Annotated in this window: 43 protein-coding genes (2 of these 43 cut by a window edge); 27 read left to right on the top strand and 16 right to left on the bottom strand. The window is 42.5% G+C overall.

What is annotated here, in order from left to right:
• On the bottom strand, positions 1 to 19 hold the start of the coding sequence (locus CZ434_RS13015) for an HsdM family class I SAM-dependent methyltransferase (protein ID WP_179107267.1). Its footprint begins 1676 nt before the window's first position; 19 of the gene's 1695 nt are visible here — the first part of the coding sequence; it begins with the start codon at positions 17 to 19; its stop codon lies off the left edge, out of view.
• A 63-nt stretch (positions 20 to 82) separates the two neighbouring features.
• Positions 83 to 409 (bottom strand): winged helix-turn-helix transcriptional regulator, encoded by a 327-nt coding sequence (locus CZ434_RS13010; protein WP_077623540.1) that lies wholly within the window; start codon positions 407 to 409, stop codon positions 83 to 85.
• 141 nt (positions 410 to 550) lie between these two features.
• Here CZ434_RS13010 and CZ434_RS13005 point away from each other — a divergent pair, with 141 nt between their 5' ends.
• The 6 genes from CZ434_RS13005 to CZ434_RS22200 all read left to right on the top strand — a co-directional run bounded on the left by CZ434_RS13005 (position 551) and on the right by CZ434_RS22200 (position 8086).
• Positions 551 to 1372 (top strand): VOC family protein, encoded by an 822-nt coding sequence (locus CZ434_RS13005; RefSeq protein ID WP_179107266.1) that lies wholly within the window; start codon positions 551 to 553, stop codon positions 1370 to 1372.
• A 135-nt stretch (positions 1373 to 1507) separates the two neighbouring features.
• The gene (locus CZ434_RS13000) at positions 1508 to 2164 is read left to right on the top strand and encodes a type 1 glutamine amidotransferase domain-containing protein (RefSeq protein ID WP_077623538.1); all 657 of its coding nucleotides are present in this window, start codon (positions 1508 to 1510) and stop codon (positions 2162 to 2164) included.
• 158 nt (positions 2165 to 2322) lie between these two features.
• Positions 2323 to 3747: an alanine/glycine:cation symporter family protein gene (locus CZ434_RS12995; RefSeq protein ID WP_077623537.1), complete on the top strand. Its 1425-nt coding sequence runs from the start codon at positions 2323 to 2325 to the stop codon at positions 3745 to 3747.
• Positions 3748 to 4596: 849 nt separating this feature from the next.
• The gene (locus CZ434_RS12990; RefSeq protein ID WP_077623536.1) at positions 4597 to 6486 is read left to right on the top strand and encodes an ABC-F family ATP-binding cassette domain-containing protein; all 1890 of its coding nucleotides are present in this window, start codon (positions 4597 to 4599) and stop codon (positions 6484 to 6486) included.
• 98 nt (positions 6487 to 6584) lie between these two features.
• On the top strand, positions 6585 to 7826 hold the full coding sequence (locus tag CZ434_RS12985; protein WP_077623535.1) for an aminopeptidase: 1242 nt from the start codon (positions 6585 to 6587) through the stop codon (positions 7824 to 7826).
• A gap of 89 nt (positions 7827 to 7915) precedes the next feature.
• Positions 7916 to 8086: a hypothetical protein gene (locus CZ434_RS22200; protein ID WP_179107134.1), complete on the top strand. Its 171-nt coding sequence runs from the start codon at positions 7916 to 7918 to the stop codon at positions 8084 to 8086.
• An 82-nt stretch (positions 8087 to 8168) separates the two neighbouring features.
• On the opposite strand, the gene recQ is transcribed toward CZ434_RS22200, so the two are convergent.
• Positions 8169 to 10325, bottom strand: coding sequence for a DNA helicase RecQ (gene recQ, locus CZ434_RS12980; RefSeq protein ID WP_342745690.1), 2157 nt, complete (start codon positions 10323 to 10325; stop codon positions 8169 to 8171).
• A 196-nt stretch (positions 10326 to 10521) separates the two neighbouring features.
• Between recQ and CZ434_RS12975 the strand changes: the two genes are divergently transcribed.
• On the top strand, positions 10522 to 11382 hold the full coding sequence (locus tag CZ434_RS12975) for an SDR family oxidoreductase (RefSeq protein ID WP_077623534.1): 861 nt from the start codon (positions 10522 to 10524) through the stop codon (positions 11380 to 11382).
• Positions 11383 to 11444: 62 nt separating this feature from the next.
• Here CZ434_RS12975 and CZ434_RS22655 read toward each other — a convergent pair whose 3' ends face one another.
• The gene (locus tag CZ434_RS22655) at positions 11445 to 16508 is read right to left on the bottom strand and encodes a rhamnogalacturonan lyase family protein (protein ID WP_077623533.1); all 5064 of its coding nucleotides are present in this window, start codon (positions 16506 to 16508) and stop codon (positions 11445 to 11447) included.
• 636 nt (positions 16509 to 17144) lie between these two features.
• Positions 17145 to 18431 carry a branched-chain amino acid transport system II carrier protein gene (gene brnQ / locus CZ434_RS12965; RefSeq protein WP_077623532.1) on the bottom strand — a complete coding sequence of 429 codons (1287 nt, stop codon included), beginning with the start codon at positions 18429 to 18431 and terminating at the stop codon, positions 17145 to 17147.
• A 323-nt stretch (positions 18432 to 18754) separates the two neighbouring features.
• Between brnQ and CZ434_RS12960 the strand changes: the two genes are divergently transcribed.
• A complete protein-coding gene (locus CZ434_RS12960) occupies positions 18755 to 20623 on the top strand; it encodes a cation:proton antiporter (protein ID WP_077623531.1) in 1869 nt (622 codons plus the stop codon).
• A 41-nt stretch (positions 20624 to 20664) separates the two neighbouring features.
• Here CZ434_RS12960 and CZ434_RS22195 read toward each other — a convergent pair whose 3' ends face one another.
• Positions 20665 to 20832, bottom strand: a complete 168-nt coding sequence (locus tag CZ434_RS22195) for an SE1832 family protein (protein WP_179107265.1) — start codon at positions 20830 to 20832, stop codon at positions 20665 to 20667.
• A 128-nt stretch (positions 20833 to 20960) separates the two neighbouring features.
• Here CZ434_RS22195 and CZ434_RS12955 point away from each other — a divergent pair, with 128 nt between their 5' ends.
• Positions 20961 to 21824: a GNAT family N-acetyltransferase gene (locus CZ434_RS12955; protein ID WP_179107264.1), complete on the top strand. Its 864-nt coding sequence runs from the start codon at positions 20961 to 20963 to the stop codon at positions 21822 to 21824.
• Between the two features lie 304 nt (positions 21825 to 22128).
• On the opposite strand, the gene CZ434_RS22190 is transcribed toward CZ434_RS12955, so the two are convergent.
• On the bottom strand, positions 22129 to 22296 hold the full coding sequence (locus CZ434_RS22190; RefSeq protein WP_179107265.1) for an SE1832 family protein: 168 nt from the start codon (positions 22294 to 22296) through the stop codon (positions 22129 to 22131).
• Positions 22297 to 22424: 128 nt separating this feature from the next.
• On the opposite strand from CZ434_RS22190, the gene CZ434_RS12950 reads away from it, so the two are divergent.
• The 4 genes from CZ434_RS12950 (at position 22425) to CZ434_RS12935 (ending at position 27224) form a co-directional block, all read left to right on the top strand.
• Positions 22425 to 23288 (top strand): GNAT family N-acetyltransferase, encoded by an 864-nt coding sequence (locus CZ434_RS12950; protein WP_179107264.1) that lies wholly within the window; start codon positions 22425 to 22427, stop codon positions 23286 to 23288.
• A gap of 923 nt (positions 23289 to 24211) precedes the next feature.
• Positions 24212 to 24760: a TRAP transporter small permease gene (locus tag CZ434_RS12945; RefSeq protein ID WP_095742923.1), complete on the top strand. Its 549-nt coding sequence runs from the start codon at positions 24212 to 24214 to the stop codon at positions 24758 to 24760.
• A gap of 35 nt (positions 24761 to 24795) precedes the next feature.
• Complete coding sequence (locus CZ434_RS12940; protein WP_077623529.1) at positions 24796 to 26070, top strand: TRAP transporter large permease; 1275 nt, start codon at positions 24796 to 24798, stop codon at positions 26068 to 26070.
• A 44-nt stretch (positions 26071 to 26114) separates the two neighbouring features.
• Entirely contained in the window at positions 26115 to 27224 is a 1110-nt protein-coding gene (locus tag CZ434_RS12935) for a DctP family TRAP transporter solute-binding subunit (protein WP_077623528.1), read from the top strand.
• A 46-nt stretch (positions 27225 to 27270) separates the two neighbouring features.
• Here the strand turns inward: CZ434_RS12935 and CZ434_RS12930 are convergent, their stop codons facing one another.
• Positions 27271 to 28467, bottom strand: a complete 1197-nt coding sequence (locus CZ434_RS12930) for an MFS transporter (protein WP_342745689.1) — start codon at positions 28465 to 28467, stop codon at positions 27271 to 27273.
• A gap of 132 nt (positions 28468 to 28599) precedes the next feature.
• Entirely contained in the window at positions 28600 to 29688 is a 1089-nt protein-coding gene (locus CZ434_RS12925) for an AI-2E family transporter (protein ID WP_245830984.1), read from the bottom strand.
• Between the two features lie 228 nt (positions 29689 to 29916).
• On the opposite strand from CZ434_RS12925, the gene CZ434_RS12920 reads away from it, so the two are divergent.
• The 5 genes from CZ434_RS12920 to CZ434_RS12900 all read left to right on the top strand — a co-directional run bounded on the left by CZ434_RS12920 (position 29917) and on the right by CZ434_RS12900 (position 36473).
• Positions 29917 to 31650, top strand: a complete 1734-nt coding sequence (locus CZ434_RS12920) for a phospho-sugar mutase (RefSeq protein WP_077623526.1) — start codon at positions 29917 to 29919, stop codon at positions 31648 to 31650.
• Positions 31651 to 31950: 300 nt separating this feature from the next.
• Positions 31951 to 32718: a TerC family protein gene (locus CZ434_RS12915; RefSeq protein WP_077623525.1), complete on the top strand. Its 768-nt coding sequence runs from the start codon at positions 31951 to 31953 to the stop codon at positions 32716 to 32718.
• A 105-nt stretch (positions 32719 to 32823) separates the two neighbouring features.
• Entirely contained in the window at positions 32824 to 33273 is a 450-nt protein-coding gene (locus tag CZ434_RS12910; RefSeq protein WP_077623524.1) for an OsmC family protein, read from the top strand.
• Between the two features lie 223 nt (positions 33274 to 33496).
• Positions 33497 to 34513: a metal ABC transporter solute-binding protein, Zn/Mn family gene (locus tag CZ434_RS12905; RefSeq protein ID WP_077623523.1), complete on the top strand. Its 1017-nt coding sequence runs from the start codon at positions 33497 to 33499 to the stop codon at positions 34511 to 34513.
• Between the two features lie 718 nt (positions 34514 to 35231).
• On the top strand, positions 35232 to 36473 hold the full coding sequence (locus CZ434_RS12900) for an aminopeptidase (protein ID WP_077623522.1): 1242 nt from the start codon (positions 35232 to 35234) through the stop codon (positions 36471 to 36473).
• A 2-nt stretch (positions 36474 to 36475) separates the two neighbouring features.
• Here CZ434_RS12900 and CZ434_RS12895 read toward each other — a convergent pair whose 3' ends face one another.
• Positions 36476 to 38311, bottom strand: coding sequence for a DNA ligase D (locus tag CZ434_RS12895; RefSeq protein WP_245830983.1), 1836 nt, complete (start codon positions 38309 to 38311; stop codon positions 36476 to 36478).
• 100 nt (positions 38312 to 38411) lie between these two features.
• On the opposite strand from CZ434_RS12895, the gene ku reads away from it, so the two are divergent.
• The 3 genes from ku (at position 38412) to CZ434_RS12880 (ending at position 41328) form a co-directional block, all read left to right on the top strand.
• Complete coding sequence (ku, locus tag CZ434_RS12890) at positions 38412 to 39275, top strand: non-homologous end joining protein Ku (protein WP_077623520.1); 864 nt, start codon at positions 38412 to 38414, stop codon at positions 39273 to 39275.
• Between the two features lie 182 nt (positions 39276 to 39457).
• Positions 39458 to 40465, top strand: a complete 1008-nt coding sequence (locus CZ434_RS12885) for an acyltransferase family protein (protein WP_077623519.1) — start codon at positions 39458 to 39460, stop codon at positions 40463 to 40465.
• A gap of 29 nt (positions 40466 to 40494) precedes the next feature.
• Positions 40495 to 41328: a sugar nucleotide-binding protein gene (locus CZ434_RS12880; protein ID WP_077623518.1), complete on the top strand. Its 834-nt coding sequence runs from the start codon at positions 40495 to 40497 to the stop codon at positions 41326 to 41328.
• A gap of 35 nt (positions 41329 to 41363) precedes the next feature.
• On the opposite strand, the gene CZ434_RS12875 is transcribed toward CZ434_RS12880, so the two are convergent.
• The 3 genes from CZ434_RS12875 to CZ434_RS12865 form a co-directional block, all read right to left on the bottom strand.
• Positions 41364 to 42716 (bottom strand): YjiH family protein, encoded by a 1353-nt coding sequence (locus CZ434_RS12875; RefSeq protein WP_077623517.1) that lies wholly within the window; start codon positions 42714 to 42716, stop codon positions 41364 to 41366.
• A 127-nt stretch (positions 42717 to 42843) separates the two neighbouring features.
• Complete coding sequence (locus tag CZ434_RS12870) at positions 42844 to 43713, bottom strand: fructosamine kinase family protein (RefSeq protein WP_077623516.1); 870 nt, start codon at positions 43711 to 43713, stop codon at positions 42844 to 42846.
• A 400-nt stretch (positions 43714 to 44113) separates the two neighbouring features.
• Positions 44114 to 44995, bottom strand: coding sequence for a fructosamine kinase family protein (locus CZ434_RS12865; RefSeq protein ID WP_077623515.1), 882 nt, complete (start codon positions 44993 to 44995; stop codon positions 44114 to 44116).
• A 926-nt stretch (positions 44996 to 45921) separates the two neighbouring features.
• Here CZ434_RS12865 and CZ434_RS12860 point away from each other — a divergent pair.
• Positions 45922 to 48300, top strand: a complete 2379-nt coding sequence (locus CZ434_RS12860; protein ID WP_077623514.1) for a glycoside hydrolase family 65 protein — start codon at positions 45922 to 45924, stop codon at positions 48298 to 48300.
• 81 nt (positions 48301 to 48381) lie between these two features.
• Here CZ434_RS12860 and CZ434_RS12855 read toward each other — a convergent pair whose 3' ends face one another.
• Both CZ434_RS12855 and CZ434_RS12850 read right to left on the bottom strand, forming a co-directional pair.
• Positions 48382 to 50520, bottom strand: a complete 2139-nt coding sequence (locus CZ434_RS12855; RefSeq protein WP_077623513.1) for an immune inhibitor A domain-containing protein — start codon at positions 50518 to 50520, stop codon at positions 48382 to 48384.
• 432 nt (positions 50521 to 50952) lie between these two features.
• Positions 50953 to 51372, bottom strand: a complete 420-nt coding sequence (locus tag CZ434_RS12850) for a hypothetical protein (RefSeq protein WP_077623512.1) — start codon at positions 51370 to 51372, stop codon at positions 50953 to 50955.
• A 389-nt stretch (positions 51373 to 51761) separates the two neighbouring features.
• Here CZ434_RS12850 and CZ434_RS12845 point away from each other — a divergent pair, with 389 nt between their 5' ends.
• Positions 51762 to 53417 (top strand): ABC1 kinase family protein, encoded by a 1656-nt coding sequence (locus tag CZ434_RS12845; protein WP_245831071.1) that lies wholly within the window; start codon positions 51762 to 51764, stop codon positions 53415 to 53417.
• Entirely contained in the window at positions 53417 to 53743 is a 327-nt protein-coding gene (locus CZ434_RS12840; RefSeq protein WP_077623511.1) for a phasin family protein, read from the top strand. Before CZ434_RS12845 ends, CZ434_RS12840 begins: the two co-directional genes overlap by 1 nt.
• A gap of 49 nt (positions 53744 to 53792) precedes the next feature.
• Here the strand turns inward: CZ434_RS12840 and CZ434_RS12835 are convergent, their stop codons facing one another.
• Positions 53793 to 54647 carry an STAS domain-containing protein gene (locus CZ434_RS12835; RefSeq protein ID WP_077623510.1) on the bottom strand — a complete coding sequence of 285 codons (855 nt, stop codon included), beginning with the start codon at positions 54645 to 54647 and terminating at the stop codon, positions 53793 to 53795.
• Positions 54648 to 54833: 186 nt separating this feature from the next.
• On the opposite strand from CZ434_RS12835, the gene coxB reads away from it, so the two are divergent.
• The 3 genes in view from coxB to CZ434_RS12820 are tightly spaced (at most 33 nt apart) and all read left to right on the top strand, a layout consistent with a single transcriptional unit that may run on beyond the window.
• Complete coding sequence (gene coxB / locus CZ434_RS12830) at positions 54834 to 55514, top strand: cytochrome c oxidase subunit II (protein WP_077623509.1); 681 nt, start codon at positions 54834 to 54836, stop codon at positions 55512 to 55514.
• 33 nt (positions 55515 to 55547) lie between these two features.
• On the top strand, positions 55548 to 57470 hold the full coding sequence (locus CZ434_RS12825; RefSeq protein WP_077623508.1) for a cytochrome c oxidase subunit I: 1923 nt from the start codon (positions 55548 to 55550) through the stop codon (positions 57468 to 57470).
• On the top strand, positions 57463 to 57671 hold the beginning of the coding sequence (locus CZ434_RS12820; protein WP_077623507.1) for a cytochrome c oxidase subunit 3. The gene runs 364 nt beyond the window's last position; 209 of the gene's 573 nt are visible here — the first part of the coding sequence; it begins with the start codon at positions 57463 to 57465; the stop codon falls past the right edge of the window. Before CZ434_RS12825 ends, CZ434_RS12820 begins: the two co-directional genes overlap by 8 nt.

Below are 57671 nucleotides of genomic sequence, written 5' to 3'. Positions count from 1 at the left end.
CTATCGAATCATCCTGCACGGCGGCCAGCTGTCACAGACGTGAATTCCCATCAGCTTTGGAGAGTCGGCAGTATCAAGAATATTATACGTTGTTCTCTAATTCTTCCGCTGTCACCCAGTTTTCGGACCAGCTTTGAATTTCTTTGATGACAGGTTTTAAAGCTTTCCCTTTGTCAGTTAGTTGGTATTCAATCCTGACAGGAAACTCTGAATATATTTTTCTTTCAACGATTTGTTCTTGTTCCAGCATTTTCAGACGGTCTGAAAGCAATCTGCCGCTGATAGGGAGGTCTGTTTCCATTTCGGAAAAACGTTTCGATCCTTCCAGCAGTTCAAATAGGATGAGGCCGACCCATCTTTTTCCGAATAGCTGCATCGCCTTTTCGAATTTAGGACATAATTCCTGCATTGTAATCACCCCTGCTTCTTCTAATATATCTTATTATGGACGAGTATGAAAGGAGATATTGACAGAAATTTATTACTAATATACACTTACTTACTAAAAGTAACTGATAATAGAATAACATATAAGGATGGTATAGTAAATATGAACCAGGACAAATTGGAATGTTTCCGCATCGATCATATCGAATTAATAGTCCGAGATTTAGAACGATCATTGGATTTTTACCTGCAGATATTGGGTTTTGCTTTAATGGAGAAATCTGATGGTAAGGCAATTCTGGGGGCTGGAGGGAGGAAACTGGTAGAGTTGACAGAATATCGATCCGCTCCTCAACCGACAAGGGGGATGACGGGTATTTATCATTTTGCGATTCTGGTTCCGGGCCGTGAACACCTTTCTGCATTCCTGGAACATATGCTTCAAGTGAAATATCCTCTTACAGGAGCATCCGACCATCTTTTCAGTGAGGCTGTTTATTTGCAAGATCCGGACGGAATCGGTATCGAGGTGTATGCGGACAGATCCAGCAAGAGCTGGTATGATTCGCAGGGAAATATCAAGGTTGCCACAAACCCGTTGGATGTAGAGGACTTGTTAACACATGGCGATCATGCGTGGAGCGGTTTTCCTGAAGGCACCATAATCGGTCATTTGCATTTTCATGTATCGGACATCCCGGCGGCAAGGCATTTTTATGTCGAAAAGCTCGGCCTTGACAGTACGATCGAATTTGGCGAACAAGTGCTGTTTGTGTCGGGAGAAGGATATCATCATCACATTGGTTTAAACACTTGGCAGGGGACAGGGGCAAAAGTACCCGATCATGTTGTTGTAGGCTTAAAAAAAGCTTCCGTACAAGTCAGCAATACCGATTTACGGAACCTCATAGATAAAAAAATCTTGGATGCAGGGACATTAGAAGTAATCGATCCATTCGGCATCCACTATCAATTTTCCTCATAAATAGAGATGGGCACTTTTTCCGATTACGGAAAACGGTGTCCTTTTTTAATCGGCCCCGGGCAAATTTGAAGTTTAAAAATACAAAAAAGATGGAAAAACATAAACTGAAACAGCCTTATAAAGGAGGCAGAAGTGATGGCAAAAAAAGTACTAATGATTGTGACTGGCGCTCAACAGATGGGCGATCATCAAACAGGTCTATGGTTATCTGAATATGGCGAACCATTCAGCGTATTTGAAAAAGCAGGCTTCGATATAACGGTGGCAAGCCCTGAGGGGGGTAATGTACCGTTGGATCCAAACAGTTACGAAGACGAAGCGCCAGATGAGTTGGAAAAACCGGTAAATTTACTGGAAAATACCGAAAACCTCGGTGCGCAGGATCCTAGTCAATTTGACGGTGTTTTCTTACCTGGTGGTCATGGAACAATGGTAGACTTTCCAAACAATAGTGCCATGCAGACGATTTTAAAAGAATTTGCTGAAAATAATAAGCCGATAGGTGCTGTCTGCCATGGGCCAGCCGGATTTGTGAATGTTACACTTTCCAACGGCCGCAAACTTGTTGACGGAAGAAGGGTCACGGCCTTCACGAATGATGAAGAACAGCAGATGAACCTGATGGACCAACTTCCTTTCAAGTTGGAAAGCAGTTTAAGAGGGGAAGGCGCAGAGTTCACTAAGGGTGAATCTTTCTCCGATTATGTCGTGACAGACGGCAACCTCATAACAGGTCAAAACCCGCAATCAAGCATTACAGCAGCTAATGAGTTCGCGGATCTGTTAAAATAACCTATTTGCAAATAGGATTATTATACAGGGGGCTGTCCCGGATGATTGGGACAGCCCTTTTAGTTTTTGAAGGAAAACGTGTAGAATAGACAAGGTGATTGTTTTTTAAGCAGACATGCTTAAGAGAATTAGACAATCGACAGGGTAGGAGGAAAAGTATGTTTGAAGACTTATTAGGCGGGATTAATGACTTGTTATGGGGCTATGTATTGATTGCCGTATTGATCGGGCTTGGTCTGATTTTTACCATCTTAACGCGATTTGCACAGTTTACATACATCCCGGAAATGTTCCGCGTTTTATTTGATAAACGGACAATCAGTGCTAAAGGAAAAAAAGGAACTTCTGCTTTCCAGGCATTTACCATAAGTACGGCATCCAGGGTCGGAACGGGAAACTTGGCAGGTGTTGCATCTGCCATTGCAGCAGGTGGACCTGGAGCCGTGTTCTGGATGTGGGTTATCGCCCTTTTAGGTGGAGCGACCAGTTTTATCGAGAGTACGCTTGCTCAGGTATATAAGGTTCCTGACAAAAACCAGTATCGCGGAGGCCCTGCATATTATATTGAAAAGGGCTTGAAGAAACGCTGGCTTGGCATTGTGTTTGCAGTAATTATCACATTTACCTACGGGCTGGTATTTAATTCTGTACAATCAAACACGATCAGGCTGGCATTCGAAGAATCCTTTGGGATCAATCCTGGTTGGGCGGCAGTAATTTTGACTATTTTAACTGCGCTTGTCATTTTCGGTGGACTTAGAAGTATCGCCAGAGTCACTCAATTCATCATACCGATAATGGCCATATTATATGTTTTGCTTGCACTCTATATTTTGGCGGCTAACTATGCGGCAATTCCGGAAATGTTCCAGTTGATCTTTCTAAATGCCTTCGGTCTAAGGGAAATTGCCGGTGGTGGATTTGGTGCCGCGATCATGATGGGGATAAAGCGAGGACTGTTCTCGAATGAAGCCGGAATGGGTAGTGCACCGAATGCAGCGGCGACTGCGGAGGTGACACATCCAGTTAAGCAAGGTCTTATTCAGACTTTGGGAGTGTTTATCGATACATTGGTGATATGCAGTGCAACAGCACTTATCATTTTAACGACAGAAGGGTATGCAGGCAGTTCCCTGCAAGGAATCCAGATTACCCAGAGTGCTTTCGAAACGCAAATCGGGCCATGGGCATCCGTTTTTGTGGCAGTTGCAATCTTTCTTTTTGCCTACTCTTCCATCTTAGGAAATTACTATTATGGGGAAACCAATATCCAATTTATTAAAAGCAGTAAAACAGCTTTGACAATTTATCGTGTTGCCGTGCTTCTGATGGTGATATTCGGAGCGATGCAGACATTTGATCTTGTTTGGAGCATGGCCGACTTATCCATGGCGATCATGGCGCTTATCAATCTATATGCGATTGCCATGCTATCCAAAGTGGCATATATGGCATTACAGGATTACCGCCGTCAAAAAAAGCAAGGGAAAGACCCAGTCTTTTACAGGGACCATCTCGAAGGTGTTTCCGGTATGGAATACTGGGGCCGGGACCAGACGTCCTATAAAGAAGGCGGTAAATAAAGAAAATGAAAAGAGGAAGAAGCAAACCGCTTCTTCCTCTTTTCGCGTTCCTCGTCCATCATTCGTTAAAGCAGCAATTACCAACCCACCGAGAATATCCCTTTTGAAATGTGCGACATAATGAAAATTCATTCAAGGGAGACTTCCTCTCGTTCTGATTATAAAGACTGGTATGGCCTCGCTGCGGCAGAACACTTCGCTTTCCATGGGCACGGCCTCAGCCTCCTCAGGAACGCTTCTTGCGGGGTCTTCGGACACGCGCTTTTCCTATAGGAGTCTCCGTGTTCTGCCTTCGCTGGTAAGAGTTCTCTGAATCTTGGCTGGAATATGCCATGTTAGACATATTTTCGGACCACTTCTCACTTAATCAGATGAACTATACCAAGCTGCGGAAAAATGCGAGACTCCAGTGGGAAAGGAACAGTCTGAAGACCCCACAGTGATGCGTCTGCGTCTTCTAGTATCGCTTCGTAGTAAGCTTCCTCGACGCATGGTTTTCGGTGGGACGAGTAACCGCAGTCCCAAAAGGTCTTCGGTGGGACGAGTAATCGCAGTCCCAAGGGAGCAAAGGAGCCTACTCAAGTAGTACCCTGGCTGAAGCGTTCCCCACGGAAAGCGAGTATTTTTCCGCAGCGATGTCTCACCACTCAATCCGAAAAGGATGATAGGAATCCACAAAAAGTTATGTCGCAGTTTTTATGAAAGAAAGCAAAAATAATAATATTAAAAACCAGACCAGAATTATAGTGCCTGAGCGCCCGGTTGTTTCAACTTATTGGCGATTCCTTTATAATTGAATGGATGAGAAGTTGCTATGGAAATATATCAAGGCGCTAAAGGGTGAAAATAGTGAGTTTAATAACTGTAGAAGATTTATATAAATCATATGGCGACAAAGTACTCTTTGACCATATATCTTTCACAATCGAGGCAAAAGAACGTATCGGACTGATCGGTGTCAATGGTACAGGCAAGTCTACTTTGCTGAAGGTGATTGCCGGCATTGAATCAAAAGAAAACGGCACAATTAAACATGCCAACGATTTCCGGGTTGAATACTTGCAGCAAGAGCCTGAATTAGACCCTGAGCTTACCGTACTCGAGCAAATTTACTATGGGGAATCTGTCACAATGAAAACGATGAGAGAATATGAATGGACCCTGAAAGAGCTCGAGAAAAACCCCGAAGATGCCGACTTGCAGGAAAAACTGCTTCAAGCCCAACAACGGATGGAAGAGAATGAAGCATGGGACGCCAACACTGCTGCCAAGACCATTTTGACTAAGTTGGGTGTCGGGGAATTCGACAAGCAGACAGCCAATCTCTCCGGTGGTCAGAAAAAACGGGTTGCAATCGCCAGGGCTTTAATCCAACCAGCTGACCTGTTGATCTTTGATGAGCCCACAAACCATTTGGATAATGCAACAATTGAGTGGCTGGAAAGCTATCTGCCTCAATACAACGGCGCAATTATACTGGTCACGCATGACCGGTATTTCCTAAACCGAATCACTAATCGCATTTATGAGTTGGAAAAAGGCCAGCTATATACTTATGAGGGCAATTATGAATTGTTTTTGGAAAAAAAAGCAGAACGGGAAGCATTGGAAATTCAACAGGAACAAAAGCACCGGAACACTTTGCGACGTGAATTGGAATGGCTGAGAAGAGGGGCGAAGGCTAGATCTACAAAACAAAAAGCGCGAAAGCAACGGGCCGAGGAAATGAAACAAATGAAGTTCGATACGAGCCAGCAGCAGTTGGATTTTCAAATTGGTTCCTCACGGCTCGGGAAGAAGGTTCTAGAACTTGAATCTGTTGGAAAGTCTTATGGAAGCCAGGTACTTATAGATGATTTCAGCTATCTTGTAACACCAGAAGACAGGATAGGCATCATTGGTCCGAATGGTAGCGGCAAGACGACCTTGTTGAACATGATGGCAGGCAGAACCGCTGCTGATAAAGGTACTATCGATATGGGGCCGACAGTGAAAATAGGTTATTATACCCAGGATCACGCTGAGATGGATGAAAATCTGCGTGTGGTGGAGTATATAAAGGAACAGGCAGAAGTTGTCCACACAGCCGGTGGCGACATCGTTACTGCGGAACAAATGCTGGAACGTTTCTTGTTTCCCCGATCACAACAGTGGACTTATATCCGCAAGCTTTCAGGCGGGGAGCGCAGACGTTTGTATTTATTGAGAGTTCTAATGGAGGAACCGAATGTTTTATTCCTCGATGAGCCGACAAATGACCTCGATACCCAGACACTAGGTGTACTGGAGGACTATTTGGATCAGTTTCCGGGCGTTGTCATTACTGTCTCGCATGACCGGTACTTCCTTGACCGGGTAGTAGACCGTTTAATCGCATTTGAAGGCAAACCAACCCCGCGGTTGTATTACGGCAATTATACCGATTACCTGGATGACGGAAAGGTCAATCAGCAAGCTGCTGTCGCAAAGCCTGAGAAAGAGCAGAAGAAACTGCCGAAAAAGAAGAAAAAACTATCCTATAATGAGCAAAAAGAATGGAACGAAATCGAAGATAAAATCACTTCTCTGGAGGAAGAACTGGAAGAAACAAAACAGGGAATAAATGAGGCTGGAAGCGATTTGGACCAAGTCCAGAAGCTCTTTCAAAGACAAGAAGAGCTTGAGCAGAAATTGGAGGAAGCAATGGAACGCTGGACCGAGCTTTCATTGCTGGTAGAAGAGCTTGAACACAACAATTGAACATGAATCGTAAGAAAATTGTTACTTTGCTGATTTTATGAAATAATAGAACTGGTAAAATTTAGAGACCTTTGGTCGAACATTTGGAGGGGATCAAAATGGCAGAACGCAAGAATCTTGAGAAGTATGCAGAATTGGCATTAAAGACCGGCGTTAATATACAGGATAATCAGTCAATTATGATTAATGCTCCGATCGAGGGAGCTGACTTCACCAGAATCGTAGTCAAGAAGGCTTATGAACTGGGTGCCAAAAATGTGCATATTAATTGGACAGACGATGAGATCAATTTATTAAAGTATGAGAATGCACCTGAAGAAGTTTTAACGAATGTACCGCAATGGCAGGTGGATAAATACGTTTCATTTGCAGAAGAAGGGGCTGCGGTCCTTTCCATTCGCTCAACAAACCCAGATCTATTGAAAGACATCGATGCGGGCAGAGTGGCTAAAGCTGCAAAAGCAAATGCCGAAGCGATGAAGGAATTTAGAAAATACACAATGAACGACCGAATTCCCTGGTCGATTATTTCCATTCCGACCGGCGATTGGGCTCAAAAAATTTTCCCGGACAAGTCAAAAGAGGATGCGGTTGAATCCCTATGGGAGCAAATCTTCAAAATTGTCCGCGTTGATCGGGAAGACCCGATAGCTGCTTGGAATGATCATAATGCCACTTTGAGAAAGGCCCGTGAATTCCTGAACAAAAAACAATACAAGAAATTGATATATAAGGCACCGGGCACCGACCTTGAACTGGAACTTCCGGAAGGACATATATGGAAAGGCGGCTCGGCAAAAACTGAAACAGGCAGGGATTTCAATCCGAATATGCCGACGGAGGAAGTTTTCACCCTTCCACACAAGTACGGTGTCAATGGCACTGTTTCAAGTACTAAACCATTGAATTACGGCGGCAATTTGATTGATAACTTCAGTCTTACTTTCAAAGATGGAAAAGTGGCCGACTTCAAGGCTGAACAAGGTTATGATACTTTGAAACACTTACTCGATACAGATGAGGGAGCACGCCGGCTCGGGGAAATTGCACTCGTACCTCATGAATCACCGATTTCCCAGTCAGGTTTAATTTTCTACAATACCCTTTACGACGAAAATGCTTCCTGTCATGTAGCCCTCGGAAAGGCTTATCCGACAAGCCTTGAGGGTGGAGCGAAGATGGATGATGAACAGCTTGACAAGCACGGTGTCAATGATAGTCTGACACATGTTGATTTCATGATTGGCTCTGCAGATCTTGATATCGATGGAGTGACAGCAGACGAGAATTCTGAGCCTGTTTTCCGAAAGGGCAGCTGGGCGTTGGATTTCGATGCTTAAATAATACTGTGGTTTGAAGTAGACAAACCGGGGGTAAATTCTTCTTATAAGTTCGGTTATTTCGATAAAATACCGAAAGGAGAATTTACATGGTAAGGCGTAATGAAGGAGAATTCATGGGTTTTCAAACAAACCCCAACGAATTTGAAAAGTGCAGTAATTGCGGAAAGCTTCTTACAAGCAAACAGGAAGAAAAAGTGAAACTTTGCAAAGAATGTCAGGAGCGCCATAAACAAAGTGATATCAGTAACAGTATATAAATAAAAAAGAGGCAGTCCACCCGGGACTGCCTCTTAATTTTATTAAAGAGAGCTCAAGTTAAATAAAACTCCCGTTTCAAAATTACAGTAACATGCCATGCTTTATGAGAACTGATTTGATAATTGTATAATTGAATTCCGTTGGCAGTGCCTCTTTCAATGGCTTTAATTTCGGCTCATCAATCTGGGCACGGACTTCAAGTACTGCTTGCTCCTGTTCTTCATTAAACAACCGATCCCATGGGATGGGACTACCTTCTTTATAAGCTTTAAAGAGGTGGTTGGTGACTGTCTGGGTTGTTATATTGCGTTTGGTTGCGACAGTTTCAATGGTTTCTCCATCGATGAAAAGGTTATAACTGATAAGATGGCTTGGTGCGTCATCTTTTGGTTGTTTTTTCGTAAAAGAAGGTACTTGTTCCATTAAGCCGTCTGCTTTGGCCTCAGTCGTCCTGGCTTCCTGTTCACACCAAGGCTCTACAGCCTGTAAGAACACTTCCCCATATTGCTCGTACTTCCTGTTGCCGACCCCTTTAATCTGAAGCATTTCATGTTTGTTCCTAGGAAAATATCGGCACATTTCTTTTAGGGTGGCATCAGAAAATAACACATAAGGGGGGACTTTTTCTTCCTCGGCTATCCGTTTTCTAAGCTGCCTTAACACTTCAAACAGTTCCTCATTGTAATCTTCTGAAATTGGGCTTTTAACAAATCCGGTTTGTATCATTACCTGTTTTTGGCCTTTAAGCACTTCGGATGCCAGGCCGGTTAATTTTAAAATGGGATAACGGTCTTCCCCGGCGGAGAGGATATTTTCTGCTACCAGAAAATGAATAAAGCTGGTTATTTCTTTTTCCGTGTATGCAGACATCAATCCATAGGTTGACAGCTGATCAAATTGGAATTCGCGAACCTTTTTATCTTTGGAACCTTTTAACACTTTGGCAGTCATTCCGGCGCCAAAGCGTTCACCCATTCTTTTAACACAAGAAAGCACCATTTGGGCTTCTTTCGTCATATCTTCTTGTTCCCCATCATTTAAGCAATTGCTGCACTTTCCACAATCCGCTTTGACAGAGTTGTCATTAAAATAATGAAGGATGTACGTTTGCAGGCAAGTATTGGTATGACAATAGTTAATCATTGCCTGCAGTTTTTGGTATTCCTTTGTTTTCTTGTCTTCAGCCATAAGCGATTGTTCAATCAGATACTTTTGTAATTGAATATCCTGTCCGCCAAACAGCAGAATACATTCACTGGGCTCACCATCCCGCCCGGCGCGTCCTGCCTCCTGATAGTAGGATTCAATGTTCATTGGCAGCGAATAGTGAATCACATACCGGACATTCGATTTATCTATTCCCATTCCAAATGCATTTGTTGCCACGATAATTGTTTTTTTGTCGTTAATAAAATCATTCTGCTCCTGCTTACGGATGTTTTCGCTTAGCCCTGCGTGATACTTGGCAGCATTGTATCCTTTTGCTTTGAGCAGTTGATGTACGGTATCTGTCTGTTTTCTTGTTGCAGTATAAACGATACCGGCTTCCTGTTTTCTTTGTGTAACATAGTCGAGCAGAAAATCCTGTTTGTTTCGCCCTTTAACCAGGTGGAAGGAAAGGTTATCCCTGGCGAAGCCTGTGTTAATGACATGGTCGTCTTTTACATGCAGCAGGCGGCGGATATCTTGTTTCACTTCATCTGTGGCAGTAGCCGTCAAAGCAACAATTACTGGCAAATCTTGGATTTGCTCAAGTATGGGTACGATTGATCTGTAACTTGGCCTGAAATCATGCCCCCATTGGGAAATACAGTGAGCTTCATCAAAAGCAATCAAAGAAAGGGGAATGGATTCAATCGATTCCAGGAATATAGAAGATTCAAAACGTTCAGGAGCTACATAGACAAACTTGTATTTTCCTTGTCTGAGCTGATGCATTCGTTGATGAAAAGATTCGGTATCTAGTGAGCTGTTAATATAGGTGGCTTCTATTCCCTGGGAAGTTAAGGAATCTACCTGATCTTTCATTAACGAAATAAGCGGAGAGATAACGATTGCGGTTCCTTCCATTGCGAGTCCGGGAACTTGATAACATAGTGATTTTCCACCACCGGTTGGCATGATAGCCAATGTATTTTCTCTATTGACAACAAAGTCAATTACCGTTTTCTGACCTGGTCTGAAAGTTTGGAAACCAAAGTAATCTTCTAAAATTTGCTGGGTGCTTTCAAGCATCATTCTAGTCATCCTTTATCTATCAATATGATCAAAAAAATTTGTTAATTTGCTGATTGGGATAAGCTTCTTTTCTATCCTAACATGTTTTGCACACTGGCAGGGAGGACGTAAAAATGCAAGTTCTATATTGAAAGCGTTTAACTTTTAATAATACAGGGGAAATTTAGGGAAAGATATAACGGAAAGGAGATTGATTATGACAAATCAAAAACCAAAGAATATTCCTGCACAGCACCAAAATCAACAGCCTGGCATAGAGTCGGAAATGAATCCTTTACCACAGTTCAAGGGCAATCTGGCCGGTTCTAAACGAATGGAAGGAAAAGCTACCTTGATTACAGGCGGGGACAGCGGAATAGGAAGAGCAACAGCTGTGGCCTTTGCCAAAGAAGGTGCGGATGTCGCTATATCTTATCTGAATGAGCATGGAGATGCCGAAGAAACGAAGCGGCATGTAGAAAAAGAGGGAGCTAAATGCTTGTTGATCCCTGGAGACATCGGTGATGAACAATTTTGTAAACAATTGATCAATCAGGTGATCGATCAATTTGGCAAATTAGATGTCCTTGTGAACAATGCTGCTGAACAACATCCCCAGTCCTCCTTAAAGGATATAAGCACAGAACAACTTGAGAAAACTTTCCGGACCAATATTTTTAGCATGTTCCATTTAACAAAAGCAGCATTGGAATATATGAAAGAAGGGAGCTCCATTATTAATACGACTTCTATTACGGCATATAAAGGGGCTCCGACCTTAATTGATTACTCGGCTACAAAAGGTGCCATTACCTCCTTTACACGTTCCTTATCCCAATCCTTGGCTGAACAGGGAATCCGTGTAAACGGTGTTGCACCCGGTCCGATTTGGACGCCATTAATTCCTTCTACATTTGACGAAAACGGGGTCGAAGGATTTGGAAGTAGTGTACCGATGAAAAGGCCAGGTCAACCTGACGAATTGGCTCCTACCTATGTATATCTCGCTTCTGATGATTCTTCCTATGTATCAGGTCAAATATTGCATGTGAATGGTGGAACTGTAGTAAATGGGTAATTTAAATAAGAAGGCTGCCGTTAAGGCAGCCTTCTTAAATGTAAATAGTAGATTAAAATTGACTATTTTTCAAGTGATTGTGCAAGCTGGTGAAGCACCTCAGCCTCATTTTCTGTGAAAAGTTTCCCTGTTTTGGCCTTTACCTGATTCATGTAAGCACCAAGTTGGTTGTTGTGGGCCTTTGTATTTTCTTTTTCAGCCGATTTTTCAGCGACCCTTAGTTTTGAGATTAAACCGTTCACGTTACCATCGGCAAATTGTTCTGTCAAGGAGCCAAGGCTGCTGTAATCCACTTCTATATTGATTTCTAACTCTTCGCTGGAAGTGTTTCCGGCTTTATCAGTTGCCTCTGCTTTTAAAAGTTGGGCACCAAGTCCAAACGAATAGGCTGGACCATCCCACTCTTTACAAGTTGAACTATCGACCCCTGATAAATCGTCCTCCGCTTCACATGTGATTGTTACATGGTCAGAAACGGAGAATATAGTACCGTCTTCTGCCGAGAAAGTGATAGTTGGTGCTGTCTTATCAATCGATATGGTAAGTGTCTTTTTATTTTCCACATTCCCATTGCTGTCTTCACTCCAATATTCTACCTCGTGTTTCCCATCATCCTTAATTACCAGTGTGTTACCGGTCTGTTGTTTGCCATCAACAGTATAGTAAGTAGCGGCAACATCTGTTTCATCGTCTGCAGCAGACAGGTTAATGGTAACTTCCTTGTTATACCATCCGTTTGTCTCTTTCTGTTCAATGGAATGTGTGGTGATTGGCGGTAATTCATCTTTATGTTTCACTTTGACAACATCGATAGAAGGAAGAGCCGGTTCTGTCATTCCTTCTCCAATGAAGAAGCTAGGATGCGGCGGCTGGTTATAGCCGACGTTTTGCCATGCAACAGCGGTTCTGTATTGTGGATCATGCATCAGAGTAAAAATCTTGTGGTCTGAACTTTCTGTAGTCATATATACTCGTAATGCGCTACTGTCTTCGGTTCTCCATATAGCTTCTTCCCGCCAATCGCCAAATAAATCGGCTTGCAGTGCAGGTGTCCCTTTCGTTGAATTGTTTGAAAGAGTACCCTCCGCTTTTAAAAGTGTTTTTGTTTCCTTGTTCTCGTAGTCCCATTTTTCGATGGTACCGATTCCTGTACCCGCAGCCTCATCCCACTCATGATTCAGTAGCTCACGGAGCGGGTCGCCATCCCACCAGATTGCAAAATTGGCACTAGGAATCGAATCGGAGATTTTCTCACCTTCTGCAGTATGCAACCCTCCGGTTGTACTGTTCCATGCACCATCGACAGCCCATGCTTCGGCGCCTTCATTCGTCGGGTCTACATCAGCTGCTAAACCTCTTCCAGTGTCTTGGCCGGTTTCTACTCCCCAAATAATTTCACCGGTTCTGGCATCCCGCATGTCATAACCATAAGGGGAATCAGTATGTTCTTGTGCTGAGAAGATTTCCAATCCTTCACGGCTTGGTAGGAAGTCGCTGACGTGTAATGCATCACCATGTCCCAAACCCGAGTTATACAATCCAGTGCCGTCATCGTCAATAGTGATTTGACCATAGACAATTTCATCTTTTTGATCATTATCGACATCTGCAACACTCAGGGAATGATATCCTTGACCTGCCCAATCGCTGTACCCTTCGTTATTTGTATCAAATTTCCACTGCTTAGCAAGTTTGCCTTCTTCAAATGTGTAAGCAACGACAACTGATCTCGTATAGTAGCCGCGTGCCATAATAAGACTTGGTGTTTCTCCGTTCAAATAGGCAACTCCAGCAAGGAAGCGGTCCACTCTGTTACCATAGCTGTCACCCCAGGAGGATACATCACCACGTGGAGGGTCGTAGTCCACTGTATCAATGGCAGCTCCTGTCGCACCATCAAAAATGGTGAGGTATTCATCACCTTGTAAGACATATCCACTTGTATATCGATGATCTGCGTTTTCTCTGCCGATGACATTACCTTGACCGTCAATTGTGCCGTCGGCAGTTTTCAATGCAATCTCTGCCTTGCCGTTGCCGTCGAAATCATAAACGATAAACTGGGTATAGTGGGCTCCTGCCCGAATATTTACCCCGAGATCCATCCTCCAAAGTTGAGTACCGTCCATTTCATAAGCATCCAGATAAACATTTCCTGTATAACCTGACTGAGAATTATCTTTCGAATTGGATGGATCCCATTTGACGATAATCTCATATTCACCGTCACCATCTAAATCACCGACACTGGCATCATTTGCTCTGTATGTGTATGGGTCACCTAGTGGCGTTTCCCCGTCTTCGGGTTTGTTTAATGGTATATCGAAAAAATTGTTTTCCAATACTTCTGTCTTACTTCTCGATCCTTTCGGTTTTCCATCTACAATTGGGTGAATCTCATAGACTGAGTTTGAATTTCCACTCTCGTCAACAAAGTTTGTCCTGTCTGTTAAAGGCTCTTTTGTAAGCAGCTCGCCATCCCGGTAAATATTAAAGCCAATTTCGGCAGGGTCTGTGCCCAACATTCTCCAACTGATAAGCACGCCTTCATCTGTTTTCATGGCAACAGGTGCTCTGTCAATGTCCTCCATTTGCTTTTGCAACTTTGTCACAGCTGGAGTTTCCAAGGCTGATGACTGTTCAGATATCCCACCGGCATTTACTGCCGCAACTTTGTAGAAATATGGAATGGTAGTCAAAACTGATTTGTCAGTAAAGCTGTGACCGCTTGTCTGGCCGACAAGTTTATAGTCACCGTCTATATTTTCCGCCCTGTACACAAGATAAGATACAGCGTTTTTGGATTCGCCCCAGCTAAGGGTTATGTCATTTTTATTTACATCGCCAAGTGTGAGGTTTTCAGGAGCTTTTGGCGCTTCCTGTGACTCGTCAATCATTTTGACGACTAGTGGAACTGACGGAACTGTTTCAGTATCAACATTGTCAATCGTCGTGACGGTATATTCATATTCCATTCCAACCGATACATCTGTATCTGTGTACGATGTTTCAGTAGTGCTGTCGATTAAGTCTGTTTTATTGGATCCTATCGTTCTTCTGTAAATATTATAAGAAGATGCTCCTTCGGCGGCTTTCCAGGAAATTGTCGCAGAAGCGTTAGTTGCTTCCAAAGATTGATCTTCTAATGTTAATTCAGAAGGTGCCAATAGAATTGGTGTTAATTCCAAACCGTTAGCAATACCGGTGGAACCTCCGAAATGGACATTCATTTGACCATCAGTTATGGCTACTTCCGGTATCACTTTGTTTGTGGATCCTTGTTTAGGAGCATTAACCGCTCCATAACCATTTCCCTCAATGGATAGATCGGTCCTGGCACTGCCAAGAAAGTCTCCAACATGGACCTTTACAGCATATAATCCATTCGGTACATCGACATTGAAATCCCAGCCGACAGAGAAATAGCCGATCCAATCACGGAGCAACTTGTCGCCGCCGCGGTCACGGTGTATCACTCCTTCGTTGCTATCCAGGCCATAACCTCTTTCTTTTGTATATAGTGTAGATGGATTGACTTCGGTATATCCATCCGCAACGGGAGAATCTTCTGGTCCGAAATCATACTTATATGAAGCCTCTTTTGTAGTGACTTGAATGATATCAGATTGTTCCGATTCGCCTTTTGCGTTCACTCCTGTAACGAAAATATCATACGTTTTTCCTTCATCCATTCCTGTCATGTTCAGTTGAGGTATTGTTGAAGTACTAATCATCTTGAACTCTGTTTCCTCTTTCAGTTTTCGGTAAATCCGATATATATCAGCATTCTCTACAGCTTCCCAAGTAAGGACAGCTCCAGCATTGCTTATATTGGAAACAGTTAGTCCTGCAGGTTTGTCTGGTACGTTGTCTGGAGGTGTTATATCAGCCACGTAGTTTGCGAGAGGTGTATCGAGTTCTTTTATCCCTCCTGAAAGCAGCCTGGCAATTTGAATGGCGCCATACTCCTGGAAGTGTGTATCATCAGCTCTACCATCAGGATAGGCCTCGTATACGCCTGGATCAATATGCATGAATACGGAAAGAGTTCCTTCAGGGCCGATTTCGTTGTAATACTCGCGGCTCAGGGTACTTAAATCGACGAGTAAAACATCCAATTCTTCAGCAACTTCTTCCATGCCTTGTATATATTCGGGGAAGCTAACATTGAATTGTCCTGTATCAGGGTTAAAATCGCGCCTACCGACTGGAGTTATCAAAATAGGAATGGCCCCGCGCTGGCGTACTCCTGTTACATAAGTTTTTAAATATTCCTTATAGTCCTCTACAGGTGTATATCGGTCTGGAACACTTGCGGTAGAATCATTATGTCCGAATTGAATTAGTAAGTAGTCATCTGGCTTGATTTCTCGTAATATCGTATCTAATCGGCCTTCCGTATAAAAGGTCTTGGAGCTTCGTCCGCCGATTGCATGGTTTTCTATTGTCACCTCTGATTCAAAAAAACGATCAAGCATCTGTCCCCAGCCTGCTTGTGGTTTCCAATAGGGGTCGTAAGTTTGAGCGGTAGAGTCGCTTGCTGTGTAAACCGTCGGGTGGTCAGAGGCCGATCGTTCCGGAAGCTTTATAATAGATATGGCATTGATCTTTGGATCGGTTCCGGTTAACTCGATAGACAATTGTCCATCAATTAAAGCAATCTCAAAGTCACGGTCTGTAACCTCCCCTGCCTTCAAAGATGTGTTTTGGACTTTTTGAATGGATTCCGCCTTCACACCAAAGTCAGTTGTATCTTCCTGGTCACCGACCGTCACCTGAACGCGATAGTCGCCATTCGGAAGGTCCACTTGGAAAACGGTATCCTCTGAATAGGAAACAAAATCTCTCTTTAATGCATCCTCTCCATCCCGACTCTCTGCTGTCACGTTCTCTAAGTTTGAAAAACCATACCCTTGTTCTTCGGTATAGCTTGTTGCAGGTGTGACTTGCAAATATCCTTCTGCAACAGCACTGTCTTCATTTCCAAAATCAAACAATTTCTCTACATTAGTTGAGTCCTCCGCTGCCGAAACATTGATCGGACTTAAGGGCATACTTGTAATAGCCAGAAGTACGCAGAGAAACAGTACACAAATTCGTTGGATTGATGTTCTCCCCTTTGTCATTTGCAAAATATCCTCCCGTTATTATAAATAGTCAGTCAGGGAAACATATGTACATTCTTGATAGATTTACTTTCCTTTATTTATCATTCCCTGCAAACGTAAGCAACTGTAAAATACTACTAACCCTCCTCCCTTTTAATTAAAGCGCTTACATAAGCAATGCTAGCACAGGTATTTTGAAAAAATATGGAAAAATCAGACACTAATGTTTAAAAAAAAGAGGTTTCTTCGACGTAAAAACCGATCACTAATTCGATGTTCCTAACCAACTTGTCGGTTAATGTCTAAACTAGCCCATAATGCTCTCAGGTATTTTTTACTAAGCCCGAGTTTTGAAGGCAAAGGAAATCCGATTTATCCTTGCTACTCCTTAGTTGTTATTTTAGAAACTCTCTGTTTCTGTTTTATTAACAAACACAACTGTTTTTTCTCTAATAAATAACAGAGTGTGTTGCTATAATTTTGTGAATGCTTTATAGGCAAAAAAAGAGGGCTGTTCACCTGAAACAGCCCTCTTAATCAACTACTGAAATATTTAAGCTAGCACTCATCTGTAGAGCAAGTCACACTAAATTGCGTCTAGTTACCAGTCTGTGATTTACTATTTTCATTGGTGATTCTCTTAGCGGATAGCCGTCATTTATGATCGATAAATCCGCCGATAGCTCCACCTACTACAGCCGGAAGAAGCCATCCAAGACCGACAGAAAACAGCGGGAGTTCTTCCATTAAAGGCTGGATGGCCGCCATTGGGAGTCCGAATTCTACAAGCCCTTGATAAATACTGACGACAGCTGTCAGCAGGATTGCTCCCCGGTAGACCAGTTTTGAACCAGAAAACCATTTATCGATAAAGGATAAAATCACGAGCACGATAGCTACAGGATAAATAGCTACCAATACAGGTACAGAGATAGCAATGATTTGATTAAGTCCGAGATTTGCTGCCAGGAAACTGACTACAGTAATAATCAAAATCACTTTTTGGTAACTTACTTGAAATGTCCTGGAAAAAAACTGTCCACATGCCACAGTCAACCCAATGGATGTAGTGAAACATGCAAGTGTGACGATAATTCCCAGTAATAGCAATCCAAAATCTCCATATATTAACTGGGTGGCGCTCGACAGGATTTGCCCTCCATTTTCGAAATTCCCCTGGGTGGACATCTTTGCACCGATCCATCCGAGAGAACCATAAACAAGGGTCAAAGCAACGCCTGAGATTAATCCGGCTTTTATGGTGGACATTACCATTGTCCGGTTATCTTTAACACCTCTTTCCTGGAAGGCTGTTACGACAATAATTCCGAACGCCAGAGCGGCAATTGCATCCATGGTCAAGTAACCTTCGACAAACCCTTTGAAGAAGGGTGCTGTCTGATATTTTTCGATAGGAAGCTGCAGTGGCTCGTCTAGAAGAAAAAAGCCTCCTATGCTGAGAGCTGCGACAGCAATCAATAAGATAGGTGTCAGCCATTGTCCGACCCGGTCCACAATTTTAGAGGGATTTGCACTTAACAAAAGGACAAGCCCAAAGAATACTGTGGTGAATAATAACAATAATAAATCACCCTCTATTAAAGTGGGTGGAACTATCGGAGAAATCCCCATTTCATAAGCGACATTGGCGGCTCTCGGGATACCGAAAAAAGGCCCGATGGCCAAGTAGATAATGGTCGTAAATACAATTCCGAAGATTGGATGGACTCTTTTTCCCAACTCTGTCGCATCATTTTTTACTAGTCCAATTGCAGCGACTGCCAGAATGGGCAGTCCGACACCGGTGATGACAAAGCCGGCAATAGCGGACCAATAAGAGGTACCTGCCTCCAAACCGAGGGTCGGAGGGTATATTAAATTCCCTGCGCCGAAAAACAGAGCAAAAAGCATAAAGCCTATGAAAAAAGTGTGTTTAGTCAAAACATAAAACCTCCAAGGTGAACAAAAAACAACGATTTTTCTATTATTAATGGGTAGATATAAAACCGTCAGTTGGTTTTTTCAGAAATTTATAAATAGCAGAACTATACTATCAGCGGCTCTATCATTTGTCAATCCGCGTTTTATTACCATATTTTATCCAGTACAAGGGTAATTAACCTGTCGTTTAGTAAGAACCGATAAAGGGAAGAAAGAGGAATCAGTGTTTAGAATGACTGCTTATGGGAACGTCTTATCCAGAATTACAGTATCTACAGGCAGTTGCTGCTGTAAACTTATAAAATACAGAAGGGGGAAAAAGGATGTCTGATTCCCTTTTATTTGAATTTATGATCATAGGCCTGCTTGGCCTTGGGTCCCAGTGGCTTTCCTGGAGATTCAGAATGCCTGCAATCGTGGTTATGTCGATTGCGGGTCTGCTTGCCGGACCAATCCTGGGGATAATGAACCCGGAACAGGATTTCGGAGAACTGTTCCAGCCACTTGTCTCTGTGGCGGTGGCCATCATTCTTTTTGAAGGAAGCCTGAATCTTCATTTTAAGGACATAAGAGGATTGGGTGGCCCTGTCTTCCGGATTGTTACCATCGGGGCATTCCTCAGTTGGATTTTCGGATCGTTGGCTGCACATTATGTTGCTGGATTGTCATGGGCCGTTGCATTTGTCATCGGCGGGTTGTTCATCGTAACAGGCCCGACAGTCATCCTTCCATTGCTTAGGCAGTCCAAACTAAAACCAAGGCCTGCCAAGATATTGAAGTGGGAAGGGATCATAGTCGATCCGATCGGCGCTCTTCTCGCAGTGTTCGCTTTCGAAATTATTGTCTTTATAACCGGAGAAAACAATGATATCACTTCTTTATTGTTTTTCTTTTTGGCTTCCATCTTTGCCGTTCTTCTCGGTTGGGGATGTGGAAAAGGAATTGGCTGGATGTTTGAAAGCGGCTATATACCGGAATTCCTAAAGTCTCCAGCGGTGTTTGTGGTTGTTATCGCCTGCTTTACGATTTCTGATGAAATCACACATGAAACAGGTTTACTTGCAGTCACGGCCATGGGGATGACACTGGCCAATATGAGGATTTCTTCAATCCAGGATATGCGTCATTTCAAAGAGAACATATCCATATTGTTGATATCTACGATTTTTGTTATGTTGACAGCGTCACTGACAAGAGAAACATTGATCCAGGTATTTAATTTTGAAATAATCGGTTACGTGTTGCTGATGCTCTTCATCGTCCGTCCGCTATCTATTTTGCTATCCACAATAAAAACCGATTTATCCAAATCGGAGAAATTGTTGGTAGGCTGGATTGCGCCGAGAGGGATAGTTGCATTGACAGTCTCCGGCTACTTTGCATCTGTGTTATATGACGAAGGTTTTGAAGATGCTGCATTGGTTACTTCGATAACGTTCGCTCTAGTGTTCTTTACAGTGGTGGCCCATGGGTTCTCCATTGGCTGGCTGGCAAAGAAACTGAACTTGTCGGCAGAAGGGCGTCCTGGCGTAATGATTATCGGAAGCAATAGTTTTACGGTAGCATTGGCTAAGATTTTTGCTGAATTGAAAGTGCCGTCTGTCCTTGTCGATTCCTCTTGGGAACGACTCGGTAAAGCCAGAAGGGCAGGGATATCCTTCCATCGAGGTGAGATTCTTTCAGAGCAAACAGATTACCGATTTGATATGACACCGTACGAATATTTAATTTCCGCAACGGAATTTGATTCATACAATGCACTTGTCAGCACGACCTTTGTACCGGAATTCGGGCGAAGCAATGTGTTTAAATTAAGCATCCAGAGTGAAATCGGAGACCATGTGGAAGATCTGGACCCGACGATAGGAGGAAGAGTCCTCTTCTCGGAAAGGGTTTCTCTGGAAGATTTGATCAACAAGATAGAAGGCGGTTATGTTCTGAGAAAAACAAACATCACCGGGCAATATAAGTATGAAAGGTATTTGCAAGAGCGGGAGGAAGATACAACCTTGTTGTTCATCTTAAAAGCATCAGGAAAGATTGATTATTACACAGAAGAAATTAAAAGAAAAGCCGAGCCTGGTGATACGGTTGTAAGTCTTACCCCGCCGAGTAAAGAGTTTAATAAAATCAAAGCTAAAATCGACGACCAGAAAAATAGCCAAAGTGTGACTGCTAATCCAGAAACCTAATTGGAAAAACCCGGACAGCATTTCGTTGTCCGGGTTTCTGTTTACAGCTGTTTATTAAGCTCTGCCAATTCTTTTTCCATTTCTTCCAGCTGCTTTTCTGCATTTACTGTATTGCCGCCTACAGAATCGAGCTTCTCGATATCGGACTGAATCCTTACATAATCAGATTTCAGTTCTCTGATCCTGTCCTCAATTTCTTTTTTCGTCATCCGTATCACTCCTTATTTTAAAGCCTATGCCAATTACCGTTTCCAGTCAATAACACGTTATGTATAATATAATACATGCATATAAACTATTGTGTTAGTAACTTGTTTAGTTGAGGGGGATGGAAGATATGGAAGTGTTACTTAACAGCAATCCAGAAGATTTCTGTGAGAAGGCCGAGCCTTTACTGTTACCGAAAGAAGCGTGCAATAATCTGGCTTTGGGGTTACTGAACCGTCTTAAGGAAAATGTCCAGGGGCCAATGGAAGCTAAACCTTATTTGGGAATGGTGAAAAAGAAGGGAGAATTAATCTATATCTTTCTTCAGACCCCTCCGAATAATTTAATTCTTCCTGAAGTAGCAAATGCGGACGAGGCTGTATATGAGAAAATAGCTGAATACTTACATAAGCAGGGGATTGTGATACCAGGAGTGCTTGGTCCAAAAAAGGCAGCGTTAGCCTTTGCGACGCATTGGAGAAAATTGACAGGGGAAGCCTTTGAAGTGCATATGGAACAACTGATCTATCGACTTGAGAGTGTGAGTGTCAGGGCGGTGGATAAAGGCAGAGGCAGCTTGAAAAGAGCTGACAAAGAGCATCAAAATCTCATCATGAAATGGCTTGTTCTGTTTGGGCAGGAGGCTGGAGAGCCGATATTGGAAGTACAGGCGGAAAAAATGGCGGACAACTTTATCTCGACTGGTTCCTGTTATCTCTGGATGGTAGATCACAATCCTGTTGCAATGGTGAACCAATCGAGAAAATCAAAGAATGGCGTAACCATCAACGGAGTATATACCCCTAATGAGCACAAGCGAAAAGGATATGCAACAGCAGCAGTCGCAGCTCTTTCCCAGCAGTTGCTTGATCAAGGCTATTCATTTTGCAGTTTATATACGGATAAATCGAATCCAACTTCTAACAGTATATACAGTAAAATCGGCTATCAGCCGGTTGGAGAGTCCATCGTCTATCAATTTCAAACGACATAGTGATGTAACAAAAAAGAGCCAGCAGAAACCCTGTAGCTCTTTTTTTATCGTAATTCAAGTAGTCCTCTCGCTGACGCCGTGCCCAGNTCATCTTAAAAGCATCAGGAAAGATTGATTATTACACAGAAGAAATTAAAAGAAAAGCCGAGCCTGGTGATACGGTTGTAAGTCTTACCCCGCCGAGTAAAGAGTTTAATAAAATCAAAGCTAAAATCGACGACCAGAAAAATAGCCAAAGTGTGACTGCTAATCCAGAAACCTAATTGGAAAAACCCGGACAGCATTTCGTTGTCCGGGTTTCTGTTTACAGCTGTTTATTAAGCTCTGCCAATTCTTTTTCCATTTCTTCCAGCTGCTTTTCTGCATTTACTGTATTGCCGCCTACAGAATCGAGCTTCTCGATATCGGACTGAATCCTTACATAATCAGATTTCAGTTCTCTGATCCTGTCCTCAATTTCTTTTTTCGTCATCCGTATCACTCCTTATTTTAAAGCCTATGCCAATTACCGTTTCCAGTCAATAACACGTTATGTATAATATAATACATGCATATAAACTATTGTGTTAGTAACTTGTTTAGTTGAGGGGGATGGAAGATATGGAAGTGTTACTTAACAGCAATCCAGAAGATTTCTGTGAGAAGGCCGAGCCTTTACTGTTACCGAAAGAAGCGTGCAATAATCTGGCTTTGGGGTTACTGAACCGTCTTAAGGAAAATGTCCAGGGGCCAATGGAAGCTAAACCTTATTTGGGAATGGTGAAAAAGAAGGGAGAATTAATCTATATCTTTCTTCAGACCCCTCCGAATAATTTAATTCTTCCTGAAGTAGCAAATGCGGACGAGGCTGTATATGAGAAAATAGCTGAATACTTACATAAGCAGGGGATTGTGATACCAGGAGTGCTTGGTCCAAAAAAGGCAGCGTTAGCCTTTGCGACGCATTGGAGAAAATTGACAGGGGAAGCCTTTGAAGTGCATATGGAACAACTGATCTATCGACTTGAGAGTGTGAGTGTCAGGGCGGTGGATAAAGGCAGAGGCAGCTTGAAAAGAGCTGACAAAGAGCATCAAAATCTCATCATGAAATGGCTTGTTCTGTTTGGGCAGGAGGCTGGAGAGCCGATATTGGAAGTACAGGCGGAAAAAATGGCGGACAACTTTATCTCGACTGGTTCCTGTTATCTCTGGATGGTAGATCACAATCCTGTTGCAATGGTGAACCAATCGAGAAAATCAAAGAATGGCGTAACCATCAACGGAGTATATACCCCTAATGAGCACAAGCGAAAAGGATATGCAACAGCAGCAGTCGCAGCTCTTTCCCAGCAGTTGCTTGATCAAGGCTATTCATTTTGCAGTTTATATACGGATAAATCGAATCCAACTTCTAACAGTATATACAGTAAAATCGGCTATCAGCCGGTTGGAGAGTCCATCGTCTATCAATTTCAAACGACATAGTGATGTAACAAAAAAGAGCCAGCAGAAACCCTGTAGCTCTTTTTTTATCGTAATTCAAGTAGTCCTCTCGCTGACGCCGTGCCCAGGGAAAGCGAAGTGTTCAGCCTCCGCTGTTTGTAAGTTTCTGCATTTTGGGTAGAAAAATCTCTATAACTTCTCAACTGTTATTTCCTCTTACTATTACAGAATGCCGATACAAGCTGCGGTAAAATGCGAGACTCCTACGGGAAAGGAACAGTCTGAAGACCCCGCAGTTGGCGCTTTTTTGCCAGCGAGGACAAGTAAGGCTTCGACAGCGAAACATCGCACGCAGAAAATCGATTTGTATTTTCAAGGAGGCTGAAGCGTTCCCCGTGGAAAGCGAGTATTTTACCGCAGCGCCGGGTTGGCACTTAACCTGTAAAGGATTACAGAAAGTCTCTCTAAGGTGAATGGTCACTATGTCGCAGTTTCCCTCAACTGTATAAATTCCTATAAATCATTTAAAGCAGTCCGGAATGTGTCTGATCGAAAGAATAAAAGAGAGGTTTAGGCGGCGAGGGGAGTGGGTATTTATTACTAACCACTCTTTTTCCAAAAACGGCAGGTGGAGCATACGGCAACTATTTGGAGTATATAGCTTTATATTTAAAGGAGAGCAGCACATAGTCAACTCAGGCATATATTTATCGGATAATTATGAAAAATAAGTGAAAATACAATTTGAGACCCTTGAAACATTTCTGTAACATGAAAGGTATCTGGAAGTAGAAACCCAATAATTCCTTGGTTTTTCCAGATGCATATAGGAAAAAAGTTGAGTGTAAAAGCAACAGTCAGCTCGGAAATAGGAAAGTAGATATACATAACGAAAGCAGACTTAGGAAAAGTCTTACCGTAAACATTAAAAAAACTCTCCTAAAAATAGAGGAGGAAGACAAGCGTTGAAATTCTTTAGAGCAATTGACAAATTTATATTAAAGTTGGAAGAAATTATCCTTAGCTATGCTGTGCTCCTGATTGCAGTCATGGTTGTCGGCAATGTACTAAGCCGGGCTATCACCGGTTCCAGCTGGTCGTTCTCCAATGAGATCAGTAAATTTGCCATCGTTTTAGCTACCTTTATGGGAATCTCCTATGCGGCCCGGAAAGGACGGCATATCAGTATGTCGGCTTTCTATGATTTGGCTCCTTTTAAAGTACGTAAAGCACTGGCGATATTTATACCTGCCGTGACAGCCATTATCCTTTTCGTACTTACCTATTATTCTTCCTTACATGTTATATCAATCTATGAAAGCGGAAGGGTAACTACCGCTCTTCAATTGCCGTCCTACTACATCTCCATATTCATACCGATCGGGCTCTTTATGGGCGGTATCCAGTATCTTCGAAATGTGTGGATTAACATTCGGGAAAAAGAGGTTTACTTAGGTACAGATCTTAAAGACTATAACGATGATTCTAGTGTGACAGATCAGACACATGTTTAATATTTACTAAAATACGCAGAAGAAAGGAACTGAAAATGCTAGCCACATTGATGACGGTTATGATCGTCTTATTGTTATTGAATTTTCCAATGATGATTCCGCTGATCGCGGCGCCATTGGTCATCCTGTTTATATATTTTCCAATGATGGATCCTATGCTGATGATGCGCCAGCTGGAAACAGGGATTGAAGCCTATGTATTATTGGCTGTTCCGTTGTTTATCCTGGCAGCAGACATTATGACAACTGGTAAAACGTCCAACAGACTGCTGGATTTCATCGGTTCATTTGTAGCCCATATGCGGGGCGGTTATGCAATTACCACCTCGGCGGCTTGTACGTTGTTTGGTGCAATATCCGGTTCCACCCAGGCAACAGTAGTTGCTATCGGAACACCGATGCGCCAGAGGTTATTAAAGGCAGGCTATAAAGACTCAAGTGCCATCGCCCTCATTATAAATTCCAGTGACATAGCATTGCTCGTTCCACCGAGCATTGGAATGATCATGTATGCCCTTGTTTCGGGAACGTCAGTAGGCGATTTGTTCCTAGCAGGGATAATACCAGGTATTCTCGTATTCCTCAGCTTTGCTATTTATAGTTACATATATGCAAAAGTGAAAAACATTCCATTGGCGGAAAAGGCGACTTGGAAGGAAAGATGGATGTTTACAAGAAAAGCTTTATTGCCGCTTGGGTTTCCAGTAATAATTATCGGCGGGCTTTATTCAGGGATTTTTAGTGCGACAGAGGCAGCAGGTGTTTCCGTTCTTTATGCATTCATACTGGAAGTTATTATTTACCGTTCAATAAAACTTTCCGATATGCCGAAAGTGGCATTGTCGACAGGGTTGGTAACATCGGCGGTATTCGTTCTGGTGGCCGGTGGACAAGCGTTCACTTGGATGATTTCCTTTGCCAGAATACCGCAGATTGTGTCAGATGCAGTGTTGGGAACCGATCCTAGTGCCATTTACGTGTTGATTATGGTGTCTATATTCTTTTTCATAGGATGTATGTTTGTGGATCCTATCGTAGTTATTCTAGTATTGACGCCTATATTCATGCCTGTAGCAGAATCCGCAGGAATTGATCCGGTACATTTAGGGATCATTATTACCTTCCAGGCAGCATTAGGTTCTGCAACACCGCCATTTGGTGTCGATATATTTACGGCCAGTGCTGTCTTCCAAAAATCGTACCTCGATGTAATCCGGGGGACACCACCTTTTATCGTTATTTTATTAATAGTGGGGGCACTACTTATAGGTTTTGAGGAAATCTCACTCGCTTACCGCTTCTTTCAGTAGGTAGCGTGTAGATTCACATAAAAATTTCTTAGGGGGTAATTGTTATTTTTAAAAAATACTTATTTGGTTTAATCGCCATTCTATCAATCAGCTTTGTCTTAGTTGCTTGTGGCGGCAATGGGGATTCCGGAGAAGAAGCAGGCGGAGGAGACAGCTCCGGCGGAGACGAAGGTTCCTCAGAAGACACCTCAAACATTGAAGCACAAACTTGGCGTTTTGTAACAGAAGAAGTTCAAGGCCAGGTGCAATATGAATATGCTGCAGAATTTGCAGATAGAATCAGTGAGAAAACAGATGGAAAAATCACCGTCGAACCATATGAATATGGTGGTTTGGGAAGTGAAAGCGACCAAGTGGAATTACTGCAAAACGGCGGTGTAGAAATGGCAGTCATGTCTCCAGGTTTTACTGGAAACATGGTAGCAGAAGGGCAAGTATTTGCTTTGCATTTCCTTTTCCCGGATGATTTGCAAACAACGCAAGATATCTTAACAAACAGTGAAGCACTTAATACAGACTTGTCTGCAAGGTATGAAGAATTTGGCATTACACCACTAAGCTATTGGACTGAAGGTGCGATGCAATGGACAAGCAGTGATGTGAAGATTGATGAACCATCCGATTTCGAAAACTTCAAAATGAGAACCCAGACTTCTCCATTAATTTTGGAGTCCTACGAAGCATATGGGGCAGAGCCGACACCAATGAGCTGGAGTGAATTATACACTGCTCTTGACCGCGGTACAGTACAAGGTCAGGAAAATCCTATCTTCTTTATTGGAGATGCTTCTTTCCATGAAGTACAAGAGTATATGACTCTTTCCAATCATAACAACTATGTGGCGATGACTACGGTTAACACCGATTGGTTTAACGGCCTTTCAGAAGAAGTGCAAGGAATCGTAAATGAAACAGTCGATGAAATGCAGGATTGGGTATTCGAGGAGCAGAATAAGCAAAATGAAGAGTTCCTGGAAACAATCAAGAACGACGACAACAACCCTACTGAAGTTGTTGAGCTGACAGAAGAACAACGCCAGGCATTCAAAGATGAAGCCATGCCTGTTCGCGATTTCTACAGAGAAGAAGTATCCACTGTGGATGGTGAAATTTTAGACAAGCTGGAAGAAGAGATCCAAGCTGCAACAGAATAATGGAAAAAAACCCGGACTGAGCGCGCTATGCCTAGTCCGGGTTTTTTTAGGAACGGGCAGCTTCGTTCCATGGCTGGGTTTGTTTTCGCGAATCGATGTAAGTCAATCCCAAAACCACGAGGAATAAGAAGCTGGAGATTTGGAATAGTACTGCAGTACTCACAAATGCATGAATGGAACCGAGCACGACAGCACTTAAGCCAATGCCGAAATCGATACAGGAATAAAACATGCCATTTGCAATCCCGCTTCGTTCGGGATCTGTCTTGGAGATGATCCATGCTTGTAATGCGGGAAGCATGGAACCATATCCAATACCGAACAAACTGCCGGAGATAATCAGGTGCCAGTTGGTTGTGGCAAGTGACAAAATCCACATGGCAATAAAGGCGAGAATCGTACAGGCCATAATCAGGATCCAAGGACCTTTCCTATCAAAAAGCTTCCCGGTAATCGGTCTGCTTGCTGTAGCAAACCCTGCATTGAACAAATAGAAGAGAAATGTGCCGGCCAATCCTCTCTCTTCACCGAATATGACCAGATAAGTCACGATTGCTCCATAACCAAATGTTGCAAAAAATGTAACAAGGGCAGGATAGATGCTTTTCTTTTCTATCAAAGACCCAAAGAAAGAAAACTTCTGTTTATTCAGCCGGTTTTCTTTTACCGATTCAGGTGTCTGAAAATCAGTCAACATAAACAGGATCAATGCCACAACCCCAAGTATGATTGATATCCAAATCAACAGATTGAAAGTATAATGCTGATAGACATAGATACCGACACTGGGAGCCATAATCATACCTATGGTAATCGATAAACCGAAGTAGCCCATCCCTTCTCCGACGCGTTTTCTCGGCACGATATCAACAGCGGCGGTGCCATTGACGGTAGTAGACCAGCCCCATGCCGCTCCATGAAAGAACCGGAGCACTAATAGAAGGACGACAATTTGTGTTAATGGATACAAGACGGTCATTGCAAGCAGAGCGATTGATCCTGCTATCACCAGAGGTTTTCTCTTCTGACTGAGCAGTATATGACCGATAAAAGGACGGATCAAGATGGCGGAAATGGAAAACATGGTCGTAACCAACCCAATTTGAATGTTACTGCCACCGATTGATTCAATATAAGGAGGCAGGTTTGGCAATAGCATTTGAAAGCTCATAAAAGTAAATAAGTTCGCTAGCACAAGAAAAATAAACGGCCGTGTCCACAACTGTTCTTTATTTGTCTGCATACATGACATCCTCTTTCCTTTATTTCGTGTCTGGAAACTTTTTTCATTGTATCAGGATAAGGGAAAAAAGCAACAAATCCAACCCGAAGAAAAGGCCCTCTCCTAAGACATGAGAGGGCTTTTCTATATCGATTATATAATATTTTGCTCGTCTTCAGGCTGCTTTCTTTTCCACTCTCCATAGAAGTGAGAGACAATTGTTTTTACAACGGCGTATGCAGGGATGATGAACAGCAAGCCAAGAAAGCCTGCAATACTGCCTGCAGCAAGAATCAACGTGATAATAGTCAAGGGATGTAGTTCAAGCACTCTGCCCATCACATTCGGAGAAATCAGATTGCTTTCAATCTGTTGGGCAATTACCATTACTAGAATGGCCCAGACAGCAAGCATCGGGTCTTCAAAAAATCCGACGATAATAGCAGGGATCGCCGATAAAAACGGACCTACGAACGGAATGAAGTTCATTACAAGTCCGAACAAGGCTAAAGTAAGCGAATAAGGGAGACCGATAATAACATAGCCGATATAAAGCATAATCCCTACACAAACACTTACGATGAACTGTCCTTGGATGAAGGAAGCAAGTGTATGATTTATCCCGTCCATCAATCTACGGAAGCTTGTTGCTTTGTTTTTACTCAAGAAGTTGGATAAAAATGGTACTAATTTTTCTCCATCTTTAAGCATGAAAAACAAAAAGAAGGGTATTAATACAAAGGCGAACAGGAAACCGAATAACTGTGTCAAAAAATCAATCAAAAATGAAATGATATTTTGTGCATACGTATTTAAATTGTTCGTGATTTCTTCTATGGTGCTGTCCAGTTGTGAAGGCATGATATCTTGGTTGTTCCGCCACTCATCAATCAGAGATTCCCCGTTCTCTACCATTACGGGCAGATTGTCGGTCAATCTAGTAAACTGCTGCTGGACAATAGGAGCAATAAAATTGATAGATAACCAGATAAACCCAATAATCAGCAGGAAAACAATAAAAATTGCTAAGACTCTATGTATCTTGTAGCGTTCCAGCCAATTAACCAGTGGTTTGGTAATATAATACAATGCTCCTGCACCTATAATTGGAACAGCTATGGCGGTCAAGTAGGCGCCTACAGGGGCGAATATGAAGCTTGTAATCGAAATGAAGTAAATGAGCATGAACACAAGTATAGAGACAATCAGGGCTTGAAACCATCTCTTATGTAATAAATTCACAGAAACCACAACCTTATTCAATGGGATTATTTCTCATTATATAATACTTTAAATTACTTGCATAAATTATTTTCAGAGCCCAAGTCTTTGGCGATTTTTTAACAGCATGCCCGATAGCTTCCATTTATAAACCCAGTGCCGTCTGAAAGACTATTTTACATAGAACAATAGAATTATATATGGTAAAATTTTATAAAACAGTAAGCTGAATACTAAAGGAGGATTTTCATGTCTTGGCAGGATACGTATAAAAAATGGCTCGACTTTGTGACAATCGACGAATCATTAAAAAAGCAACTGGATGAAATGCAAGGTTCTGATAAGGAATTGGAGGATGCATTTTATAAAGAGTTGACATTTGGTACCGGCGGCATGCGCGGCATGTTAGGCCCTGGAACAAACCGGATGAACATCTATACTATTCGGAAAGCGGTAGAAGGGCTTGCTAATTATTTGAGCGATTCAGTTGCCGATGCAGCTGAAAAAGGTGTGGCGGTAGCATATGATTCCAGATACATGTCCAGGGAATTCGCGGTTGAAACAGCAAAAGTACTCGGTGCCCATGGCATCAGATCATATGTATTTGAATCATTGCGTCCAACTCCTGTGCTCTCATTTGCGGTAAGACATTTGAAAGCTGCCGGGGGTGTTATGATTACGGCGAGCCACAACCCTCCTGAATACAACGGCTTTAAAGTCTATAACAGTGATGGTGGGCAGCTTCCTCCAGCAGAGGCAGCTGATGTAATTGCCAAAGTACAGGAAGTCGACAATGAATTGACTGTCCCGGTAGTTGAAGAAAGCGAACTGGCTGATAAAGGTTTGTTGAACTGGATCGGCGAAAGTGTTGATAAAGCGTATCTTAGTGAATTGAAACAAATTTCTAAATTGACTGCTGAGGAAATCGCTGAACATCCACTTCAAATCGTATTCACCCCACTGCATGGTACTGCCCATGATACGGTGTTGAACGGTTTCAAACAATTAGGATTTGAAAATGTACACGTGGTAAAGGAACAGGCAATTCCGGACCCTGAATTCTCTACAGTTGCCTCTCCGAATCCAGAGGAACACCAGGCGTTCACACTAGCAATCGAAGAAGGCAAGAAGCACGGTGCCGATATACTTGTAGGTACCGACCCTGATGCAGACAGACTGGGAGTAGCTGTACAAGATGGAAACGGTTCTTATCAAGTATTGACAGGAAATCAGCTTGGTACTTTGATGTTGGATTATTTATTGTCACATACTGATGAAGCAGGAAGAGAAAACGGAAAACTGATTAAAACAATCGTGACAACAGAAATGGGAAGAGCTGTCGCCGAACACTATGGCGTAGACACAATTGATACATTGACAGGTTTTAAATTCATTGGAGAGAAGATCAAGGAATTTGAATCAACTAACGACAAATTCCTGTTTGGATATGAAGAAAGCTATGGCTATCTAATCGGAGATTTTGTCAGAGACAAGGATGCTGTCCAATCTACAATGATTGCTGCGGAAATGGCCAGCTATTGGAAAGCGAAAGGAAAAACATTATTAGAGGCGCTTGAAGAACTCTATCAAACCCACGGCTATTATTTCGAAGACATGTCATCTTTGACTTTAAAAGGGAAAGATGGAGCAGAAAAAATAGCAACGATAATGGAAGAAGTAAGAAAAAATCCTTTACAAGAAATCGGTGGATTGAAAGTTTCTACTGTGGAAGATTACCAGTCATCAGAACGTCTATATCTTGATTCTAAAAACGTAGAAAAGATCGACCTTCCTGTTGAGAATGTAGTCAAGTATTTACTGGAAAAAGACAGTTGGGTTTGTCTTCGTCCATCTGGTACAGAGCCAAAAATTAAATGCTATTTCGGCGTTTCTGGCAACAGCAGGGAAGAAAGCCAAAAATTATTGACCCAACTCAAAGAACAGATGAACAGCCGGATCGACTCGATTGTGAATAATGGATAAAGATATTTCTCCGGTGTTTTTGAATAACCGCGGGACCGGCAGGGTATAGAAATACAAAATGGCGGTCCGTGTAAGCAATGACGAAATCTTTTCGTTGACTTTTTAGAAGGTTATGATTATGATATAACCAACTAAAGGGGAGTAGCTGTACAATTTAAGTCGTCATTTCGAGAGCAATCTCCGGCTTAATTGGCAACCATCGTTGTTAGCGAGACCTTTACCGCCATGGTAAAGGTCTTTTTTAATGGCCTTTACCGTCAATGGTGGGGTCATTTTTGTTTGGAAAAGGAGTGTTTTACAATGGATGCACAATTACTTATCGAGTATGGCTGGGTATTGTTGGTTTTGATTGGCTTGGAAGGAATTCTTGCCGCGGACAATGCTTTAGTGCTGGCAATTATGGTTAAGCATCTGCCTGATGAACAAAGAAAGAAAGCCCTGTTTTACGGTCTTGCAGGTGCCTTCATTCTCCGGTTTGGGTCCTTATTTATTATCTCTTTTCTCGTCGACGTGTGGCAGGTCCAGGCACTCGGTGCAGCTTACTTGCTATTCATTTCCGGAAAGAATCTCTATGATATCTACTTCAAAAAGAAAAATGATGCTGATGTGGAAGCTAAGGAAGCGAAAGGCAGCGGATTCTGGATGACAGTCTTGAAGGTTGAGGTAGCCGACCTGGCATTCGCCGTAGATTCCATTTTGGCTGCTGTGGCATTGGCAGTCGCTCTTCCTGTAACCGGACTGCCAAACGTAGGCAGCCTTGATGGCGGACAGTTTGCCGTTGTATTGGCGGGCGGAATGATTGGCCTTATTATCATGAGATTTGCTGCAAATGTTTTTGTTAAGTTATTGCATGATCGTCCTGGTTTGGAAGCGGCTGCCTTCTTTATTGTTGGATGGGTAGGGGTGAAGCTTGTCATCACCGTTCTCGGCCATGATGCAATCCACGTGTTGCCGCATGATTTTGCCCATTCTACCACATGGAAAATCTTTTTCTATGGAGTATTGGTTGCCATTGCAGTAGCAGGATGGTTTCTGTCAGGAAAGAACAAAAAGAAACAGGAAGCATAATATTCAAGAAAAGACTGCTCTTGCTGGAGCAGTCTTTTTGTGTTAAAGCCCGAGCAATTATAAAATGGAACAGAACTATTTAGATACAGGAAGGGGCAAGACAAAATGGCAGAACATCATTTTCATTTAAACGCAGAATGGCCGGGAGGGAGAAACAACGTCGGCCGAATAGAAGCTGGAAATTTAAAAACGGAGATTTCTATCCCCCCTGAAATGGATGGGCCGGGTATTGGAACCAACCCAGATGAAATGCTGCTTGGTGCTGCCTCAACATGCTATATCATCACATTGGGAGCGATGATGGAGAGAGCATCGCTGCCGCTCAAAACTATGGAACTTCAATCGGTAGGCGTAGTGGACGTCACGAATGGCGTTTTTACTTATAAGAAAATCATTCATCGACCGACTGTAGTTCTTAAAGAAGGCAGTTCACCAGAAGAATTGCAAAAAACGAAACAACTCGTGGAAAAAGCTGAACAGTCTTGCATGATTTCCAGAGCCGTACAGGGAAATGTTTCGTTACAACTAGAACCGAATGTATCAATAGCCTCCTAACAAGCTGTCGAGATAATCGACAGCTTTTCTTTTTGGAAAATGGAGATAATCACTTCATCTCCATCAAAGACTCCTTTTCAATATTGGTAATGATTGAATTGTACATAGGTCCAGGAGTAATCAAGTATAAATTATAAAGCGTAATAATTACTATTTACAAGTCGTAATCATTACGATATAATTTCGATTAGACTTAACATTTGCATTTAAGAGGAGGAAGAACATGAAAGGAAAAACGTTTTTTTTGCTTGCGTTTCTGCTAGCTATATTGACCGCTTGTAATACAGAGCAGGTCCAGCAAGAAGAAGCAGAAACAAAAGAAGAACAACTAAATGTCTATACAACACTTTATCCCTTACAGTTTTTTGCGGAGACAATTGGAGGAGACCAAGTAGAGGTACAGTCTATACTACCGCCGGGATCTGATGCTCATACATATGAGCCTACTTCCAGCACTATGATAGATATTGCGGAGTCGGATGCATTTATATATATTGGAGCTGGCATGGAGGCTTATGCTGACAGTATTTCAGAAGCAGTACAGGATGAAGATGTAAAATTGGTGGAAGCGGCAGACGGAGTTCCATTACTGGAATCTGGAGTAGAAGAACATGGGAGCGAAGAAGAGGACCATGGTCATGACCATGACCATCAAAGCGAAGAGGGTCATACTCATGAAGAGGATACCGAAGAAGGAGAAGCCGGACATGTGCATGGAGATGTTGATCCACACGTATGGCTGGACCCGGTTCGGTCGATTGCATTAGCAGAAAATATAAAAGATACCCTTGTATCTCTACAACCGGAGCAGGAAAGTCTCTTTGAGGAGAATTACGAACAATTGAAAACAAGATTACAAGAATTAGATGAAGAGTTTCATACTCTGATAGATGAACAGGAACAGAAAGATATATTAGTTTCTCATGCCGCTTATGGATATTGGGAACACGCATATGGGTTGAATCAAATTGCTATAGCCGGACTCTCTTCTTCCAGTGAGCCATCACAAAAGCAGATAGAAAGAATTATCGAAGAGGCAAAACATCATGGGATTGACACTATCTTGTTTGAGCAGAATGTTACACCGAGAGTAGCGGAAATCGTCCAAAAAGAAATCGGAGCCGAACCCGAGCGCATCCATAACCTGGCAGTGCTTACAGAAGAGGATATAGAAAATGAAGAAGATTACTTCACCCTAATGGAAAACAACATCCAAACACTTGTCAAAGCATTGCAATAGCTTATGAAAAACATCGTTATAGATAATAACAATAAACCACCACATGACTGGCCCCATCCTGAATCAGTCGAGTGCTACACGACCGCTACGGCAGAACACTTCGCATTCCGCGGGCGCGGCCCTCAGTAGGGGACTACCTGAATACTCATCCTTGCTCCCTTTGGGACTGCGATTACTCGCCCCATCTAAGACCTTTGCTGTTCTCACAAGTTAAGGAAGACTTCGTCAGCATGGCATCGCACGAAGAAAATCGTTTTGTATTTTCGAGGAGTCTACGTGTTCTGCCTCCGCTGTTAGGGGTCTTCTGCTGTTTGGTTGGAAATGCCCCATGTTACAGATATTTAAGGATTACTTATCACTTGAACAGATATCTACCCTAAGCGGAGGAAAAATGCGACACTCCTGGGGGAAGAGCAGCTTCCGAAGACCCCGCAGTGAGCGCTTTTTGCTCAAGAGGAGGCTGAGGTGCTGCCCCCGGAAAGGGAGTATTTTTCCGCAGCGCTGGACTACCATTCAATTTGAAAAGAATATGGGAGGAAGCTACACTGCTACCTGAGAGTTGTGTCCCAGATTGCCTCAACACCGCTGTTGATAAAGCCTGGTACTTTTGTGAGGACAAGTAAAAATAATGAGAATTGTTCATAAATTTATTTCGGATGCTACTCTTTTTCAGAAGTTTGTGAAATAATAGAAGAAAAAGAGAAGGGAAGATTTACCTATGACGACTCATCAGGAACAACTAGAGAAATATGCGAAGCTTGCTATACAAACAGGCGTCAATTTACAAGAAGGCCAGGGCTTAATCTTGAATGCACCAGTCGAGTCAGCCGAATTTGCTCGTATGGTTGTCAAGGAAGCTTACCACGCAGGAGCTGAAAATGTACATATTGAATGGGGAGACGACGATGTCACCTATATGAAAATGAAGCATGCTCCGATGGAAGTTCTCGAAAACTTTCCGAAGTGGCGTGCCGAAGGCCTTGAAGAAATGGTTAAGGATGGTTACGCATTACTAACAATCTATGGAACAAATCCAGACCTTTTGAAGGATATCGACGGCGACCGGATTGCTGCTGTCAACAAAGCCAGCGGAGAAGCACTGTCTGAATACAGAGATTATATTATGAACGACAAGGTCCGCTGGTCCATTGTTGGCTACCCTACACTTGCATGGGCGGAAAAGGTTTTTCCTGACCTGCCGACAGCAGAAGCGCAGGAGAAACTATGGGAAGAAATCTTCCGTATCTCCAGAGTCGACAAAGCTGATCCTGTGCAAGCTTGGGCGGATCACAACGAAACACTGCGCCAGGCGCGTGAATACTTGAACAAAAAGCAATACAAACAGCTAGTTTATAAGGCAGAGGGAACGGACTTGACGATTGACCTTCCTGAACGTCACATTTGGCATGGAGGTTCAGCAGTATCCTCGGACGGCGCTGCATTCAATCCGAACATGCCAACCGAAGAAGTATTTACGATGCCCCATAAGTATGGTGTCAACGGAACTGTGAAAAGTACGAAACCATTAAGTTATGGCGGTAATTTGATTGAGAATTTCACTTTGACATTCAAAGACGGCAAAGTTACAGACTTCTCTGCAGAACAGGGAGAAGATACATTGAAGCATTTACTCGATACTGATGAAGGCTCCCGCCGTTTAGGCGAGGTAGCACTTGTGCCGCATGAGTCGCCAATTTCCAAGTCGGGAATCATTTTCTTTAATACACTGTTTGATGAAAATGCATCCTGCCATTTGGCCTTAGGAAAAGCATATCCAACCAATATTGAAAACGGACCTGCCCTTTCAGAAGATGAAATGGATCAAAAAGGGGTTAACGACAGTATTAACCATGAAGATTTTATGATGGGAGCCTCCGACCTAGATATTGATGGAATCACGGCAGACGGGAATGCTGAACCTATATTCCGTAACGGCAGCTGGGCGATCACATTTGCATAACATTACCCACCGCTTTCAGAAATAAAGTTTTTAACTATCTCCATAGGTTGCCTGCCTCTTGCTTCTTCATATCCGGCAAAAGGGCAGCCTTTTTCTTTTACCCTGCCGGCGACATTTTTTATGGTAAATTGTTCTGGTGACAACTGATCGGTGACTTCTTCCCAGTATAAAGGAGTGGATACAGTTGCTTTTGGATTTTTCCTTGGCGAATAAGGGGCAATTAATGTCTTGTCCTTTCCATGTTGGACATAATCAATATACAGCCGCCCTTTGCGGTTTTTCTTCAATCTTTCGGTTGTAAACAAGTCAGAATGCTGTTTTTCGATCAGGAATGCAATGGCCTGGGTGAATGCTGCTGTTTGATCATAGGATAAACTGTTCTCCGGAATAGGAATATATACTTGCAAGCCTTTGTTTCCGGATGTTTTAATAAACCCCTCCAGTTGGAATTGGTCAATCAAACGTTTGATCAACTTTGCTGCGAAGACCGCCAAGGGAAACTCTTTGATGCTCGGCGGATCTAAGTCAAAGACAATTTCAACTGGGACAGGTTTACCCATTTTTTGAAAAGGTACATGGTACTCGAGTGCGCCGTGATTACCAAGCCATATCAACGCTTCGACACTTCCGCAATGAAGCAGCGTATCATCCCCGGATTTTTCTCCCGCGATATAGACCGGTGCATAATCGGGTAAATGCTTTTGGAAGAAAGAATCCCCTTCGACACCGTCTGGACAACGGATGACTGTTAAGGCGCGATTGGAAAGAAAGGGTAGAATGTATGGCGTCATTTCCCGTAGATATAAAAGAAAATCCCTCTTCAACAAACCTTCTTTTTCATAAAATATTTTATCTTGATTGGATAGCTCAATTGTTTCAGGAATCATGGCAAGACTCTCTTGTACTTTCTCTAGTGTACAAGAGGTGATGTCCATGTCGAATCGGAACCGGTTGAATAATGGTTCCCTTAGCTCCCCCTCTTTCACATCAAGACAATGGACCTCCATACAGATTGCGGGCGGAAGATGGTAAGTGTTTCCCTGTTTTTCTGCATTGGCAACCAGCAGCGTTTTCAGCGTTTCCAGTTCTTTTCCTTCCAGACCATGCTTGAACTTGCCGATAGGCTTCAGCTCTTCTTTCTCATAAACCGCAAGTTCAAAGTAACCGTTACCCTGATCATAGTTCGTCATGATGCCACTTATGTTCCGCCAGTTCTTGATTTTCAGCCAGGCATTATGCTTCTTGCCGTCGGTATAGGTGCTTTCTGCCCTTTTGGCTACAATTCCTTCGCCTTTATGGGTGAACAGGTTGCTCCAAATCGATTCCAAGTCCGGATAACTGTCAATGAATCCAATCCTGCTGTCCCACCGAATTGCAGGTATTTGATCTATACGTTCAAATACTTTACGAAGCTTATTTTTTCGCTCGGTATATTTGTTGTCAGTCGTTCCCTTTCCGTTTAACTGCAACAAATCAAAGCACAGGAAATGGGCTGGTCTTTTTAGTGCAGCCCTCTTGATCGTGGCTTCGGACTTAAATCTTCCGCGCTGCTGTAAAAGGGAGAAATTAGCTTGGAAAATGGTGTTGAGAATGACAATTTCTCCATCAAGTCTCAAAGGGAGGAGGGGTGCGGCTAACTCCTGCAGTTCATTACAATAAGAGACAATCTCAGGGAAGTTATCTGTCAGGTCCTTGCCATTCCTGCTTATAAGGGAGATTTTTTCGGCACTCCATTCCAGTACAGCCCGGAAACCATCGTATTTTATTTCATATACCCACTCTTTCCCTTCAGGGGCTTGTTCACTTGCGATTGGCTGCATCAATTTCAAGCTTCTCACCTCGGTTCCTCGTTTGCTACTAGTGTTTTCTATACATTAATTCCTAGTCATAAATTAACTGTCATCCCGGCAAACTAATCAAAAAGGAGGTTCGATTACGATGCATACAATGTGGAAAGGGACCATAAGCTTTGGACTTGTCAATATCCCGGTAAAACTCCATGCCGCCACTGAAAATAAGGATGTAAAACTGCGACAGCTCCATAAAGAATGCCAGTCCCCAATTAAGTATCAAAAAGTATGCCCTGTCTGTGACAAGGAAATCGAGAGTGAAGAAATCGTTAAAGCTTTCGAATATGCAAAAAATAAATTTGTCGTGCTAAGTGATGAAGAGCTTGAGGAATTGCAAGAGGAGCAGACAGATAAGTCCGTTGAGATTGTCGATTTTGTTCAGCTAGAGGAAATTGACCCCATTTACTTTGAAAAAAGTTACTATCTATCCCCTAATGAAGGGGGAAGTAAAGCATACACCCTGCTACGCAGTGCGTTGAAAGATACGGGGAAAATCGGAGTAGCAAAGATGATCATCCGCTCCAAAGAACAGCTTGCGGCAATTAGAGTGTATGAGAACACTCTTGTTGTTGAGACAATCCACTATCCTGATGAAGTACGAGATGTCAAAGAAGTCCCCAATGTCCCAGAGGAAGCAGAAACTGCAAAAAAAGAACTCGATACAGCCAAAATGCTGATTGAACAGCTGACAACAGAGTTCGACCCGGAAAAGTATAAAGACGAATACCGGACAGCACTGCTTGATTTAATCGAAGAAAAGAAAAACACGGATCAAACAGCTACGGCGAAAGACAAGCCTGCACCGGACAATGTCACCAATTTGATGGATGCGCTCGAAGCTTCCTTGAACAGAGCTAAAAAAGACAAGCCGGAAAAACCGGCAGCCAAGAAGAAGACGACAGATCCTAAGAAACCAGCACCGAAAAAGAAGAAAATGAAGAAAAATGCATAAATGCAGAAAACGTCACTTTACCTTCACGGTACAGCGGCGTTTTTTAATGACAAAAGAATTTCATTTGATGACATTTTGTTAACAACCTCTTTAAGTATGCTTAAATCGACGAAAAGTTGTAGAAGATCGGGTATAGAGTAGTAAGTACTCTTTTGAATTCTAAACACAAAGGATTGAGGAATATGCAAAGAGAATCATTTTTTGATAATGCGAAATTCTTTCTGATATTTTTAGTGGTTTTCGGACACTTGATTCAACCTGTAGTGAATGATTCGCAGACAATGAACACCTTATATCATTGGGTTTATCTATTCCATATGCCTGCTTTTATCTTCCTTGCCGGCTTTTTTGCCAAAGGATCGGGCAGTAAAGACTATATTGCCAAGCTTGCCAAAAAGTTGCTTTATCCATATATGGTTTTTCAAGTTGTTTATACGGCTTACTATTTTTTGATTGGTAAGAGTAGCTGGATGAACGGACCGTTTACACCTCACTGGTCTTTGTGGTTTTTGTTCAGTTTATTCAGCTGGCACCTATTGCTTGCTCTATTCAAGAAGATGCCTCCTGCTCTGGGAATTGGAACGGCAATAGGTTTAGGATTGGTAGTAGGGTATTTTGAACCAATCGGCCAGACATTCAGCTTATCAAGGACGTTTGTATTTTTCCCATACTTCTTGATGGGTTACTGGGTGACCAAAGATCAATTATTCCTGGTGAAATCAAAGGCAGTGAAAATAGCTTCCATCCTGATAATGGCAGCTGCAGCTACCATCATCGCGGTGTATCCTGAATTCTCTACCGGCTGGCTGCTGGGTTCTAAATCGTACGAAACACTTGGTATGCCTGTCATGGGAAGCCTGGCAAGAATGTCGGTATATTTTGCAGCAGTGCTTATGTCGATTAGTATCCTGGCATGGATTCCTAAGAGAGAAGGATTATTGACCAGCTTAGGCCAGCGCACCTTGTATATTTACCTGTTGCATGGCTTCATTATTCAATTCATTCGCCAGCAGGATTGGTTATTTTATAATCATCCTATCGACATCATTGGTTATGCGGCCATTTCATTAGGTATTGTGACACTGCTTGCGAGCAAAGTAATGCTCGGTTTATGGCAGCCATTTATAGAGGGTAAGACATCTATTCTGAAAAAGGCGATTTTTTCCAGGAAGGATAAGGGACTGCGGTAGTTTTCTAAAATATAAAGGGAGCTGATAGCATGAAAATCTGTGTGTTCGGTGCTGACGGTTATCTAGGCTCTGCCATTTATAAAATCCTTAAGGAAAAGGGAAATTTCCATGTTTCTGGAACCTATTATCAAGAGCCGGTCCATGGCCTGGAAGATTTAGAGGAGTTAGATATTAACCAGCCTGAAGCTTTTTCCACTTACTATAAGAACCATGAACCAGACGTGGTGATCTGGTCGTTGATGAACACAGAAGAAGAGGATGTACTGGTGAATGAAGGATTGACTCATTTAATCACCCATTTATCTCCTGAAACGAAATTAATTTATTTATCAAGCGATTTTGTGTTTTCGGCAGGAGAAGGTCCTTACTCAGAAGAAGACCAGCCAAAACAGCTTTCAGAGGACAATCCAAGGTCCGTCTACGTCAATGGCAAAATCAAAGCTGAAAAAATCATCCAAAAAGAAATAGGGAACTACCTGATTCTGAGAATGGGTCCGTTATATGGAGAGAACCTCCTCGGTATCAATGACGAACGCTCGAGTAAACTAGAAGAGTCTCTGAGTGCAGGAGAAAATGTATTTAAATCCGACTTGTTGATTAGAAGCTTCGCTCATGTACAGGATATTGCCAAAGCGGTTGTTGAGTTGGTACCTCAAGACTTATCCGGGATATTTCACATGGGACCTGATCAACATGCGAGTTACCATTCGTTCTATCGAAAAAGAGCGCAGGAATTGAGCCTGGATCCAGGGATGGTCAAAGAACAGCCTCCAGAGGAAACAGATCCATCACTTCCGATCAATACTTCCCTAGAAACGAAAAAATTGAATGGTGTACTCGATGCGTCATTCCGAGAATTATAAAAAGGATTCCAATCTGGAATCCTTTTTAATTGCTATTAAAAAATGATGTGGGCAATCAATACAATGATTGGCAAAGTAATTAAAGTCCTCTCAAGGAAAATGATCACTAAGTCCTTGAAATTGACGGGCACTTTTGAGCCAAGCAACAAACCGCCGACTTCTGACATGTAGACCAACTGGGTGACAGAAAGTGCAGCAATCACAAAGCGGGTCAGTTCACTTTCTATCGAGCTTCCAATGATAGCCGGCAGGAACATATCAGCAAAGCCTACTAAAATAGTTTGGGAAGCTTCTTGGGCATAAGGGACTTGCATTAGTTCCAGCAACGGAATGAATGGGACACCGAGCCATTGGAATACCGGTGTGTATTCAGCCAGGATAAGAGCAATCAACCCAAAGGCCATAACAACCGGTGCTACCCCCATCCACATATCCAGTGTGTTTTGCGTACCTTGTTTGAAAAATTTAAGGACACTTGTCTCTTGTTTTCCGCGTGATACAGCACTTTGATAACCCCAGGTGAATATGTTGTATCCTTCTGGAATCTCTTCGTCTTTTACACCCCCACTATTATCGACATACGTATCGGCCTTGCGTGATAATGGAGGTATTCGCGGCATAATCAATGCAGCGATAAAGCCAGACAACAGGACAGTACCATAAAATGGAATAAACATATGCATCAAATTGACTTCGGAGACAACGACCAACGTAAAGGTGATCGAGACAATCGAAAAAGTGGTACCTATTACAGCCGCTTCCCGCTTGGTATAGTAACCCTCTTCGTATTGCTTACTTGTTAGCAACACGCCGATGGTGCCGTCGCCTAGCCAAGAGGCAAGTGAATCTATCGAAGACCTGCCTGGAAGTTTAAACAGCGGCCGCATGATTTTGGACAGAATCGTACCGAATAGTTCCAACAATCCATAGTTTAGCAATAAAGGCAGAAACAGGCCTGCAAACAAGAATACACTGAAAAGGACATGCAGTAGATCGCCTAATATAAAACCGCCTGTATCTGGTGAATAAATGGCTTCATGGCCGAGTTCAAAGAATACCATTATGGCAAAAACCATCGCCAAAAGTCTTGTAATGACCCAGAACCAACTTACTTGCAATAATTGTTGAAAGAATGGGAAACGTTTTAAGGATTCTCTCCCGGCCAACTTGGCAGCAAGACTCGCGATTGCGGTAATTGCGATGATGATCATCATAATAGCAGAAAGCTGGCCTGACAGTTTTTCCTGGAGCCAGTTCGATAAAATGGCAATCGGGATGGTGATGCCGTCCTCTTCACTCTTCATGGGCGTCATAAATAAAAAGATGCCGATAAGAGAGGGGACGATAAATTTCAAATGATCCAATATGGTAAAGCGATTGTTATTCATAATTTCCTCCTACATCGAGTAACCACTGAGTGTATATATACATGGTTGTCTAATCGGGCATAAAAATGCAGCATTTATCATTTTAATTCATAATTGGTAAATAGCCAAGCATTTCCCACGATTTTAATCAAGTAAATTTACCCAATACCCTGTCGACAGAGCTGCCATAAGTTTCTCCGAACATATTCAAGTGGACGAACAAATAAAAGAGCTGGTATAAAGGTTTAATTTCTTCATAGTAATCAGGGAAAGGTAATACGCTTTTGTATGCTTGATAAAAGTCGGCAGGAAATCCACCGAATAACTCCGTGAGTGCCATGTCAAAACAAGGGTCGCCAAAAAGGACAGAGGGATCGATAAGATATGGATCTCCTGCAGGTCCTGCTATCCAGTTACCTCCCCACAAGTCTCCGTGCAGAAGGGAAGGGGAAGGGTCAGGGAGGAGATTGCCATTCCCAAGCCGATCCAGTAATTTATCGGTTTTCTTTCTTCTCTCAGGAGGCATTAATCCCCGATCAAGGGCACACTTGATTTGCGGTTCTAGTCTTCTTTGTCTGTAATAGTCAGGCCAGCTTTTATAAAATCCATTGGGCTGTCCCAAAGTGCCGACAAAGGTGTTTTCTTCAAAACCATGGTCAGAATGTTTGTTTTGATGCATATGGGCGAGTTCTTCTCCTAATTGTTTCGTTGTCTGGCTTGTTTTTGTGCCTGTTATCCAATCCATAATAAGCACTCCGTCCTCGCCGGAAGCAGGTTCATCATAATAGAACACTTTGGGTACCTTGACTGTGTGAGTATCTCTTATGTAAGCCAACCCCTTTGCTTCTACTCTGAAAAAGTGGGAAGGGACGTTCTTGTTGCCTTTTATGAAATATTCCTGTTCCTTTGTCTGCACATAAAAGGCCTGGTTGATATCTCCCCCCGAAACCTGCCGTATTTCTTCAATCCCGGATTCATCTCCAACCAGGCTTAGTCGGTCACCGATAATCTGTCTCATTAAAATCATCCTTCACTTTTATATTCTCCTATAATAATCGAACAAAAAATCCATCCAACAAAATTGCTCTTGCGCAAAATCCATAAAAATACTCCCTTTCCGGGGGCAGCACCTCAGCCTCCTTGAAAATACAAAGCCATTTTCTGCGTGCGATGATTCGCTGTCGAAGCCTTACTTGTCCTCGTGAGCAAAGTGCACTCACTGCGGGGTCTTCGGAAGCTGTTCTTCCCCCAGGACTTTGAAAAGACATCCATGCATTTACACCGCACGCAGAAAATCGAACTTTATTTTCAAGGAGTGTCGCATTTTTCCTCCGCTTGGATAGAATTTCTGATTAAGTAAGAAGTGGTCCTAAAATATGTCTAACATGAGATACTATCAACCAAAATTCATAGAACTTCTACCAGCGAAGNCAAGTAAATTTACCCAATACCCTGTCGACAGAGCTGCCATAAGTTTCTCCGAACATATTCAAGTGGACGAACAAATAAAAGAGCTGGTATAAAGGTTTAATTTCTTCATAGTAATCAGGGAAAGGTAATACGCTTTTGTATGCTTGATAAAAGTCGGCAGGAAATCCACCGAATAACTCCGTGAGTGCCATGTCAAAACAAGGGTCGCCAAAAAGGACAGAGGGATCGATAAGATATGGATCTCCTGCAGGTCCTGCTATCCAGTTACCTCCCCACAAGTCTCCGTGCAGAAGGGAAGGGGAAGGGTCAGGGAGGAGATTGCCATTCCCAAGCCGATCCAGTAATTTATCGGTTTTCTTTCTTCTCTCAGGAGGCATTAATCCCCGATCAAGGGCACACTTGATTTGCGGTTCTAGTCTTCTTTGTCTGTAATAGTCAGGCCAGCTTTTATAAAATCCATTGGGCTGTCCCAAAGTGCCGACAAAGGTGTTTTCTTCAAAACCATGGTCAGAATGTTTGTTTTGATGCATATGGGCGAGTTCTTCTCCTAATTGTTTCGTTGTCTGGCTTGTTTTTGTGCCTGTTATCCAATCCATAATAAGCACTCCGTCCTCGCCGGAAGCAGGTTCATCATAATAGAACACTTTGGGTACCTTGACTGTGTGAGTATCTCTTATGTAAGCCAACCCCTTTGCTTCTACTCTGAAAAAGTGGGAAGGGACGTTCTTGTTGCCTTTTATGAAATATTCCTGTTCCTTTGTCTGCACATAAAAGGCCTGGTTGATATCTCCCCCCGAAACCTGCCGTATTTCTTCAATCCCGGATTCATCTCCAACCAGGCTTAGTCGGTCACCGATAATCTGTCTCATTAAAATCATCCTTCACTTTTATATTCTCCTATAATAATCGAACAAAAAATCCATCCAACAAAATTGCTCTTGCGCAAAATCCATAAAAATACTCCCTTTCCGGGGGCAGCACCTCAGCCTCCTTGAAAATACAAAGCCATTTTCTGCGTGCGATGATTCGCTGTCGAAGCCTTACTTGTCCTCGTGAGCAAAGTGCACTCACTGCGGGGTCTTCGGAAGCTGTTCTTCCCCCAGGACTTTGAAAAGACATCCATGCATTTACACCGCACGCAGAAAATCGAACTTTATTTTCAAGGAGTGTCGCATTTTTCCTCCGCTTGGATAGAATTTCTGATTAAGTAAGAAGTGGTCCTAAAATATGTCTAACATGAGATACTATCAACCAAAATTCATAGAACTTCTACCAGCGAAGGCAGAACACGCAGACTCCTCGAAAATGAAAAACGATTTTCTTCGTGCGATGTCTTGCTGTCGAAGCTTTCCTTATCCTATGGGAACAGCGAAAGGTCTTCGATGGGGCGAGTAATCGCAGTCCCACGTGTCCGAAGACCCCGCAAGAAGTGTTCTTTGCTGATGAGGAGGCTGAGGCCGTGCCCATGGAAAGCGAAGTGTTCTGCCGCAGCGAGTACCAACACTCAATGAACATCAGAATGAGAGAGAACGTCACAAAAGTAATTTTCACTAGTTCGCAGTTTCTCTCTAATGTAAAAGTGTATTTATATATGTTATATCCCGGATTCTTCCGTTCGTAACCATTTTCTCTACGACTGGGAAAAATGGCTCAAATGGTTTAGCTGGCAGATGTAGTGGTATGGAGTATTAGGTGGACTATGATTACCATTTGACCGAAACCGGAAGGAAAGGGTAAGTTATACATAGACACATCATCGGCAAACCGAAAACCTATTGCAAAGGAGTATATTCAAATGACTTGGAAGATAGAAAGCCATTCATTAAGAGATATAGACCTTTTAAATGAAGAAAGCCTCTTCTTCTTGGGAAATGGTTACCTAGGGGTAAGAGGAAGCTTTGAAGAGGGTTACGGACCATCATATGAATCGATAAGAGGGACATATATTAACGCTTTCCATGATACAATCAATATTTCCTATGGGGAAAAATTATATGGGTTTCCGAGCACCCAGCAAAAAATGTTGAACGTCATCGATACCCAGACGATCGATATCTATATCGGTGATGACAAAGAAAAGTTCGCCATCACCGAAGGGGAAATCCTCGACTATAAGCGGACATTGCATATGGATAAAGGGTATGCGGAGCGTTACATCCATTGGCGGTCTCCAAGTGGCAAAGAAGTGAAACTGACGTTCGAACGGATGGTTTCTTTTATTCACAGAGAACTTTTTATCATCAAAGTTAAAATCGATCCAGTTAACTTTTCTGATAAAGTGACTGTGGTGTCCACGATGGATGGCGATATATCCAATTACATCAGTTTATCAGACCCAAGAGTCGGCGCGGGTCATTCAAAATCCCTCCACGTAAAAGAATGCGATGTGCATAAGCACACGGGATTCTTGCTGAGCGAGACTGAAACATCGGAACTGCAGATGGGCTGCCATACCAGTCATTATCTGCCTGGAAATGAGGACATCAATCCGGAGATAAACGAAGACGGTCAAAAAATCTTTTTCTCTTATACATTCGATAATAAGAAAACAGATCCAGTGGAATTTATTAAGCAGAATATCTATGTAGACACGTTGAGACATGGCGAAGAAATCCATGAACGGGCCAAAAGTATCTACTACCGTCTTCTGGATGTGGACTACGAAACGCTGATAAAATCTCAGGCAGACTATCTGAATCTTTTCTGGGCACGAAGCGATGTGGAAATAGGCGGCGAGGAACAGCTCCAGGAGGGGATCAGGTTCAACTTGTTCCATCTCCTGCAGTCGGCCGGGAGAGATAAGTACAGCAATATTTCTGCTAAAGGATTGTCGGGAGAAGGATATGAGGGACATTATTTTTGGGATACCGAAATATACATGTTTCCCGTATTTTTAATGACAAATCCCGAATTGGCCAAGCAATTGTTGATTTATCGATACTCTATCTTAGAACAGGCAAAAGAATGGGCAAAAACACTCGGCCATACCCAGGGAGCCCTATTTCCGTGGCGGACGATAACCGGAGCAGAGTGCTCCTCTTATTTCCCATCCGGCTCTGCCCAATACCACATCAGTGCAGATATTGCTTACAGCTATATTCAATATTACCATGCAACCCATGACGAACAATTTATGATCGATTATGGCGGCGAGTTGGTGATAGAGACTGCAAGACTTTGGATGGATGTCGGCCATTTCCGAAAGGACGGTAGTTTCTCCATTGACGAAGTAACAGGGCCGGATGAGTACACTTGCCTTGTCAACAACAATTATTACACCAATGTTATGGCTAAGCATAATTTAGAGTGGGCAGTTAAATTGTTTGATTTACTTCCACAATGGGACGAACGGCTCGCGGACCATCTGTTCGAACGGATCGGAGTGGAAGAAGAGGAAGTAGAAGAGTGGAAAAGGGCTGCAGCAAGTATGCACTTGCCTTATGATCCAGAGTTGGATATCAACCCTCAGGACGATACCTTCTTGAACAAGGAACGATGGGATCTAGAGAATACTCTGGCAGAAAATAAGCCGTTGCTGCTTAATTACCATCCTCTGACATTGTACCGCTATCAAGTATGTAAACAGGCCGATACAGTGCTTGCCCACTTCTTATTAGAGGATGAACAGGAATTCAGCACAATCGTTAACTCATTCGATTATTATGAAAAAATCACCACACATGATTCTTCCTTGTCATCTTGCGTATTTAGTATCATGGCTGCTAAATTGGGTGATATAGAAAAGGCCTACGAGTATTTTAGCGAGACTGCAAGGCTCGATTTGGATAACACAAAAGGCAATACAAAAGACGGCCTGCATATGGCCAATATGGGCGGTACCTGGATGGCGATTGTATTCGGCTTTGCTGGTTTGAGAATCAAGGAAGACGGACTCCATTTGTCTCCGCAGCTTCCAGAGCAATGGGACCGCTATGCTTTCCATATTCAATATAATCATCAGCCGATCAAAGTGGAGAGGGAAAGCGGAAATCGTCTCGTCCTCCATTTATTGGATGGTCCGGAAATCAATATTTGTGTGAACAAAGAAAAATACATTCTACAGCCGGAAAAGGACTTGGTGATCGATTTAAAACCAGTAAAACCTTTCGAAGACTGTTCGCCAAATGATCCGGCTAAACCGAAAAAATTAAGTGATGCAAGCAATGTCCAGTAAGGAAACTCCTGAATCATTGTTCTTGTAAACAGCAAAAAAAACAGCTGCAGATTCAGTATCTGCAGCTGTTATATTGTTGGTTTATTTATTCTTGTTCCCTTTCCCTTTTTTACCTTTGTCCTTGTTTTTTTCTTTGCCCTTTTCTTTCAATTCTACATTATACTCAAATGGGACCGGACTGTTATCACCTGAAGGGGCTGCATACCAAGTGGTCATGTAGTTCGTGCCTTTTTTAAACAGGTTCTTTAATTTCAGTTCATCCGTCTGGGTCATGTTAAATGGATCAATATGTTCCACCTTGTACTTTCCGTGTTTATCTTCGTTTACAAAAGTTACGGAATAGTTAACATACTGTTCAAGCAGCTCTTGTTTGGATTGGAATCCGTCAAGAGAGGTTCCGTCATAGCTTAGACCGATTTCGGGAACTTCAATGTTATCAACAAACCACCCTGCATCATTGTGGCCCCAGTCTGTTAGATAGCGGAAAGAAATATATACTTCTTGGCCCGCATAGTCTGTAAGATCAAACGTTTCCTGCTGCCAGTCATCATAGTGACCGGTAAAGCCAGGTACATTTTCCTTGATTTTAGGATGGCCTTCCTCCACTACGTCTGATCTTGTGTTTTCGTTAGAAAGGCTTGTCCATTCTTGGCCATCGGTTGTAACTTGGACTGCTCCGAAATCCCATTGCTCTTCGATATCGACGTAATTATCAAACTGGAGTGTAGCTTCTGATACTTCACTTAGGTCAGCTTTGAAGATAAGGTTATGATCTGCTTCATCTCCCTCGCCGCCCCAGTACACTTCATTGTCTGAATCCAATGGGTCTGTGACAGTTTCCCAAGGAACACCCTTGAAGTTAATTCCTTCAAAAGAAATACTTTCGATTTTAGAATCGAAATCGAGTATTTTATAGTCAGCTCCCCAAGCCGGAACACCATCTTTTTCGTATTCCTGCGCTTTTTCAAAGTTGACAGTCATTCCTCGTTCTTTACCATCTTCAACAGGAAGTTCACGCAAATCAATCGTTTCAAAACCATAAATACCTTTTTTGCCTTTGATATTTTGTTTTTCATCAATCAATAGGGCGGTTACAAACTTTTCAAATACACTTTGGAAATCTTCTTTAAAACCGAATTCTTTATAAGCAGCATTATAACTTTCAATTCCGTTAAGCGGGCTTGTTGCTACTTCACGGATAAATTCCTGTCCGAATTGTTCGTAGTTATATAAAGTGAACAAGTAGACAAGACCGTAATCGGCAATAGTTTCCGGGCCGGTTTCGGCTCCGACATGTTCATCCCAATTAACAAGGGAGTTTTCAGGGTGATCAAGTAGGAAATTGATAGACCCGGCATCATGTCCATAGCCGCCCAGGTACTCGGAAAAGGTGGACATCCCTTCATTGAGCCATGTCGTTTCATCTCCATCATTGTCCGCATGGATTAAATGTTGTAGTTCATGCATTGTAGTGGAGAAGAAAGTGCTTTCCAAGCGCTCTTCCCAATTGTTTGTATCAATCGTCACGATATTGCGGTCAATATAGTTTTCCAGTGTCTGCCAGAAAAAACCTGCAACAAAGAATGGATAATCAGGATCATGGTAGTTGTCATCTTCTACGTTATCAACAAGCATGATCACCTTGTCGCTTCCTTCGTAATATCCTTCAGGAAGTCCGACCATTTCAGGAAGAGGGGAACTGCTTCCATCTAATTTATCCGGATTTCCGAAAAAGGCGGTTGTTTTTGGATAAATATTTGAATCGAATTCCTCTGTAAGTTTATCGACTTGTTCTTGGGTGACAACATGTGCCGGTCTCGGATCTCCTTCTGGGAAGCTTAAGTCGTTGGCGACCCATATCTCTACATTTTCACCCACACTGCGAAGGGTGAACTCTTTAAATGCTAGATTTCTATCTAAAAATACTTTTGTGCCCCCGTCATATGTAAAATGGCTGTCAGCACTCTCAGAAGCAGAAGCTTCCTCCTCATCTAAATGGATATTTTTTGCGGATTCTTTAATTTTCTGCTTGGCTTCTTTTTGAAACTCTTCATCTTGAGATTTTTCATTTAGCTCTGCAGATATGTCCAATTCATCGCCATAACGCTCAATATTCCAGTTCTCTTTATCCGCAGCTTCCGCCTTATAGGAGAAAGCAGGAACTAGGAGAGAGAACGTTAATACACTGCTCGTTACTATCGCTGTTAGTTTTTTCTTCAAATAATCGTACCTCCATATATTTTTGTTTGCGTGCAATTGCCAGAGATTCGGATAGGCGCGCCCTATGTAAACTAATTATAGTAGATTTATCAGAATTTTTTAAATAGTGATAAGGAATCAAATTGGCGGGAATTACCATCGATTTCATACTAATTAACTAAGTCTAATGTACTATTATTTTTTATTTTATTCGATAAAAAGTAATAGCTTCTTAAGGGAAAAATACTAGAGTTGGAAGTGTTACGAATATAGGTATTCTCGTAGACGGATGACCGTAAATCATTGATAGACGCAGATTAATTTAATAATTCCACCAAGCATTAGAGGTGAAAGCCTTTGGGAACTTTATGTAAATGACTGGGAAGAAACAAAACTATTAGCTTTTCCACACGTGCAGAGTGCCAAAAAGAGATATTTAACAAACAAAGCATATTAACTTGTATCCAAGTAGCCTTCCGCCGCTAAATGTTCAGACGGTATTCTCTCCATGAACCCTGGGCTTGTCCCGATGGTTCCATTGACCGACATTTTTTCAAACATACTTTCCAGTGAAACGGCTTTGGAGATTGATTTATTTTTCGGTTTGTTACCGGTAATCTGCTCGGACTCTGCAGCCCTGTCTTTTCCGGGAAGCCCCCCTTGTTCAACTGTCTCCCTCAGCTTTTCCTGCTTGGCTGGAAATTCCGTCACAGGTGTTTCCAAGTTCTGTTCGGCGGCCAGTTTCAAACCATTATTACGATCTGTATTCGCATTCTTTGTTTCCTCTGCTTCGGCATGGTGGGAAAAAAAAGGGACAAGTAAGGAAAGCGATAGCACACTGCTGGACAAAATTGCCTTTAATCTTTTTTTCAAATAGATCAACCTCCAAAATAATTTTTTTTGGTTCAGTGTTGCTGCTTCCGCTTTGAAAAGTGGAATGGAAGCGATTTATTGGGTGGGGCGCCCTGTAGACACAATTATATATACGTCTTTTTGAAAATTTAAATGGTCTTTTTGTAGGTACTTAGTGACAGGAAGCTACACAAAACAGCATCTTCATAGGTCTAAATGACTAGTTAAATCCATAAAAAATCATTATTCGATTTCTTTTAACGTTCGGAAAGGGGTTATTTGAGGAATAATCCCGACATATATCCTTCATTGATGTAAAGAAGATTCATATAATTAGAGATTAGTTTTCAGGTGAATGTTTATGGGTATTCGTTAATATAGCAATGATGAACGGATGGCGGGAACAGGTGGTGAAATGGTTGAAGTATAATCCTATATATCGCATGTATGCAATTGTGTTCATGACAGGAAAATTCCTTGTGCAACTATATTGGTTCCATTTAACACATCGTGTATGGGACAGAGCCACAAAGCAGAAATGGGAAGGACTGCTGATCAAGCAGGCAAGGGAATACAGACGGACTGCAGTAAAACTGGGCGGGCTGTTGATAAAATTCGGTCAGTTTCTAAGCACCCGAGGCGACTTGCTTCCGGCTGCCTTTATCAAACAGTTAGAAGGTTTGACCGACAGGGTGAAACCCATCCCTTTTCATTATTCACAGAAAATACTTGAAGAGGAATGGGGAGAAGGCTTGAATGAGTGGGTAAGTGAATTGGATGAAGAATCAATCGCATCCGCTTCTATCGGGGAAGTTTATAAAGCTTTCCTGCACGATGGTACACCCGTAGCTGTAAAAGTACAAAGGCATCGAGTCCAAGAAGTTTTCCACAAAGATTTCCGTGCACTTCGCCTCGTTTTCTGGATGCTGTCCCGGTTTACATCATTTGGAGAAAAAGCTGATTTGAAAGAATTGTACAAAGAAATCGTGGCGGTGATGAGCAGAGAACTCGATTTTACCCAGGAATTGAGATACGCCAAGTATTTCAAAGAAAGATTCGCCGAGTATGAAGATGTTTATGTCCCGAATTACTATGATCATTTATGCACTTCAAGGGTGCTGGTAATGGAGTGGATCGATGGCAGAAAAGTGGATGACCTGGCATTCATGCACACAAATCAAATCGAGCGAAAGCATGTAGCCAAGACCTTGTTTGATCTATACGCAGATCAGTTCATTAATCCGGGTTTGTTCCATGCAGATCCGCATATCGGCAATATATTGTTGCGACAAGACGGATCATTGGCCATCATTGATTTCGGAATGGCTGGAGAAGTGAAAAAAGAGGATACCAAACATTTACGAAACATAGTTCAAGGTATCATTCTTGATGACTATGGACGGGTGATCCGTTCATTGATCGAGATGGATTTCATTCTGGAGAACGCCGATACTGAAAAACTAGCCAAAGTTTTAAGGAAGACGTTCAGTTTATACAAGGATGATTCAAGCAGGATGCGGGCAGAAGCGATGGAGCAAATGATGGAGGATATCCAGCTTTTTGTGAAGGAGCAACCGATTCAGCTTCCGGCAGATTACGCCTTTCTGGGACGTGCAGCATCCATCTTGCTCGGTGTATTGACCACCATTTATCCGGAAATCGACTTGGAGGAATGGGGCCGCCCAATAGTCAAAAAGTGGGCATCCGGCGAAAACGGTAAAGGCTCTATTTATACGGAAGTATTCAAGGAATCTGCAAGGCCTCTGCTTTCATTGCCCAGGGAAATAGTTGAATGGTTGAATGATGGAGAGAAAGACAGAGAATGGGCGAAAAATAAACAAAGATATAAATTCATGCATCATTTCTACTTATTTTATGCGGGTTTAAGCTTTTTCCTTGTATTGTCTGGTACTGCCGTATCTGCAGTCGGTTATTACCGGGAAGGGGATTTGTTTTTCCAGGCAGGTGCAATCGTGGCCGGTGTGTTTTTGTTGATTCTCTTGGTCCTGGTAAGAAAACACTTTAAAATGATTCGGTCATTAAAATATAACAGGAGGTTTTGGTAATGAGTGATATGTTGAAAAAAGGTTTCCTGTTGGGTTTAGGAGCAGCTATCAGCGGAAAAGAGAAAATGGAAAAAATGTTAAATGATTTAGTGGAAAACGATCAATTGACGCCTCAGCAAGCAAGGGAGATGTTCCGTGAATTCATTTCCAAAGGAGAAACAAAAGCATCTCAATGGAGCAGACAGCAAAATGAACAATGGGATAAAATTATTGATGATGTTGGGCTTGTGTCTAAAAAAGAATTTAAAGAATTGGAAGCCAGAATCAGAAGATTGGAAGAGTACCAGAAATCTGAAGATAACCAGAGACCTGATTGGGAAATGTAGACGGCAAAGTCCCAAGTCTCTTGTAGACAAGGGACTATTCGTTTTAACATCAATTTTGTCGTTTGTTTTTTCGCTTATACAGCATTTCGACTGCTTGTTTCAGGTGAGACTTTGTCAGGACGTTATTCTTTTTCGTAAGCCCGAGTTCATTGGAACGTATGCTCAAGTCGGGTCTCATTCCGGTAACGATGACGGAAATGCCCAGTAAACTTAATGTATCGAATAATTTATACAAATAACTGACAAACAGGTCATCTACTTTGAACAAACCTGATAAATCGATCACCAGCCAGTCAATTCCCATTGTGCTTGCGGTTTGGGCGGTTTCTCCTAACACGATTTCTGCCCGCTTTTCATCCATTTCTCCTACAAGTGGCAGGATAGCGGCTTCATCCATGATCGGGACTATAGGGGAGGAAATTTTTAAATACCTATTTTCATAGTCACTTAGTTTTCGGTCTTCTTCTTCTTTATAGGCAATGCTCGCACCATTGATGAAGTAGTTGAAAACATGGTCGATTTCCATCATGACAGAAGTAACTTCTCCTGAAGTGTACCTGCTGTCACTGGCTCTATCATCTATGAACATCCATACCGCTTCTTTAAAAATAGAAAACTTAGCAAGGCTGTCAGACAGATTGTTGCTTTGAGTAAGTAAATTTTTTCCCATTGAGTATCCGATATCGACCGCTCTCTCTCGATAGCTTTGGTCATTCTCTCCAAGGATGGCGGCTGTAGTGGCGATCATTTGTTCAATGTGTTCGGCTGTTACAGATAACCGTTCAGCGGAATAAATTTCAGCAGAGTAAGCCGTTTGCAGTTGGCGCAAGATCGTTTCAGTAATTTGCTGGCTGTTTTCTTCTATCTCTCTGTGAAAAAAACGGTATGTATCCTGTGTCTCCATATTCCCCAACCCTTCTCTATAATATAGCCTCATTATAAACAAAGCTCTTCTATAAGTAAATCGTAATCCAAGTTAAAGGAAAAGTGCCTTTTCTATCAATTTACCAGGAAAAAGTTTGATAGACTGCTGGTTTGGATAAATAAAAGGGAATACATATTTAATAGAAGAAAAAGGGCGGATGTAGTGGTGAAGAAACTCTGGTTGATGTTTACTTTGCTGATGTTATCCGGCTGTGGGATTAGAACTCTGGATCCTCATAGCGGCACAGCACGGGATCAGGCATTCCTTATATATTTCAGTTTTGCAATCATGGTTGTTGTCATGGTGATTGTTTTTGCGTTAATGATTCGGTTTGTGTGGAAATACCGCCAGACAGCAAAAAACAAGGATGATCTGCCGGAAGAGATTAACGGAAATAAACGGTTGGAAACAGCCTGGACATTGATACCTGTTGTTTTACTGACCATCCTGGCAATTCCTACGGTGGCAATCACCTATGACTTATCCCCTACAACTACGACGGATACAGAAGGAGCCATTCATGTACAAGTCACCGGTGAACGTTGGAATTGGACCTTCGAATATGCCAATGGCAAACAGGCAGATAATGTTGTCCTCCCTGTCGGTGAAACGGTTGTTTTTCATTTGAATTCCAATGACGTCATTCATTCTTTCTGGATCCCCGAGTTGGGAGGTAAACAGGATGTCATCCCTGGAAAAGAAATTCTTTTTGAAGTGACACCAGATGAGAAGGGCAGCTTTATCGGAAAATGCGCAGAATTTTGTGGACTTGACCATGCGAATATGCGTTTTGATGCCAATATCGTATCAGCAGAAGCATATCAGGCATGGCTGGAAAAAGAGTAAATAAATTAATTTCTGGTTAAAGGGTGTAGGCTGATGACTTTCAATTTTCTTGATAGGGTTCTCTATATGCCGGGAGATGTGATTGCTGCCTGGGTTTTGGCGATAATTCTGGGTCCCGTCATTTTGTTTTTGATTACAAAATACAAGAAATGGCCGCTTATATGGGAATACATGCGGACGACCAACCATCGGAAGGTCGGAACGATGTATTTACTTTTCGGAGTGTTGTTTTTTTTACGGGCTGGTACAGATGCTTTGATTATGAGAACCCAGCTTGCTGTCCCTGAAAACAACTTTTGGGTATTTCAAGGCGAAAAATATAATGAGGTATTTTCCACCCATGGGACGATGATGATTTTCTTAGTGGCAATGCCACTCTTGATAGGACTGATGAACATAGCGGTACCGTTGCAGATAGGGGCGCGGGATTTGGCATTCCCTTTCCTTAACTCAGTGAGTTTCTGGTTGTTTTTTTCAGGGGGAATGCTTTTCAATATGGCTTTCTTTCTGGACAGTTCTCCGAATGCGGGCTGGACAGCCTATGCTCCTCTGTCGACTGATACTTACACACAGGCAACCGGCAATGATTATTATGTGTTTGCTCTTCAAATATCAGGACTTGGTACCACATTTACAGCTATTAATATGATAGTGACGATTCTAAGGCATCGTGCACCGGGAATGAAGATGACCAGGATGCCTTTATTTCCTTGGGCGTCTTTGATCACCTCTTTTTTGATTCTGGTCGCATTTCCTGTACTGACGATTGCCCTGTTCCTGCTTATGTTTGACCGGTTATTCGATACGTCCTTCTTTTCAGGCGATGTCGGCTCGCCGGTTTATTGGCAACATCTGTTCTGGATTTTCGGGCATCCGGAGGTATATATTCTCGCATTGCCGGCATTTGGTATTTTTTCGGATGTTATCTCGACTTTTTCAAGGAAGAAAGTGTTTGGTTATACAATTATGATTGTATCGCTGGCGTTAATTGGATTTTTCGGATTCATGGTGTGGGCGCATCATATGTTTACGGTAGGGCTTGGTCCAATGGCAAACACGTTCTTTGCGATTACGACGATGATCATTGCCGTACCTACTGGCATCAAGGTATTTAACTGGCTGTTTACGATGCGTAACGGTGTTATTCGTTTTGAAACACCGATGTTGTTTGCGATTGCCTTTATCCCGACATTTGTGATGGGCGGAGTGACAGGGGTCATGTTATCTGTCGCAGCAGCAGATATGCAATTCCATGATACCCACTTTGTGGTTGCACACTTTCATTACACTATCATTGGATCGACGATTTTAGGCATTTTTGCCGGCATATACTACTGGTATCCGAAGATTACAGGTAAACTGTTAGATAACAGGCTCGGAAAATGGCATTTTTGGCTGTTTGTCGTCGGCTTTCATCTGACATTCTTCATCATGCATATTACTGGATTGGAAGGAATGCCGCGCCGGGTGTATACCTATAAATGGGAAGACGGGCTGTTCATTTACAACTTAATCAGTACGATCGGCGCCTTTATGATGGGGATAGGTGTATTGTTTTTTGCATGGAATATTTATAAAACACATCGATCGGGGGCAAAGGCGCCGGCAGATCCTTGGGAAGGAAGGTCACTGGAATGGTTTGTTTCTTCGCCATCTCCTGAACATCCTTTTGAAGAAATGCCGATTGTCGAAAGGCGCGATGCTTTCTGGTATTCCAAACAAGATAAGAAGCAGCTCCAAATAGACAAAAACGCAAGGCCCGCACCTGTCTCCGTACACACTCTCCAGCCAGCTGTGATTTCAGGTATTTTATTTGTCCTTGGTGTTTCTTTTATCTATGAGTGGTGGTGGCTTGCTATTATAAATGGAATGCTTCTGCTCGGCATGTTCTTCCTGCGTACATGGAAAGACGAACGGGGAGCTTTATATCGAGAGGAGGAGAAAGCAGATGAATAAGAACAGCGGGATTTTATTTGAAGACAAAAGGCAGGGGTTTTTCCTGTATTTAATAGTGGAGGCGGTTATGTTCGCCGTGCTGTTCGCGACCTACTTTGTATTTACTCCTTCTCCTGATGGTCCGGACCCTTCCGAAGTCTTTGAACTTCGGACAGTCATTGTCTCATCCGTGTTCTTACTTTCAAGCAGTGGGACGCTTCT

The sequence above is a fragment of the Sediminibacillus massiliensis genome (genome assembly GCF_900156915.1).
GTDB classification, from domain to species: domain Bacteria; phylum Bacillota; class Bacilli; order Bacillales; family Amphibacillaceae; genus Sediminibacillus_A; species Sediminibacillus_A massiliensis.
This window is presented reverse-complemented; position numbering and strand designations above follow the sequence as displayed.

Excerpts from the sequence above, each read along its gene's own strand:
- CZ434_RS13010 (WP_077623540.1), bottom strand. The coding sequence starts at position 409 with ATGCAGGAATTATGTCCTAAATTCGAAAAGGCGATGCAGCTATTCGGA.
- CZ434_RS13005 (WP_179107266.1), top strand. The coding sequence starts at position 551 with ATGAACCAGGACAAATTGGAATGTTTCCGCATCGATCATATCGAATTA.
- CZ434_RS13000 (WP_077623538.1), top strand. The coding sequence starts at position 1,508 with ATGGCAAAAAAAGTACTAATGATTGTGACTGGCGCTCAACAGATGGGC.
- CZ434_RS12995 (WP_077623537.1), top strand. The coding sequence starts at position 2,323 with ATGTTTGAAGACTTATTAGGCGGGATTAATGACTTGTTATGGGGCTAT.
- CZ434_RS12985 (WP_077623535.1), top strand. The coding sequence starts at position 6,585 with ATGGCAGAACGCAAGAATCTTGAGAAGTATGCAGAATTGGCATTAAAG.
- CZ434_RS22200 (WP_179107134.1), top strand. The coding sequence starts at position 7,916 with ATGGTAAGGCGTAATGAAGGAGAATTCATGGGTTTTCAAACAAACCCC.
- recQ (WP_342745690.1), bottom strand. The coding sequence starts at position 10,325 with ATGATGCTTGAAAGCACCCAGCAAATTTTAGAAGATTACTTTGGTTTC.
- CZ434_RS12975 (WP_077623534.1), top strand. The coding sequence starts at position 10,522 with ATGACAAATCAAAAACCAAAGAATATTCCTGCACAGCACCAAAATCAA.
- CZ434_RS22655 (WP_077623533.1), bottom strand. The coding sequence starts at position 16,508 with ATGACAAAGGGGAGAACATCAATCCAACGAATTTGTGTACTGTTTCTC.
- CZ434_RS12960 (WP_077623531.1), top strand. The coding sequence starts at position 18,755 with ATGTCTGATTCCCTTTTATTTGAATTTATGATCATAGGCCTGCTTGGC.
- CZ434_RS22195 (WP_179107265.1), bottom strand. The coding sequence starts at position 20,832 with ATGACGAAAAAAGAAATTGAGGACAGGATCAGAGAACTGAAATCTGAT.
- CZ434_RS12955 (WP_179107264.1), top strand. The coding sequence starts at position 20,961 with ATGGAAGTGTTACTTAACAGCAATCCAGAAGATTTCTGTGAGAAGGCC.
- CZ434_RS22190 (WP_179107265.1), bottom strand. The coding sequence starts at position 22,296 with ATGACGAAAAAAGAAATTGAGGACAGGATCAGAGAACTGAAATCTGAT.
- CZ434_RS12950 (WP_179107264.1), top strand. The coding sequence starts at position 22,425 with ATGGAAGTGTTACTTAACAGCAATCCAGAAGATTTCTGTGAGAAGGCC.
- CZ434_RS12940 (WP_077623529.1), top strand. The coding sequence starts at position 24,796 with ATGCTAGCCACATTGATGACGGTTATGATCGTCTTATTGTTATTGAAT.
- CZ434_RS12930 (WP_342745689.1), bottom strand. The coding sequence starts at position 28,467 with ATGCAGACAAATAAAGAACAGTTGTGGACACGGCCGTTTATTTTTCTT.
- CZ434_RS12920 (WP_077623526.1), top strand. The coding sequence starts at position 29,917 with ATGTCTTGGCAGGATACGTATAAAAAATGGCTCGACTTTGTGACAATC.
- CZ434_RS12915 (WP_077623525.1), top strand. The coding sequence starts at position 31,951 with ATGGATGCACAATTACTTATCGAGTATGGCTGGGTATTGTTGGTTTTG.
- CZ434_RS12910 (WP_077623524.1), top strand. The coding sequence starts at position 32,824 with ATGGCAGAACATCATTTTCATTTAAACGCAGAATGGCCGGGAGGGAGA.
- CZ434_RS12905 (WP_077623523.1), top strand. The coding sequence starts at position 33,497 with ATGAAAGGAAAAACGTTTTTTTTGCTTGCGTTTCTGCTAGCTATATTG.
- CZ434_RS12900 (WP_077623522.1), top strand. The coding sequence starts at position 35,232 with ATGACGACTCATCAGGAACAACTAGAGAAATATGCGAAGCTTGCTATA.
- ku (WP_077623520.1), top strand. The coding sequence starts at position 38,412 with ATGCATACAATGTGGAAAGGGACCATAAGCTTTGGACTTGTCAATATC.
- CZ434_RS12885 (WP_077623519.1), top strand. The coding sequence starts at position 39,458 with ATGCAAAGAGAATCATTTTTTGATAATGCGAAATTCTTTCTGATATTT.
- CZ434_RS12880 (WP_077623518.1), top strand. The coding sequence starts at position 40,495 with ATGAAAATCTGTGTGTTCGGTGCTGACGGTTATCTAGGCTCTGCCATT.
- CZ434_RS12875 (WP_077623517.1), bottom strand. The coding sequence starts at position 42,716 with ATGAATAACAATCGCTTTACCATATTGGATCATTTGAAATTTATCGTC.
- CZ434_RS12870 (WP_077623516.1), bottom strand. The coding sequence starts at position 43,713 with ATGAGACAGATTATCGGTGACCGACTAAGCCTGGTTGGAGATGAATCC.
- CZ434_RS12860 (WP_077623514.1), top strand. The coding sequence starts at position 45,922 with ATGACTTGGAAGATAGAAAGCCATTCATTAAGAGATATAGACCTTTTA.
- CZ434_RS12840 (WP_077623511.1), top strand. The coding sequence starts at position 53,417 with ATGAGTGATATGTTGAAAAAAGGTTTCCTGTTGGGTTTAGGAGCAGCT.
- CZ434_RS12835 (WP_077623510.1), bottom strand. The coding sequence starts at position 54,647 with ATGGAGACACAGGATACATACCGTTTTTTTCACAGAGAGATAGAAGAA.
- CZ434_RS12825 (WP_077623508.1), top strand. The coding sequence starts at position 55,548 with ATGACTTTCAATTTTCTTGATAGGGTTCTCTATATGCCGGGAGATGTG.